The sequence below is a fragment of the Streptomyces alboflavus genome, assembly GCF_000716675.1.
GTDB lineage: Bacteria > Actinomycetota > Actinomycetes > Streptomycetales > Streptomycetaceae > Streptomyces > Streptomyces alboflavus.
The window spans coordinates 172,269-226,264 of the sequence record NZ_JNXT01000003.1 but is presented as its reverse complement, the minus strand read 5'-3'; the positions used below and the strand labels follow the sequence as shown (position 1 = coordinate 226,264).

Below are 53,996 nucleotides of genomic sequence, written 5' to 3'. Positions count from 1 at the left end.
GCAGATACAGCCGGTCGAGCAGGTCGGCGGCGAGCAGCGCCTTGATGACGCTCGCGCTGTTGTTGACGAGGATGTCACCCTCGCCGGTGGACCTCAGCTCGGCGACGACGTCGGCGGCCGGGGCGTTCACGACGCGGGCGCGGTCCCACGGGGCCTGGGTCAGCGTGGTCGAGAGGACCACCTTCTCCGTGTCGACCAGCCACTTCGCGTAGCCGCGATCACGCGGGTCGGCGTTCTCGTCCGCGGCGACCGTCGGCCAGTACCCCAGGAATCCCTCGGCGCTGACCCGGCCGAGCACGGCTGTCGTCGCGCCCTCCCAGATGCGGGTGAGGTGGTCGCGTGCGACTTCGGTGGTCGCGTAGCGGACGATCGCGCCGATGTCGGCGGGTCCGCCGGGTCCGCTGTAGCGCCCGTCGAGGGTGAGGGCGAGGTTCGCGGTGACCTTGCGTGCGGTGGAGTCGGTCATGGCGGTGATTCCTCTTTCCGTTCCTCGGCACGAGGTGCCTGGTTCGTGGGTGTGAGGTGCCTGGTGCGTTGTTCTTGGCGTGAGGTGCCTGGTTCGTCGTTCTTGGCGTGAGGTGTCTTGCTCGTCGTTCTTGTGTGAGGTGGCTGGTTCGTTCACCGGGGTGTGCGGACGGCGGCGGCGAGCTTGTCGAGGCTCTGGCCGAAGCCGATCTCGATGCCCGCGATGAAGTCCGCGGAGTCGACCGTGCTGCCGGTGATCCGGTACTGGACGTCGAGGTCCGTGCCGGTGCCGGTGGGCCGGAGGTCGAAGTCGACGTGGGCGGTGAAGGCGGGGCTGCCGTCGGGAAGGTGCGGGGAGAGGCGGTAGGCGAGGCGTTCGCCGGGGCGTACGTCGAGGACGACTCCCTCGCCGTGCCCCGCGACCTGGTCGGAGCCGTCGGCGTCGTCGGTGTCGCGGTACTGCAGGACGATCCGGCCTTCCGGGCGCGCCTCGAAGACGAGCTCGGAGACGCGCAGGTCGTCGGGCGTCCACCACCGGGTGAGCAGGGGCGGCTCGGTCAGGTGGCGCCAGACCAGGTCGGGGCTCCCGGCCAGGGTCCGGTGGAAGTCGAACGTGCGGCCGTCGGCCCACCCCGGCTGCTCCGCGGCGCCGCGCTCCGTGTCGAGGCTCCGTCCGTACCGGTCGTACGTCTCGCGCGGGCCGCCGGCCTGGTCCGCGGTGTCGGCGAGCCCGCCGAGCACGGCCGCGAGGTCCCGCAGAGGGGTGGACTTCAGGGCGTAGATGCGGCGCTGGCCCGTGCGCTGCGAGGTGACGACGCCCGCGCGCTCCAGGTGCTGCAGGTGCTTGGTCGTCTGCGGTTGACGCGCCCCGGCGAGCTGCGCGAGGACGCCGACCGGGCGGGGCCGCTCGGCCAGGAGGGCCACGAGCCGCCAGCGGGCCGGGTCGGCCAGTGCGGTGAGGAGTGCGTCTGCGTCCATGGACAGCAGTATTCACCTAGACGAATATTCGTGTCAAGGAATATCTTTGGGCGGGGAGGAGGTGGTCGGCGCGTCACTGCTCGCCCACGGGCGCCTGCCGGGCAAGGAACTCCTCGAACGCCGCCTTCTGCTTGGGGTCCATGAACCCTTGGCGGACGTTCCTGGCCTTCTCCTGAAGCCAGTGCGCCTCGTCGGGGTTCAGCAGCTCGGCGACCACCACGCCGTCGCGCGCGACCGCGGTGCGCCCTCCCGCGCGACGGCGGAAGAGCGTGAACGCGCCGTATGCGACCGGGTGAGCCAGCTCCGGCCCTTCCGCCGCAGGCCCGTGCTCCTCCCCCGCTTCACTCGCGGGGTAGGCGGTCGGCGCCCAGTGCTCCCAGAGCGCCAGCGTGGCCGCGGGCACCAGCACCGAGCGCTCCCCCTTGTCGCTCCCCTCCCACACGAACGTGACGGTGACAGGCTCGCCGACCGCCTCGGCCAACCCGAGCACCCTCTCCACCTCGTCGTTGATCGGGTAACTCGCCACTGCGTTGATCTCAATTCCCATGGCGCCCGAGGCTACTTGCCCCCTCTGACAGGCCGCCCCGCGGCTTCCGCTGCGCAGTTGAGGCCGGAGCCGCACCGGGACACAGGAGTCCGACCACTCAGTGTTCGGCCACCACGCGCGCCCGGTACCCGCGCTGGTCGTCCGACTCCCACGTCCCCGCGTATCCCTTCCACCTGGCCCGCTGCTCACCGGTCGCGGGCACACCGAGCTGCTCGGCCAGGCGCGGGTCCGCCCCCGCCTCGCGGAACACGCACTGCGCGGCGTTGAGCGCCTCGGACCTGGTCACCGCGTTGCTCATGGGCGCGGGCGTGACGACGCGGAGCGTGTCGCCGTCGGCCGAGAGGTCGAAGAACTGGTCCGCCTTCAGTTTGTCGGTGAAGGCCTTGAGGGAGTCGGCGGTCCTGGCCTCACAGGTGTCCAGGACCTTCGCCAGGCCCTCCGGCTCGTCCGAGGCGGAGTCGCAGCCCAGCAGCAAGGCGGCGAGGAGGAGGGCGGGCGCGGCGGTCCGGAGTCTCGGCATGGCGTCCATCCTGCCGGGCGAGGGGGCCGGGCGTCCGGGGTTCTGCGCGGTCTTCGGGCCGCGCTTCGGGCCGGGCTTCAGGCCGGGCTTCAGGCCGGGCTTCGGGCCAGGCTTCAGGCCGCGTACGAGCCGGGCTTCGGGCCGGGCTTCGGGCCGGGCTTCGGGCCGGGCTTCGGGCCGGGCTTCGGACCACGTTCGGGCCGGGCTTCGCGGCGGGCACCGGACCCCGGCTACCTTCCGAACACCTGCGTCCACGTCCAGTCCTTCTCGACCACGCCGACGCCCATGGTGGTCAGGTCGCAGTTGAGGATGTTCTCGCGGTGGCCCTGGGAGTTCATCCACGTCTGCATGACGGAGTCCGGGGAGCTCTGGCCGCGGGCGATGTTCTCGGCGCCGGGCGAGGGGTAGCCCTGGGCCGTGGCCCGGTCGGCGAAGGAGCGGCCGTCCTGGCTGGTGTGGTCGAAGTAGCCGTTCTCGGACATGTCCTCGCTGTGGAGCTGGGCGGCGCGGGAGAGCCGGTCGTCGAGCTTCACGGGACGGCAACCGGCCTTGGCCCGCTCGTCGTTGACGATGGCCAGGACCTTCCCTGCCGTGGTGTTCGCGGGGGCGGCCGTGGGTGCGGTCGGCGCGGTGGGCCGGGGCTTCGGCGTCTCGGTCCTGGTCGGCTTCGGGGCGGGCTTCTTCGTGCGCGAGGGCTTGGGCTCGGGCGCGGCCGACTTGCTGGGCTTCGCCTTCGGCTTGCGCGACGGCGAGGGCGAGGCGGTGGGCGAGGGCGAGTCGTCGGGGGCGGCGGACGTCTCGGGCGGCGCGTCGGCCGCGGAGGTCGACTTGTCGTCCTCCGCGTCGCCCGGCAGCAGGTTCAGGCCCGCCATCGTGCCTCCGGTGACGAGTACGGCGGCGGCGGCCGCGAGCACGGTGGCGCGCCGCCGCTCGGCTATGCGGCCCGGGCGGCGGTGGCTGCGGCGGCCGGGGGGCGGGGCGTCGCCCACGGTGGCGAGGACGGAGGCGTCACCGGCGGGGGTGCCGGGCGACGGGGGGACGTGGTCCAGGCGGGCGTCCGGGCCGAGGGGTCCGCCCGCGAAGCCGTCGTGTCCGGCCGGGGCGGAGTCGGAGCCGTGGGCCGATCCCGGCCCCTGGCCCACGTCCGTGCCGTGAGCGAAATCGGAGCCATGGGCCCGGTCGTACCCCTGGGCGAAATCCGGGCCATGGGCCCAGTCGGCCCCCTGGGCGAAATCCGAGCCATGGGCCCAGTCGGCCCCTTCGGCGAACTCCGAGCCAGGACCCAGATCCGCACCGTACGCGGCATCCGCGGCGTGACCGAGGCCCGCCCCCGACCCGCCACCCCGCCCCAGCGCGGCAAGCCCCGCGAGCCCGGCCAGCGCCACCGGCACCAGACCGAGGCCGACCAGCAGCCCCTCGGCCGGCACCAGCCCCGCCTCGTACCCGGAGCAGGCCGTGCAATCCCGTACATGCCGGGCGATCCGCTTGCGCCAGAGCCCGGACGGCTGCCCGTCCCACGCGCCGAGCACCGAGGCGAGCCCGGCGCACGACGGCTGCGCGGACAGCGCCCGTACGACCAGGCGAGCGGTCTCAAGCTGCGCCTTCATGCGCTGCACCCGCACCGCCGTGTGCTGCGGCGACAGACACATGGCGGTGGCCACGTCGCTGCGGCTCAGCTCCCCGGCCGCCTCCAGCCACCACAGCGAAAGGAGCGCGCGGTCGTCGGTGTCGAGCCAGCGGGTGGCTTCGGCCGCCTCCCGTCGCTGCCCCTCGAGACCCAGGCGCAGGATGGTCAGGTCCACGAAGTCGGCGCCGGGATCGGCCACGTCGTACGCGTCCTGGAGCCCGGAGCCGGTGGGTGCGGCCCGCTGCTTGTGCCAGTGCCCGCGGATCTGGTTCATCGCGATGGCCACCAGCCAGGACCGGAAGCTGCGCGGGTCCTGGAGCGAGCCGAGCGCGCCGAGCGCGCGGATCATCGTCTCCTGCACCACGTCGTCGACGTCCGCGTGCCCGTTCAGCGCCCGGCCCACGATGTTGTACACCAGCGGCAGATACTCGGTGACCAGCTCGTCCTGCGCCCACAGGGCACCTTGCCGCGCCGCCTCGACCACCGCGGCAAGGTGCTCCTCAGTCGCTGTCACAGCCGCCCACGTCCTTTCCCTGTCCCCCGCATTTTCCGTCCGACACCTGGGAGACCCGAGGGCGGGGGCGGGATAACAGAAAACAGGAGTGGCGTCACCGCGCACTGCTCACTGCTCAGCGCTCAGCGCTCACTAGTCATCGCTGTCGTGGAACAGCCCCACGTTCTCCTTGGTCACCAGAGGCGCGGACAGCTGGTCCTCGAGCATGCCGTTGGGCAGCCGGACGATGGTCGAGCCGTGGTCGGTGGGCCCGGGCTTGAACTTCTCCCCGTTCATCGCGGCCTTGATGTAGAACATGCCGTACTTCGCGTACGCGTCGGCGGGCTGCGAGACGGTCGCGTCGATCTGACCCTTGCGGATGGCCTCGAACTCCTGCGGGATCCCGTCGTTCGACACGATCGTGATGTGCCCCTTCGCCCCCGCCTGCTTCAGCATGCCCTTCGCCTTGAGGGTCTGGAGGGTGGGCGCGAGATAGACGCCGCCCGCCTGCATGTAGATGCCCTCGATGTCCGGGTTCGAGTTGAGCAGGGTGTCCAGCTTGGACGCGGCCGTGTCCGACTCCCACTTCGCGGGGATCTCCAGGACCTTGACCTTCGGGTACTTCTCCTTCATGCACTGGCGGAAGGCCTTGGACCGGTCCCGGCCGTTCACCGACGCGAGATCGCCCATGATCTGGACGACCTTCCCGCTCTTGATCTCGTCGCCGAGGTAGTCACAGGCCTTCTGTCCGTACGCGACGTTGTTCGCGCGCACGACCATCGCGACCTTGCCCTTCTCCGGCGCCACGTCGACCGCGACCACGGGCACGCCCTTGCGCTCCGCCTGGTCGAGCCCCGCGGATATCGCGGCACTGTCGATCGGCGCGACGACCAGACCCTTCACCCCCTGGTTGAGCTGGTTGTTGATGTCCGTGATCTGCTGCGCCGGGTCGCTGTTGGAGTTGACGGTCTTCAACGCGTCGACGTCCTCGGACTTCGCCATCTTCGGCACGTAGTCGTTGTACGACTGCCAGAACGGCGAGGTCAGCAGCGGCAGGATCACACCGACCTTGCCCTCCCCACCGCCCCCGCCACCGGATCCGGCATTGTCGTCCGTGCTGCCACAGGCCGAGAGCATCAGGGTGGCGCTGGCGCCGACTGCCGCCACACGCACGGCCCGTGCTCTGATCCCGAGGGTTGTTCTGGCCACGTATCGGCTCCATACAAGTGATGAGAGTGAGGGGTTCCGACATCCCGGCGTCGGTGGCTCTGAATGTTCATCGGATCACTCGGCGGAGTCAATGGCTCAGAGGTACTGATCTTCGTCATGGCCCTGGTAATTGGTCTGATCACCCTCGTGGTTAGACTCGGCCGCAAGGGACTTGGAGGAGCAGCTGTGGAAGATCTGGACGTGCGCACCGCCCCGCCGAAGGGCACGGTGACACAGCGCGCCATCGACCAGATCAAGGCGATGATCGCCGACGGGCTGCTCGGCCCGGGCCAACGACTGCCCACCGAGCGGGACTTGGCCGTGCAGCTCGGAGTGTCGCGCAGCTCGATGCGCGAGGCCGTACGCGCGCTGACCTTCATGGGCGTCCTGGAGGCGCGGCACGGGTCCGGGGTGTACGTCACCCAGCTCGCCGCCGGCGACCTCCTGGAGTCCTTCGGCGTCGTCGCCGACCTCTCCCGGGGGCCACAGATGGTCGAACTCCTCGAACTCCGCAAGGTGTTGGAGTCCACCGCGGCCGCACTGGCCGCCGCCCGCATCGACGCCGACCAACTAGCGGAGGTCGAGCGGCACTTGAGGGCCATGGACACCACCGACGACACCGAGGAGATCCTCGCCCACGACGTGGCGTTCCACCGGGCCATCAACGAAGCCGCGGGCAACGACACCATGGCGGCCGTCCTCGAAGGCCTCTCCTCGCGCACCTTCCACACCCGGGTCTGGCGCGGCTACCAGGAAGAGGGCGCCATCGAGCGCACCCGCCGCGAACACGCCCGCATCCACCGGGCGTTGGTCGCCCGGGACCCGGAGGCGGCACGGGTCGCGGCGGCGGTCCACGTCGGCGAGGTCGAGCAGTGGCTCCGCGAGCGGCTGGCCGAGGGCGCCTGAGGCCGCACCCCCGCACGTCGCCCACGACCCGCACCGGCTCGCCCCGCCCACTCCCTTCCCGCCGGGTCCTGCTCACCCTTCGGCCAGGAAGAGTTCGCCTGCGGGGGCCTCATCGTCCGGGTACGGCGACCTCTAGGTTCTCCTCGATGACCAGTCGGCTTGGTGCTCAACAGAGCGTTGTCCGCCCTTCATCGACGAAGGAGTAGTTGTGGAACGTCGTACCTTCCTGCGCGGAGCCGTCATCGGGAGCTCGGCCGCCGCGTTCGGCGGCACCCTGATGCACGGCGCCGCCTACGCGGCCCCGGCCCAGAACGGGCCCGGCCCGTACGGCGCGCTCGGCGCCGCCGACGCGAACGGCATCCGACTGCCCAGCGGCTTCACCAGCCGGGTCATCGCCCGCTCCACCCAGGTCGTCCCCGGTACGTCCTACACCTGGCACAACGCCCCCGACGGCGGCGCGTGTTTCGCCGACGGCACGGGCTGGATCTACGTCTCCAACTCGGAGATCAACCCGGGCGGCGGCGCGGGCGCCGTGAAGTTCAACTCCTCGGGCACCGTCACCGGCGCCCACCGCGTCCTCTCCGGCACCCGGCAGAACTGCGCGGGCGGCGCCACCCCGTGGAACACCTGGCTGTCCTGCGAGGAGGTGTCCCTCGGCTACGTCTACGAGACCGACCCGTGGGGTGTGAACGCGGCCACCCGGCGGGACGCCATGGGCCGCTTCAAACACGAGGCCGCGGCCGCGGACCCGGGCCGCCAGGCGGTCTACCTCACCGAGGACGAGGGCGACGGCTGCTTCTACCGCTTCCGGCCGACCACCTGGGGCAACCTGTCCGCAGGCACCCTGCAGGTCCTGGTGGCGGGCTCCGGCACCTCGGGCTCCTTCACCTGGGCGAACGTGCCCGACCCGGACGGCTCCCCCACCGCGACCCGCAACCAGGTCTCCGGCGCCAAGCGGTTCAACGGCGGCGAGGGCTGCCACTACGCGGGCGACACCGTCTGGTTCACCACCAAGGGCGACAACCGCGTCTGGCAGCTCAACCTCACGAACAGCACCTACGAACTGGCCTACGACGACCATCTGGTCAACCCGGGCCCCGCTCCCCTGACCGGCGTCGACAACGTCACCGGCTCCTCCTCCGGCGACCTGTTCGTCGCCGAGGACGGCGGCACCATGGAGATCTGCGTCATCACCCCGGACGACATCGTCGCGCCGTTCCTGCGGATCAACGGCCAGTCCGGCTCGGAGATCACCGGCCCGGCCTTCTCGCCCAACGGCTCCCGCCTGTACTTCTCCAGCCAGCGCGGCACGTCGGGCAGTTCGTCGGGCGGCATCACCTACGAGGTCACCGGGCCCTTCCGCACCTGACGGTCGTACAGCGGCACTTGCAGGGGTACGCGTACGGTCCCGCTCCGCGCGAACAGCCGGACATCCCCGCCCACCCCAGCGATAATCGTGGCCATGCCAAACAACGAGGGCGGGTGGCGGCCACCCGGATACGACGGGCCGGGTTGGGAGCCACCCAAGGAACCACCGGGGCCGCCCCGGAACGACGGCGGCGGCCCCGGAGGACAGTCCCGCTGGAGCTGGCCGGGCATCGCGGCGGTGATCGCGATCGGGATCTGGTCCCTCCTGGCCTACCAGTGGACCGAGCAGAACGACTGCGAGCTGGTCGAGTCCTACGGCCTCGTCCTGTCCCACGGGACGCCGGATCCGTGGGAGATGTGCGGGGACTGAGGGACCAGGGCGTGTCTTGTGGCGCGGGCCCGGCCTGATCCACAAGACACGCCTAAGCGTCAGACACGCCCCGGCCGCGCCGTCGGCCGGGGTTCAGCCGGATCTCGATGCCGTCCGACGTCGCCTCCTGGACCGGCTCGGCGGTCACACGGACGCCCATCGCCCGGCCCGTGCCGGTCTCGACGAACGACAGCGGCGGGCGGCCGTCCTGCAGATGCCTGTCGCCCCACTGCATCAGCGACAGGAACACCGGCAGCAGATCCTCACCGGCCTCGGTCAGCCGGTACTCGTCGCGGGCCCGCCTGCCCGGCTCCTGATAGGGAACGCGCGCGACGACCCGCGCGGCCTCCAACTGCTTGAGCGCTCGCGACACCGCGGGCGCGGAGGTCCCGACCCGCGCCACGAAGTCCTCGAACCTCCTGGTCCCGTAGAAGCACTCGCGGACCACCAGGAACACCGTCCTGGTGCTGAGCAGGCCGAGCACCCGCTCCGCCGAGCACCCGTCGCCGATCGACCAGGCGTCCCGGTCCCGCAGCCGCTCCTCGAACTCCATCGCCATGACGCCATGGTAACTAACGCTTGCATTACCCAGGGGGCGCGTGCTTGCATCTCACTAACGTCATCGTTAGTCAGATGGAGGATGCTGTGGTTGCAGTAGCGGGCAAGGTGGCCGTGGTGACCGGCGGCCGACGCGGCCTCGGGGCGGCGCTGGTGGACGAGTTGCTGGCGCGCGGGGCGCGGAAGGTGTACGCCACCGCGCGCTCGGCGTACGTCGACGACCGCCCCGGGGTGGTCACCGCCGAGCTCGAGGTCCGCTCGGCGGAGTCGGTCGCCGCCCTGGCGGAGGTGGCCGCCGACGCCGAGATCGTGTTCAACAACGCCGGCGTCCTGCTGCCGGCCGCACTCCTGACGGGTGACCTCGACAGCGCCACGGAGACCTTCGACGTGAACGTCTTCGGGCCCCTGCGGGTGGCGCGGGCGTTCGCGCCGGTCCTGGCCGCGGGCGGCGGGGGCGCGCTCGTCCACATGCACTCAGTGCTGTCCTGGCTGGCAGGCAGCGGCGCCTACGGAGCGTCCAAGGCCGCGGCGTGGTCGGTCACCAACTCCCTCCGCGTCGAACTGGCCGCCCAGCACACCCAGGTCGTGGGCGTGCACTCCGGATTCATCGACACCGACATGGTCTCCGCCCTCGACCGGCCGAAGGCCTCCCCCGCCCAGATCGCCGCCCGGATCGTCGACGGAGTCGAGGCCGGGCACACGGAGGTGCTCGCCGACGACGTCACCGTCGGCGTCAAAGCAGCGCTTTCCGGCCCCGTGGAGCACCTGACCATCCCGGCCGCCTGACGCCCCGCCACCCCGCCCCAGCACACGAGGAGCACCGAACCACCATGCCCCTGTGGACCATTCACCATACCCCCGAAGTCTTCACCGACGACGAGAAGCACCACCTCGCCGCGCGCGTCGCCGACCACTACGAAGCGGTCGGGCTGCCCCGCTTCTACGTCGTCACGCTCTTCCACGAAACCCGGCCCGACGACTTCTACGTCGGCGGGGAGCCCACCCCGGCCGGGGTCCGCGTCACCATCGACCACATCGCCCGACGCAACCCCGACCAGGAGGCCCGCCGCCGCACCGCCCAGTGGATCAAGGGCATGCTGCAGCCGGCCCTCGAACGGCACCCGGGGCTGCACTGGGAGTTCCACGCCGACGAGACCAGCGAGGACCTCTGGATGATCAACGGCATTGTGCCGCCGCCGGGAGGCTCCGACGCCGAGAGGAAATGGGCGGAGCTGAACTCGGCTTCCCCGTACTGATCGTCGGAGTCAGATCCACGGGGGGCGGGGCAGTCCGGACGCAGCGCGGGGGCAGTCCGGAGACAGCGCGGAGGCAGCCCGGAGGCGGCACGGCGACCGTCCGGAGGCGGCAACAAGCCTTTGTGGTAACGGCGTTGACAGCCGATCCGGGCTGTCCCATCGTCGACAGCGGTAGGCGGCCGGACCGCGCAGGACCCATCGGCCGCCCGTGAAAAGACGGCCATGAGCGAGCCATCCGGACGCGGGGCGCCGACCGGCCGCGCGCGACCGCCCGGCGCCCGAACGGGAGGTCAGCCCGGCAGCACCTCCCCCAGCAGCTCCAACTCTCCTGCGCTCAGCACGAGTTCCGTGGCCCGAGCCGAGTCGCTGATCGACGCCGGACGGCTCGCCCCCGGCACCGGGATCACCGCCGGGGACCGGCTCAGGAGCCAGGCCAGGGCGACCTGCTGCGGGCTGACGCCGTGCTCGGCCGCGACGCGATGGAAGGCGGTGCCGATGGAGGACGGGCCGGAGGGGCCGTCGAGGGAGCTGCGGGAGATGCCGCCGAGGGGGCTCCACGGCAGGAACGCCAGGCCCAGCTCCGCGCTCAGCTCCAGTTCGGCCTCGCTGTCCCGGACGGCGGGCGAGTACTGGTTCTGCACGGAGACCAGTCCGTCGCCGAGGATCTGCCGCGCCTCGCGGATCTGGCCGACGGTCACGTTCGAGATGCCGGCGGCGCGGACGGTGCCCGCGTCGAGCAACTCGCGCAAGGCGCCGACGGACTCCGCCCAGGGCACGGCGGGGTCCGGCTTGTGCAGCTGGTACAGGCCGATCGCGTCGACCCCGAGGCGCTTGGCGGAGGCCTCGGCGGCACGCTTGAGGTGCGCCGGGGTGCCGGTCACGGTCCAGCTGCCGTCTCCGGGCCGCCCGCGTCCGCCCTTGGTCCCGATGAGGACGTCGGAGGTGTCACCGCCGTAGCGGGCGAGGGCGCGGGCGATGAGGAGTTCGTTGTGGCCCGCCTCGTCGGCGTGCCAGTGGTAGCTGTCGGCGGTGTCGATGAACGTGACGCCGGCGTCGAGGGCGGCGTGGACGGTGGCGAGGGCGCGTGTCTCGTCCGGGCGGTGCTCGATGGACAGCGGCATGGCGCCCAGGCCGATGGCGCTGACGGCGGTGTCTCCGATGTAACGGTGTCGCATGACGGTTCGGGATCCTCAGGCAGTGGGGACGGCGGACGCGGTGAGGGCTTCGGCGACGGCGCCGGGCAGCCAGTCGGTCGTACGGGAGAAGGCGAAGCCCAGCTGTTTCGCGCGGGAGTTGCTCATGGCGTAGTGGCGGTCGAAGGAGAACGGTGAGGCGGCTTCGCCCGGTGCGACGGTCTCGTGGACGGGCTCGCGGCCGGTCCGCGCGGCGACGGTCGCGGTCAGGTCGTGCACGTCGAGCAGCCCGTCGGAGCAGGCGTTGACGGGACCGGTGAAGTCGGTGGCGGTGGCCGCCCACCGCAGCAGGTCGGCCAGTTCCTCGTGGTGGATGAACACCGTCGGCAGCGCGTCCGCGTACACGGCGACGGCGTCGCCTCGGGCGATGCGCTCGGTGTAGTACGCCAGTCGGCCGGTGAACTCCCGCTCGCCGCCCAGTACGTGCGCGCCGCGCACAGCGGTGAACGCGAAGCCGCCCGCCCGGGTGAGGACGGCCTCCGCCTGGCGCTTGCCCTCCGCGTAGTGGGCCTCCAGGTAGGCCTCGTCGTGCCAGGGCAGGTCCATGGCCACCTGCCAGGCGCGCGGGTCGACGGTCGCCTCGGGCACGGGGGTGCCCGCCGGCACCGTCGGCAGCGCGGCGGTCGCCGGGTCGTAGACCTCGATCGTGGAGGTCATGACGTAGCGCCGGGTGCGGTCGGCGAAGGCGCGGGCGGCGATCGCGGCCTGCACGGGGGTGTAGCAGACCTGGTCGACGACCGTGTCGAAGGTGCGGGAGCCGAGCGCGGCGACCAGGGCGGCCTCGTCGTCGCGGTCGACGACGAGGTGCTCGACCCCGGCGGGCGCCCTGGCGGAGCCGCGGTTGATCACGGTGACCTGGTGGCCGTCCGTCCGCAGGCGTTCGACCAGGAGCTTTCCGAAGTAGCGGCTTCCGCCGATGACGCAGATCCGTTGCATGACTCCACTCTGGACACCTACTGTCATCAGCAGAAGTGGTGGCTTGCTGAATTCGCTTTAAGGAAAACTGTTGATCGATGTGCAGCGGCTCCGCGTCCTGCGGGCGGTGGCGGACCACGGCAGCTTCAGCAAGGCCGCCGCGGCCCTCCGCCTCACCCCCTCCGCCGTCTCCCAGCACGTGGCGGTCCTCGAACGCAGCCTCGGCACCCAGGTCGTGGCGCGCAGCACGCGCGGCGTCACGCTCACTCAGGCAGGCCAGATCATGGTCGGGGCCGCCGAATCCGTCGCGGCCGAGCTGGAACAGGCCAGGCAGCAGGTCGAGCGGCTGAGCACGGGCCGCGTGCAGCTCACCGTCGCCACCTTCAGCAGCGGCGGCAGGCACCTGCTGCCCGGCGTGCTCCCCCGGCTGACGGCGGCCCACCCCCACACCCAGCTCCACATCAGGGAGGGCGAGCCCGAGGTCACCCTGCCGCTGGTCCGCCAGGGTGCCGTCGACCTCGCGCTCGCCTACCACTTCGACGGCCCGCTGCCCCTCGGGCCCGCCTCTGCAGGCCTGCGGTGGACCCCGCTCATGGAGGATCCCCTGCACGTCGTCCTGCCTGAAGGGCACCGCTTCGCAGACCGCGCGTCGCTCGGCATCAGCGAACTGGCGGCGGAGCCCTGGGTGCTCGGCTGCCTCAAGACCGAGACTCACCTGCGCCGTTACGCCGAGCAGGCGGGCTTCGAACCGGACGTGCGGGGCACCACCACCGACTACTTCTTCGCCCGTTCGCTCGTCGCGGCAGGCCTGGGTATCTCGCTGGTCCCCTCCATCGCGCTCGCCCCGCCGGTGCCGGGTCTGCGCGCCGTCCCGGTCCAACCGCCCGCTCCGGCACGGCACATCGGCGTCGCCACGCTCGACCGCCGTCACGAAAGCCCTCACCTCACGACGCTCGTCGACGCACTCCGCGAGCAGGCCGACGGGGGTTAGCCCCCGCACGGTTCCGGAGGGCCGCCTCATCGCGGCGGCTCCCCTTCCGGGGACATCGTGGGACCCGCGGGCACACGGAGCGCACGCACCGCGCGCCCTCCGTGTCCGTCCTCACGACGACTCAGGGAGCAGAAGTGAGCAAGCACAGGCGTGTGTGGCGAGGCGGAGTCACGCTGGTCGTCGCGGTCGGCGTCGCGATGGGCACGCTGACGGCCGCCGACCTGCCGCGGAAGGACACCACCGCCCCGGCCGAGTCCGCCGCTCGCACGAACGCCTCCACGACCACCGGCACCGCCGACCAGGCGCGGCTGCGTGCTCTCCTGCGGCGACTGACCACGGTCGACGGCGGGCCGGGCGCGCTCCTCGCGATGCGCGACCGGCGCGGCAGCACGGTGCTGACCAGCGGTGTCGCGGACGTGCGGAGTCACGCCCCGGTGCGCGGCGACAGCAGGTTCCGGATCGGCAGCATGACCAAGACGTTCGTGGCGACGGTCATGCTGCAGCTGGTCGGAGAGGGACGCGTGATCCTGGACGCGCCGGTGGAGCGCTACCTGCCCGGTGTCGTACGCGGACACGGCAACGACGGCCGCCGCATGACGGTGCGTCAGATCCTCCAGCACACCAGCGGCCTGCCCGACATCCTCGACCACCTGGACCCACAGGAGATCATCAAGAACCCGCTCGCCCATCACGACACCCGCGACCTCGTGAAGACCGCGCTCGCCCATCCCCCGACCTTCAAGCCGGGCACGGGCTGGAGCTACTCCAGCACGGGCTACCTCCTGGCAGGCATGATCATCGAGCGGGTCACGGGACGGCCCTACGGCGACGAGATCCAGCGGCGCGTCATCGATCCGGTCGGCCTGCACGCGACCTACGTCCCGGGGGACGCGTCGGAGATCCCCGGACCGCACCCGCGCGGGTACGTACGGCCGGGCGAGGACGCGCCGCTCATCGACCTCACCGCCCTCAACCCCTCCGTCGCCGGGGCGGGCGGCGAGATGATCTCCAGCGGTGCCGACGTCAACCGGTTCCTGAACGCACTCCTGCGCGGCAAGCTGCTCCGCCCGGCCCAGCTCCGCGAGATGATGCGGACCCGCCCGACGGGCAACCCGGACGGCCGGGCGTACGGCCTGGGCCTGGAGAGCAGGCCACTGCCGTGCGGCGGCCTCTACTGGGGGCACAGCGGCGACATGTTCGGCTACGAGACGGTGGCCGGGGCCACGGCCGGCGGCAGGCAGGCGACGGTCATGGTGAACGTCGACCCGGGTGGCACGGACGCGCAGAGCGCCGACATGAAGGCGGCTGTCCGGACGGCGCTCTGCAAGTGAGGCGGTCCACCCCGAAGCAGCGGGGGGCCGTCTCGGTCGCCGCACATGAGGGGCCTTCGGCCTGTCTTCCTTCGCGAACGCCCGGACGTGCGTCAGCCCGACCGGAGCTGGATGAGCACCGCGTCGAGCAGGCCGGGGAAGCGGTCGTTCAAGTCGTCGCGGCGCAGGCTGACATACCGTGACCGGCCCTCCACCGTGGTCCAGGTGAGTCCGGCCTCGCGGAGCACGCGGTAGTGGTGGGACATCGTCGTCTGGTGGACGTCGATGGTCTCGCTGATGCCCGAGCAGCTCTCCCGGCCGCTCTCGGCGAGGCGGGCCAGGATCGCGAGGCGGACCGGATCCGCCAGCGCGTGGAGGATCTCGACGAGCTTGATCTCGTCCTTCGCCGGCTGGGTCACCGCACGCATGACCGGTCCGCCTGCCCTGTCCGTCGTCCTGTCCGTGGCTGCACGGCCGTCAGACTAGCCCACACATTGATACATGGACAAGCATCCATGCATTGGTTACGTTGTGGCGCGTCGAACCGCCCCGACGCACCGTGCCGCGGAATGGATGGCCCATGTACAGACGCCTGTTGCCCCTCGCCCTCGCGACGTTCGCCGTCGGCACCGACGGCTTCGTCATCGCCGGACTCCTCCCCGCCATCGCCGACGACCTGGACGTCAGCGTGCCCACGGCCGGACAGCTCGTCACGGTCTTCGCGCTGACCCTCGCGGTCGCCGCCCCGGTCCTCGGCTGGGCCACCAGCGCCCTCGACCGCCGCACCGCCCTGCTCCTGGCGCTCGGGGTCTTCGTCGTCGGCAACGCCGCCACGGCGCTCGCCACCTCGTACGGCGCCGTCATGACCGCCCGCGTCGTGACCGCGGCCGGAGCCGGGATCATCTCCTCCACCGCCTCCAGCGCGGCGGCGGCCGTCGCGCCCCCGGAACGCCGGGGCCGGGCCCTCGCGTTCGTGCTCGGCGGGCTCACGCTCTCCAGCGCGATCGGCCTCCCGCTGGGCACCCTCATCGGGCGCGGCGACTGGCACCTGACGCTGTGGGCCGTCGCCGCGCTGGGAGCCGTGGCCGCGCTCGGCATCGCGTTCGGCATTCCGCGGATCACGCTGCCCGCCACCACGTTCCGGGCCCGGCTCGCTCCCCTCAAGGACCGGTGGGTCCTCGGGGTCCTGACCGTCACCATGCTCGCCCTCACCGGGACCTACCTGCTCTACACCTACATCGCGCCCGCCCTCGCCGAGGTGACGAACGGCTCCGAGCCCACGCTCACCGCCGTGCTCTTCGTCTTCGGGCTCGGGGTCCTCGGCGGCAACCTGCTCGCCGGGCGGCTCTCCGACCGGCACCGGCCCGAGCAGGTCCTGCTCGGGAGCCTCGCCGCCGCCGTCGTCGTGCTCGCCACCGGCCGCGCCGCCGTGGAGACGCTCGGGACCGCCTTCGTGTGGACGGCGGCACTGGGCCTGTGCGCGGGCATACCCGTGGTCCCGCAGCAGGCCCGGCTCATCGCCCACGCCCCGGCGGCCACACCGGTGCTCCTCGGCCTCAACGCCTCGGCGATCTACGTCGGCGTCGCCCTCGGCGGAGCGCTCGGCGGGCTCGCGCAGCAGGCGGTCTCGCCCGCGTGGCTCGGCGTACCGGCAGCGGGAGTCACCGCTCTGGGGCTCCTCGTCGCCCTGGCGGTCACCGGGGCGCCGCGTCGAGCCAAGGGCGGCGCCCCGGTCCGGTCGGGTGGATTCCGGTGACACCCATGACCACCGAGTAGAGGCTGGTCTCCGCCGTGATGAAGAGGCGGTTGCGCTTGGCGCCGCCCCAGGAGATGTTGGCGACCGCCTCGGGGACGTTCAGCCGCCCGATCAGCGTGCCGTCGGGGTCGTAGCAGTGCACGCCGTCGCCCATCGCGGCGGCCCACAGCCGGCCGCCGTCGTCGAAGCGGAGGTTGTCGAAGCGGGCGGCCTCGCGGGCGGCGGCCGCGGCGAAGACCTCGCCGTCGGACAGCGTGCCGTCGTCCCGTACGTCGAAGACCCGGATGAGGCCCGCCCGGGTGTCGGAGACGAACAGGCGCCGCTCGTCCGCCGAGAACACCAGGCCGTTCGGGGCGCCGAAGCAGTCCGCGACCAGCCGCACTTCGCCCGTGCCCGGATCGACGCGGTAGACGTTGTTGGCGCCGATCTCGCTCTGCGCGCGGTAGCCCTCGTAGTCACTGGTGATGCCGAAGTCCGGGTCGGAGAACCAGATCGACCCGTCGGACTTCACCGTGGCGTCGTTCGGGCTGTTCAGCCGCTTGCCCTGCCAGCGGTCGGCGAGCACCGTGATCGTGCCGTCGTGCTCGGTGCGGGTCACCCGCCGGTTGCCCTGCTCGCAGGTGATCAGGCGGCCCTCGCGATCGAGGGTGTTGCCGTTCGTGTGCCCGGCGGACCGGCGGAAGACGCCGACCGCGCCGGTCTCCTCGTCCCACCGCAGCATGCGGTCGTTGGGGATGTCGCTCCAGATCACCTGCCGCCAGGCGGGCACATAGAGGGGCCCCTCCGCCCAGCGGCAGCCGGTGTACAGGACCTCGAGCCCGTCGTCGCCGTTCATGCACCGCCCGGTACGGAACCGGTCGTCGAACATCTCGTACAACGCGGGGCGCTCGCTGCTCATGGCGCCTCCCCCTTCCACAGTGACACCCAGAGGAACCGAAGCATCTTCAGCCATGAGCATAGATCGCAGAATGACGTATGGTCACTGACAGTCTTCAATGAATGGAATGCAATGGATCACATCGACCGTGCTCTGCTGGAGCGGCTCCAGCAGGACGCCACCCAGTCCTATGCCGCCCTCGGCCAGGCCGTGGGCCTCTCCGCCGGTGCCGCCCACGAGCGGGTACGGAAGCTGCGCGAGCGCGGCGTGATCCTGCGCACCGCGGCCGAGGTGGACCCGGCGGCGGTCGGCGGCGGCGTACTGGCCTTCGTGACGGTCGACTCGACCTCCTGGATGGGCGACGCCGCGGAGAGCTTCGCCGCGCTCCCCGAGGTCCTGGAGGCGCACGTCATCGCGGGCAGCGCGTCCGTCCTGGTGAAGGTCAGGACCGCGACCACACAGCAACTGCAGGACGTGCTGCGGCGGTTGTACGCGATCGACGGGGTCAGCGGCACGCAGGCGACGGTGGTCCTGGAGACGTTCTTCGAGCGGCCCGTGTCGCCCCTGACCGCAGCCGCCGAGCAGGACTGACCACGCGCCGGGAGGCCGCCGCGGCCCGGCGCCCCTTCCCGTGCCGCGTCAGCCGTTCGGCCTCATCACATGGGGTGATCGTCGTCATCCCCACCACGCCGACATCCTGCCAATGGGCGAATATCCCCCAACTCAGGGCATCGGAGGATGTATTGATTCATGTCTCCCTGACCGAAGCTCTGCACTGGAGTGACATGCACATCCGTAACCTCCCCTACGCCCTCAGCGTCGCCGCCATCGCCCTCACCGGGGCCACCGGGAGCGCCGCCGCCATCGGTGACGACGAGGGCACCTCCAGCCTGAGTGGCAACGGCGCCGAGCAGGCGTTCGGCAACAACGTCACCAAGGGGAACCTGAGCGCGCAGGGGGCCGCGGTCCAGGGCTCGTTGAACAAGCTCTGCCTCGGCGTGCCCGTCAAGGCGAACGCGGGCGCCATCGTCGGCATCCTCGTCCCGGTCGCGGTCCAGGACATCCCGGTCCTCTCGGCCCCGCAGAACCAGCAGTGCGCCGAGAACTCCACGCAGGGCAAGGGCGACGAGCCGGGGTCGCACATCCTCGAGGACATCTCCGCGCTCTCCGGCAACGGCGCGAACAACCACTGAGCCGAGTGTCCCGCGGGCCGCGTCGCGCGGCCCGCGGGGCGTCGCCCGAGGATCAGCGGCGGGCTTCGACCTTCATGTCGCCGTGGAGCAGCGTGCGGACGAAGTCACCGGCGAGCAGGGCGTGCGGGAATCCGAGGTCGATCGCGCTCGCCGCCTCGAGGCGGTCCAGTTGGGCGGCGGTGAAGTCGACCTCCAGGGCGCCGAGGTTGCTCTCCAGTTGGGCGGGGGTGCGGGCGCCGATGACGGGTGCCGTCACGGCCGGGTTCCGCAGGGTCCAGGCGAGGCCGACCTGGGCGGGCGTGCGGCCCAGCTCCGCGGCGACCTCCTTCACCACGTCGACGATCGCGAAATTGCGCTCGTTGAGCGCGCCGCCCGCGACGGTGACGCTCTTGCGGGTGCCGTCGGCGGCGGCGTCCGTCGCGGTCAGGTCCTCGCGGCTGTACTTGCCGGTGAGCACCCCGCCGCCGAGCGGTGACCACGGGACGACGCCCAGGCCGAGCTCGCGCGCCATGGGGATCAGGTCGCGTTCCCCGGCCCGCTCGATCAGGCTGTATTCGATCTGCAGCGCGACCAGCGGCGACCAGCCGCGCAGGTCGGCGACCGTCTGCATGCGCGCCACCTGCCAGGCCGGGGCGTTGGAGATCGCCACGTACAGGACCTTGCCCTGGCAGACCAGGTCGTCCAGGCCGCGCAGGATCTCCTCGACCGGCGTCACGGCGTCCCACAGGTGCAGATAGAGCAGGTCGACGTAGTCCGTCCGCAGCCGGCGCAGGCTGGTCTCCACCGAGGCGAACAGGTTCTTGCGGTGGCCGCCCCCCGAGTTGGGGTCGCCGGGGTGACGCAGGGTCGAGTACTTCGTCGCGAGGACCAGGCTCTCGCGGCGGCCGTGGGCGAATTCGCCCAGCAGCCGCTCGGAGCTGCCCTCGGTGTAGGTGCTCGCGGTGTCGATGAAGTTGCCGCCGCGCTCGACGTAGAGGTCGAACAGCTTGCGGGCCTCGTCCTGCTCGGCGCCCCAGCCCCACTCGGTGCCGAAGGTCGCCGCACCGAGCGCCAGCGGTGAGACCCGCAGCCCGGAGCGGCCGAGGAGCCGGTAGGTGTCGAGAGTGAGCGGCATCGTGTCCTCCTGTGCTTGATCCGTTGCCGGGAACAAGCCTGTGACGGCCGCGCGTCGGGGGTAAGGGAGAGACCTTCCTGGGACTGCCGGTCCTACCCTGGCCGCCGGGGAACGCGACGGTGGGGAACGGGGCCGTGGAGAACGGCGTGGTGGTGTGCGCGACGGTGATGCGCGGGGACGTGGTGCGCGGTCAGAACCAGTGCAGGCAGTACGGGGCGCGGTCGGTGCGGAACAGGGCGTCGGCGCGGGTGGCCGCGCCCGGGTGGTGAGCCCGGATGTGCCCGGCTCGTACGAGCGTGCTCGGGGCGGTGCCGCCGAGGTAGAGCGAGGCCAGGTCGCTCACGTCCAGGGACAGGTCGGGCTCCCGGTCCGTCGGGACGCAGTCGGCCTTGCCGTCCCTGACGGTCAGGAGATGGCGGCTCCGCTCGCCGAGGAAGGGGTCGTCGACGTCGAGGACGAGCTCGCCGTCCTCGAACCAGCCGCGGGCGGTGAGCGCGCGGGGGATGTCCAGGAGCCGTACCCAGAGCCCGTCGGTGTCGTCGCTCACCTGACCGGCCCGGAAGTCCGCGAGCCGCCAGCGCAGGGGGTGCTCGGGCGGGACGTTCTTGAACACGACCTGGGTGATCAGGTCGTGGCCCAGGACGAACCCGTCCAGGGCCGTGGCGGCGGCGTCGTCGACGGCGATGGTCTCGTCGACCGTCAAGGTGGTGGCGGGGTCGCCGAGCGCGTAGCTGGCGTAGCCGTCCGGGACGCCGTCGGCGTCGCGGTGCACGGCGACGTACCGGGGCGCCGGGGAGACCGGGGGCTGTCCCGCGCCCAGGGCCCACCAGCGGTGCGGCCGGGACAGGGCGCCGGGCTGGGCGCGGCGGTAGCGGTCGTAGACCTCTTCGAGGATCTCGCCGCACTCGCTGCGCCGCAGCACCTCGACGGAGCCGGTGTCCGCGCCGGTCGCCGCGGACGCGGCCGTTCCGTGCGCACGGGGCCGGGCGAGAGCGGCCTTGTGGCGCGGCACCGTGAGGCGCTGCGTGCGGGTCGCGGGTCCGTAGCCGAACCTGCGGTAGATCACGGCCTCGGACGCGAGCAGCACCGAGAGGAAATCGCCTCCGGCCCGCAGCTCGGTGAGCTGGTGCCGCATCAGTGCGCTGAGCACGCCCTGGCGTCGGTGCGAGGGCAGGACGCCGACGCAGGTGACCCCGGCGGCCGGGACGAGGACCTCTCCGGGCAGGGTCAGGTCGAAGGAGTACGCGGCGGCGGTGCCGACAGGGCGTCCGTCCTTCGCCACGGCGAACAGGCCGCGGTCCATCTCGAGGGCCGCCCACCAGAGGCCGCCGCCGGGCATGGCATCCCGAAACCGCCCGAACGCGGCGAGCATGGTGTCGACGAAGACGTCGAAGTCCTGGTCGGTCGTGGGGCGGATGTCCATGGCTGTCGTTGCCTCCCGGGGATACGCGCACCACTGCCCGTGGTGTCGCGCCTCAGTGCAACGTCACGCCGTGGCCGGGTCAATCGAATTACGGCCGGGCGGGCGTGCACGTCGCCCGCCCGGCCGCAGCGATCCGGTCTCGTCCTGTCCCGTCCCCTCAGGACGGGCGTTCCCGGTGGTACACCGACCAGTCGCTCGGCGGATATGTGGCCTCCGGTGCGGAGAGGGCCACCTCCACGGCGAGACCGATGTCGTCGGAGAAGAAGTCGTCGAGATCGCGGATCATCTCGAGGCCCCGCACGGTGCCCTCACCGAGCGGACGCTTCATGCGGTCCACCCCGGAGGGCACGCCCACCGGCGTCCGGCGGGCCATCGACACCGCGTGGTCGGCCCGCTTGTCCAGGCCGAACGCGATGTATCCGGCGCCCAGAGCGAGGTACTTGAGCGCGTCCTGCACACCCCGGGAGAGTTCACCGATCCCGTGCATGGTCTGCATGGGGCTGCCCGCTGAGCTGTCCCCGTACGGTGCCGGGCCGTGCAGTTCCTCCAGTCGTCTCCGCTCGCCCTCGAACAGCTCCAGAGCCTCGTTCAGCGCCCGGCCCACGCGGCCGAGTTCGCCCAGGTCATGGATCATGCGATGTGCCCTTCCCGTCAACTGCTGCGACTGTAGGGCCGATTGCGGTGCCCTCACGGGCTGTCGCGCACAGCAGACCGGTTGTAGTGACGGACTGCGGGATTTCGCACACAAACGGAACCGTGATTGATGCTTTCAGCGTCTCGGACCCGGGACCTGAGCACAGGACTGGAATGAGGCAGGTGGAGATGGCGTCGCTCGCGGAGCTGCTTCGGGAGTTCAAGGAGCGGTCCGGGCTCAGCTACGGAGTGCTGGCCAAGCGGCTCCAGATGAGTACGTCCACGTTGCACCGGTACTGCAACGGGGACGCGGTGCCCACCGACTTCGGGCCGGTGGAGCGGTTCGCCCGGCTCTGCGGGGCGACGCCGGAGGAGCTGGTGGAGGTCCACCGGCGGTGGATCCTCGCGGACGCGGACCGGGGGCGCAAGACGGAACCTCCGGCGGCCGGCGCCCCGGCACCCGCGCCGACGAAGAAACCGGAGCCGGCGCCACAGTCGGAGCCGGAGCCGATGAAGGAGCCCGAGCCCAAGGCCGAGCCTCCTCAGGAGACGGAAGCCGCCCCCGAGGCCGAACCCCAGCCCGCGCCCGTGTCGAGCCCCAGCCCCCCGACCGCCCCCTCGCCCCCGCCCCCCGTACGCAGACGCCGCCGGACCCTCGTCCTCGCGGCAACCGTCGCCACGGTACTCGGCATCGGCTCCGCCGCCCTCCTCATGAACGGCGGCGGTGACGACGACAAGGGCGCCGCAGCCGGTCGCGTGCGGAGCGAGGACTCCGGCGCGCCGCTGACCGCCCGCACCGAGCCGTACGCGTACGAGGACGGCTGCGCGCCCGGCTTCCTGGTGAACCGGAAGCCGGACGAGGTGCCGCAGCCGCCCGTCGAGCAGGACGCGCCGGGCTGGGTGGGCGACCTCGGCGCCGTGCCCGCAGGCGACCAGTACGTCGAGGTCACCGTGCAGGGCCTGGGCAAGGAGACCGTCGTCCTGCAGGACATGAACGTCCGCGTGCAGGGCACGGGCGCGCCGCTGGACTGGAACGCCTACCGGATGGGGTCCGGCTGCGGGGGCGAGGCGTCCACCCGGTCCTTCGCCGTCGACCTCGACGAGGCGGCCCCGCGTGTCACGACCAGGGCGGGCCAGCGCGACTTCCCGTACAAGGTCAGCGCGAGCGACCGCGAGGTGTTCCGCGTCAGGGCGAGCACGAAACTGCACGACGTGCGCTGGTACCTGGAGCTGGAGTGGTCCAGCGGCGACCGGCACAGCGTTCTGCGCGTCGACGACCAGGGCAAGCCGTTCCGCACCAGCAGCAAGGAGGGACGCCCCTCGTACAGCTGGCAGGACGCATCGACGTGGGAGCGGGAGGGGGCGCAGGACCGCTGAGCCCGTCTCCGGGGTCCTGCGGTGAAGGGCTCAGGGCGCCGGCTCGATGACGAAGACGTGGTGGGGCTTGGCCTCGCACGGCCGCATCACCACGGCGGTGTTCGCCGTCTTCGCGGCCCCCTTGACGGCCATGCACCCTTGGCCCTCCACCCGCAGGGTGTACCGGCGGCTGCCGTCCGCACCGGTGGGTTCGATGTGGAAGCGGCTGGCCTGGTCGCAGGCCTCCCACGGCTCCAGCAGTCCGGCGACAGCCGTGCCGTCCAGGGCCTTCAGGCACGCGCGACCGTGATCGGGGTGGTACCAGCGGATCCGGTAGTTGCTCCCGCCCAGCGGTTCCAGCAGGGTCTCCTGCGGGGCCGTTTCGCCGCAGGGGCGCTGGACGGCCACCAGCGGTTCGTACCCGCGCACCCGGCCGTCCGTGACGCACATCCCGTCGGCGACGACGGGACGGATCTGCACCCGTCCTCCCGGCAGGCGCGGCCAGACGCTCGCGCTCGCCGCCGCCGGGCCGCCGTCTCCCCCGTTCCCCGCCTTGCCTCCGCCACCGGCGTCCCCGGTGGAAAGGACCGACCAGGCGGTGACGGCCGCCGTGAGGGCCGCCACCGCCATCGCGACCACCACGACGCGGGACGGGACACGCAGCCGCAGTATGTTCACCAACACGTTCACAGGGAACCTGGCCCGCTCGTCGACTGCCGTGGGCCCGGCCCCCTTTCGCGCGAGGGCCTCCCACGCCTCGATCCACTCGTCCGCGCGCCCGGCGTCCCCGCACGCCCGCACGAACGCGCCCAGCAACTCGGGGCGGGGCGCACGCCGTCCACCGAGCACCTCCGCGAGCGTGCTGCGCGCCAGCACCTCGCCCCGTTCGGCAGCCCGCTCCTCCAGCTGTCGGTACGTCAGGCCCGACCGCTCCTTGAGGTCCCGCAGGGCCGCGACGAACTCCTCGGCGGTGGTGGCCTGTTGAGGACCTGAGTCACCCTTCTCCCCCATGGCCGCCATAGTCGCCTCGCACGCCGCGTGCGGGCAACCCGCTGCGTCGACTCCGGGACAGCATCCGGGGTGCGGCCGCGCTGTCGTTGGCTGCGGGGGCGCGGGGGTGGGGTGCGGCCTCCGACCACCGTGCCGAGGACGCGTTCCACGGCGAAGTAGCCCGCGTGGCGCGAGTCGTAGCTGTGCTCCGGGTTGTCGCCGAGGAGCACGAGGCGGCCGGGCGGCACGAGGGGGCCTGCCGCCGGGTCCAGGCCCGGGACGCGGTCCAGCGGGGCCGGGTCGCCGGGGACGGCGGCCACGCGTTTGATGATCCACCGTCCGTCCGGCACCGCGTGATCCACCGCTGCCGGGCGCCCGCTCCCACGCGGTGAGTGGTCCGCGAGCACGACCACCCGCCCCACCGTGATGCTGCCGCCGCGGTGTACGAGGACCCGGGTTCCGTCCTCGTACACCGGCTCCATGCTGCTGCCGCGCACGGTCACCCGGACCACTGCGTGCCGCAGCAGCACCGCGACGCCCGCGAGGCCGAGGGCGGCGGCGGACGCGGCCCGGTAGCCGCGGGGGGTCATCGGTGGACCGCTTCCTCGACGGCGGGCCCGCTCTCCGCGGTCCGGTAGCCCGACGCCTGCAGGGTGAACAGCCGCGCGTACTCCCCGCACGCCGCCATGAGGTCGGTGTGGCTGCCCTGTTCGACGACCTGTCCCCCGGCCAGGACCACGATCACGTCGGCCTCCCTGACGGAGCCGAGGCGGTGGGAGATCAGCAGGCTGGTCCGGCCGCGGCGGTGCGCCCGCAGCGCCTCCTGGATCTCCGCCTCCGCCTGCGCGTCGAGGCCGGACGCCGGTTCGTCGAGGACCATCAGGTCCCGCTCGTCCCGCAGGAACGCGCGGGCCAGCGCGAGGCGCTGCCACTGGCCGCCCGAGAGCACGACGCCGGTGGCCGCCTCACCGTCCTCCGACAGCGTGGGGAAGCGCCGGGACAGCAGGGTGTCGTACTGCCGGGGCAGCGTGGACAACTTGCGGTGGATCCCGGCCCGCGCGGCCGCCCCCTGGATCCGTCCGGTGTCGTCGAAGGCGTCCAGGTCGCCGAGGCCGATGTTCTCGGCGGCCGTCATGTCGTACGCCATGTAGTCCTGGAACGCCGCGCCGATCCGCGTGCGCAGCTGCGCCGGGTCGGCGTCGCGCAGGTCGACGCCGTCCCAGAGGATCGTCCCGCACGTCGGGTCGTAGAACCGGCACAGGAGCTTGACCAGGGTGGACTTGCCGGAGCCGTTCAGTCCCACGAGCGCGAGGGACTCGCCGTGCCGGAGCCGGAAGCTGACCCCGCGCAGCACCCAGGGGTGTTCGTCGGAGTACCGGAACCACACGTCGCGGAACTCGACGCCCTGACGCAGCGCGGGCAGCGGGGCCGGGGCGGCGGCCACCGGCAGGTCCGGGGCGCAGCCGACGATGTCCAGATAGTGCTCGAACAGCATCAGGGCCTCGTGGCAGCCCGCGACGTGTCCCGCGACGGCGGTGAGCGCCGCCTGCACCCCGGCCACCGCCGCGATGAAGATCGCGATGTCGCCCACGGAGAGGTGCCCCGAGCGCGCCGCCAGGACGGCCCACACCACTCCCCCGCCGGAGACCAGCGCGGCGAGCAGCGCGAGCCCGGACTGGACGAGTGCTTCCCGCCGGTCGAGGTGCGCGTTGGCCGCGTTGACCGTGCGGCGGTCCGTGAGCATCCTGCCCTGGAGGAAGGCGCCGATGCCGAAGAGCCGGACCTCCTTGGCGGCTTCGACGGTCGAGAGGAGCTGGCTGTAGAAGACCTCCCGTCGTTCCGTGGGCCCCATGTCCCAGTGCAGGCGCACCCGTTGGCGGGACAGGAGCAGTTCGGCGACGAGCGCGGGCGCTCCCGCGAGGAGCACCAGCGCGGTCATGGTGGGGCTGAGGACGAAGAGCGAGCCGAGGAAGCCGGTGACCGTGAGCGCGGACTGGACCAGGCCGAGGATGCCGTTGACCGCCTGTCCTGGTCCGGTGCTGCTCGCGTACTGGGCGAGGCGCAGCCGGTCGAGGAAGGCGGGGCTCTCGAACCGTTCGAGCCCCACGAATCCGTTGACGGCCGTGGACAGGCGGGCCTGTGTCAGGAGGCCGATGGCGCGGTCGAGTTGGGCCCGCAGGTACTGGTTGACGTGCCCGGTCACCGCGGTCACCACGCCGACGCCCGCGAGTCCCGCCGCGAGGCCGACGAGCGCGGCCGTCGACGCGCCGCCGTCCGTGAGGCCGTCCAGGGCGAGCTTGGTCAGCCACGCGCCCGCCACGGGCAGCGCGCCCGCGGCGAGCGTCAGGAGGACGTGGCCGGTGAAGACCGCGGGTGCCGACCGTGCCGCAAGGGCGACGGCCGCCGCCGCGTACCGGGGAAGGCGCATGCGGCCCGCCCGCTCCGTGCCGGGGGCGGGGAGCGTGGATCCGGTCACGCGGGCAGGTCGGCCGGGCGGGCCAGCGTCACGTCGTCGTCCACGACGGCGTACCGGCCCTCGGCGTCACGGTCGGCGCGCAGGACGCTCGGCAGGGCCCGGATCCGGAACGCGGTGGCGAGGGCGCCGCCGGACTCCTCGACGACGACGTGTGCGACGCCGCTCAGCTCGGCCACGAACGCGGCGGCCCCGTCGGCGTCGCCGACGACGGTGGCGATCACCGAGGAGCGGCCGCCCGGCTCCTGCCGCGCGTACTCGACGAAGCGGGGCAGCTTGTCCCGGCAGGGCTCGCAGGTCGGGGAGAAGAAGCCGAACAGGACGGGACCGGAAAGCAGGTCGCGCACCAGGGGTTCCCCGAGGGTGCTCGTCGTGTCGAACTCTCCCACCTCTTCGCCCACTTCGAGCTGGGACGGCTCTCCCCGCGCGGCGGCGAGCAACTGGGTGTGCTCCCGCAGCCGTTTGACGACACCGAGGGTGAGGACCAGGTTCAGCGCGCAGAGGATTCCGACGAGGGTCACAGCGGCGGACAGGACGGGCATGACGGCTCCTTGGCTCCTTGGTGGGCGTGCGGGGGCGGCGGGCGTGCGGGTCGGCTCAGTGGGCGTGCGAGCCCGCGGTGCGCGGGGTCGCGGGCAGTGGCCGGAAGAGGGCGAGGAGGTGGTCGAGCTGGGTGACGAGGGCTCCGGCGACGAGCCCCGCGCCCCCGGCCACCAGCGCACCGCCCGGCGGAACGCTCTCTGCCGTCGGTGCGGCGAGTGCCCCGGCCAGCGCGAGGGCGCAGAGCACGGTGTTGCGTACGAGGTGGAGGGTGCCGAGCGGGGTCGAGGAAGCGCCGAAGCAGCGGCAGGGGGCGGTGACTCCCCGGCGCAGGGCCGCCGCGACGCCCACGGTGAAGGCCGCCAAGAGGGCGGCGGCGACGAGGAGTCCGGCCGTCGTGGCGCCCCGCGCCGGTGCGGCAAGGAGCACGCACACGGCCGCTTCCCCGGCGATGACGGTCACGGCGACCGGGCGGACGAGGGCGGGCGGCACGACGCGGAGGGACCGGACGGAGGCGAGGAAGGCGGCGAAGGCGGCGCCTCTGGCCCCACTCCGTGTCGCCCCGTCCTTGCCCCCACGCCGCGCCCGGCCCTTCGCCCCGCCCCGCGCCCCGTCCTTCGCCCCGTCCTTCGCCCCGTCCTTCGCCCCGTCCTTCGCCCCGTCCTTCGCCCCGCCGGCGACCTTGCCGACGACGGACACCAGGAACACCAGCCCCAGCAGTGCGCGGGCTCCCGCGATCAGGTACTCCATGGGTCGTCCTCCGAGGGCGCGGGGGTCGGGCGAGCCGGTGGCCACGGCGTCGTGGGCGCGGGGCTCGCGTGGCGGGAGGGAGCCGTGCGGTGGGCGGGCACCCACCGCACGGCGGTCACGACGGGACAGCCCGATGTCAGGCGCACGTCCCTGAGCCGGGGGTGCAGTTGGCGCAGCGGTCGAAGATCCAGGGGCCGCCGCCGCACGGCCGCTTCCTGTACCAGCGGTGCCCGGTCGACGCGCAGCCGGACGTGGGGCCGCCCTGCACACACTCGCGACACGTGCACGCGGCCTCCGCGGCGGACGCCTCCACCGTGGGCACCAGGCGGTCCAGCATCCTGCTGCCCAGCCCTTCGAGCTTTCGGAACATGTCTCGCTCCTTAGGGGTCGTGGGGCACCGTGCAGATGCCCCTGCCACGAGAGTGCGGGCACGGCTACGGGGCTGTCGTTGTTCCCGGGCGCAGGGTGGTTGTCGATGCGTGCGACGTCGCCCGGCGCCGGAAGTCGCGCGGCGCGGTGCCGTACGCGGACCGGAACGCCCGGCTGAAGTGCGCCTTGTCGGGGAAGCCCCAGCGTGCGGCGATGGAGTGGATCGGCTGCCCCGCGAGCCGCGGGTCGGCGAGGTCACGCCGGCACCGTTCGAGCCGTTCCTGCCGGATCCAGGCGGCCACGGTGAGGCCGTCCTCCTCGAAGAGGCTGTAGAGGGTGCGCCGGGACATCTGGTGGGCCGCCGCGATGTCGTCGGGGGTGAGGGGGTCGGCGAGGTGGCGTCGGACGAACTGCCGGATCTGCGTGCGGAGGGCTTGTCTGCGGTCCTCGGGGAGCAGGGCGTCGTCGGGGCTGGCGGCGCCGCGGAGCACGGAGGCGATCAGGCTCGTGGTGACGTCGGTGAGGAACGGGCCGTCGGCCTGGGCGAATTCGTGCGCGCGGGCCGTGATGTCGGACAGCCAGCGCGACAGCGCGACGCCCATGCCGGGACCGAGGGGGACGGGAGCGACGTGGAGCCGCTGCACGCTGCGCGGCGGCAACTGCAGGACGGCGCGCGAGAATTGGACGATCACGAAGGAATGGGCTCCGGTGGGGCCGTCGAACTGCCCGCTGTAGGGCCGGGAGCTGTCCATCAGCACCATCTGCCCGGCGCCGACGCGGGTGCGGCGCCGCCCGGTGTCGAGGGTGGCCTGGCCTCTGCGCATGTGGAGCACGTGGCAGACCTGGGGGTCGTAGCGGTGGATGAGCCGCACGGTGCGGGCGAAACTGGTCGGTGGGCACGCCAGGGCCGCGACCCACACGCCGCCGAGGTGCAGGGCCCGAAGGCCCGCCCGTAATCGCGGCGGCCCGGCGGACCGCAGCGCCGGAACGTGCCACAGTCCCGCGATCTCGTCCAGCACCGCGCGGTGCGGCCGGAGCGTTCGGGCCATGCGGATGCCTCCCTCTGGTGCGCCGTGATGGTGGGGTGCGCACCCCGGGGAGGGGGCGCTGCCATCAGGCTGGAGGGAAGGGCGCCTTGAGGCACGGGATGATCTGTCCGGGACGTGTCCGGGACAGCATGCGCCATCCTTATGCCCCGTTTCGCCCCGATACGGACGCGAGCTCGGCCAGGTGGGCCAGCGAGTTGGTGAGGTGTTCGGGGCCGAACGGCGGGAACTCGAGGTACTCGCGGACGGACTGCGGGACCGCCGACCAGTCGTAGGTGAGCGTGACCTCGGTCGCGGACGGGCGAAGCGGCGTCAGGTCGTAGCGCCAGAACCAGCCCCCGAACTCCAGGTGGCCGTCGCCCTTGGGGTCGTACCCCGTCAGCCAGCCGATGGCGTGCGGCGGGTCGAGGACGTGGACCTTGTTGGCCACCTGGTAGTCGCCGTCGGGGTGGCCGGGGTGGTACATGTCCATCCGGAAGATCTGCCCCACCTCGCTCAACCGCGCCCGGTCGACGGGTTCCTGGACCCAGCCGGTGCCGTCGATCGCGGCATGGGTCGTCGGGTCCGCGAGGACCGCGAACACCCCCGCGATCGGCACGGCGATCGTGAGGGTGGCGCTCACGTTCTCCTCGGCCATGGTGTGCACGCTCCTTGTCGTCTCGTCCTCCCCCCCTGCCGCAGGCGCGAGGGGACGTGCCCACCATGCAGACGGCTCGGTGCCGCGGAACTCATCGGTCGGGGCCCTCCCGACCACCACCCCCGGTGTGGGATGGTCCAGACCTGACCGGAATCACACGCCGACGGCGGCCTGCCGTGGCACCCGCGACCCCTGTCCGGCGCGAGACGCCCCGTACCCCTTCACGTGATGCGCACATAATCAGCCGCGATATCCGGATATCAGTCAATTCACCACGGAATACGCACTTCCCGTTGCCCGGCCCAACAGGTCTGGACCAGTCTCCCTTCAGCCGACGGTGCACGGGCCCCGTCGGCACCTGACCACAAAGGGAGGGCTCACCGTCATGCCCCTGCGCAAGCTGCTCGCCACCGCGGGCGCCGCCGCGGCCATCGCCGGCGCCGGAGTACTGGCCGCTCCGGCGGCCCAGGCCGACACGGTGTCGGCCGCGACCATCCGTCCGACGGCGTGGATCCCCTGGGGTACGTACGCGGATCCGGCCAGTTGCCACCACGCGGGCCAGTGGGCGGTCCAGAACGCCGGAGCGTCCAACTACACCTGCTCCCAGACCGCGCACAACCAGTACGCGTTGTACATCTACCGCGTCTGACGCCCGCACACGGACAGCGCGAGCGCCCGCAGCCGGTTCCCCGGCGGCGGGCGCACCCTCGCCCCCCTCCGGCTACTCCCGCCGCTCGGGTTCAGGAGCCGTCGGCGTGTCGGCGACGATCCGGGTGCAGCCGTGGGACTCGGCCATCCGGCCGTCCGGCGTGAAGGTGTAGAACGCCACGACCTCCGTCGCGATCCGCTTCTTGCGCGTCGCCGCGTGGATGGTGAGGCGTGCCGCGATCCGGTCGCCGTCCGCGATGGCCTCGTGCACCTCGAACCGGGCCTCGTCGTCCGGCGCCAGGTTCTTGCGCACGGGGCGGATATGGGCGAGGAGCTTGTCCCAGTCCAGGCGGATGCCGTCGCTCACCATCACGATGTCGGGCGCGTAGAAGCGGGCCATGGCCGGGGCCGGGTCGTGGTCGCCCCGCACGACCTGCTCGTGGAACGTGGTGAAGAAGTCGGTGATGAACTGCTCGGGCGTACTCTCGGCCAGCGGCTTCACGGTTGTCCTCCCCGGATGCGCGGCAGGGCGCCTCCTCCGGGCGCGGCACGGCAGGGCGGCCCGCGCACCACCACCCCGCCAACTCTTACAGCCTGTAAGATATGAAGCGCCCGGCAACTTTGACAAGGTGTAAGAGTTGAGTTCTCCTCCACGGCGCCGCGCCGACGCCGAACGCAGTCGTGCCGCCGTCCTCGACGCGGCCGTCCAGCTCCTCGGCGAGCGCCCCGACGCGGGCATGGCCGCCGTCGCGACCGCCGCCGGAGTCACCCGGCAGACCGTCTACGCCCACTTCTCCTCCCGGGACGACCTGCTCACGGCGGTCGTCGACCGCGTGACGGAGCGGGTGGCGGAGGCGATGGACGCCGTGCGCGCCGACGAGGGCCCGGCGCCGGACGCGCTCGTCCGGCTGCTCGACGCGGCCCGGCGCACCGCCGGGGCGTACCCGGCGCTGGTGCACCTCGGAGCCCGTCCGGCGCCGCCCGAGGAGGACCGGGCTCGCCACCGGCCGATCGCCGACCGGATCGCGCGCGTCCTTCGACGCGGGCGTGCCGGCGGCGAGTTCGACCCGGAGCCCGCGCTCTCCTGGCAGGTGGCGGCCGTGATCGCACTGAGCCATGCCACGGTGGAGGAGATCCGGGCCGGCCGCGTACCCGCCGACGACGCCACCGCGGCCCTCCACTCCGGGCTGCTGAGACTCCTCGCTCCGGACACCCCCGGGAGACCCTGACCCCGCGGGCCGCCCCGGGCCCGCCGCGCCCTCCGCGTTGCGCCCGCACGCCCGACGCGACAAGGTCGAAGCATCGGGTGAGACCTACCAGGAGGGCAGGCGTATGCCCATCGCAACGGTGAATCCGGCGACCGGTGAGACCGAGCGGACCTTCGCACCACTGGATACCGAGGACGTCGAAGTGTGCCTCGCCCGGGCGGCGGTGACCTTCGAGCACTACCGCACCACCTCCTTCGCCGACCGCGCCGCCCTCCTGCGCCGCGCCGCCGACCTCCTCGACGAGGACACGGACGCCGTCGCGCGCACCATGACCACGGAGATGGGCAAGCCAATCGCGGCCGCCCGCGCCGAGGCCGGGAAGTGCGCCAAGACCATGCGCTGGTACGCCGACCACGCCGAGGAGCTGCTGGCCGACGAGTACCCCGACGACGAGGACGTGCGCGACTCCGGCGCGGCCAAGGTGTTCGTGCGCTACCGGCCGGTCGGTGTGGTCCTCGCCGTGATGCCGTGGAACTTCCCGCTCTGGCAGGTCGTGCGGTTCGCCGCACCCGCCCTGATGGCGGGCAACGTCGGACTGCTCAAACACGCCTCGAACGTGCCGCAGACCGCCTTGTACCTGGCCGACCTCTTCCGCCGCGCGGGCTTCGACGAGGGCTGCTTCCAGACGCTGCTCATCGGTTCCGGCGCCGTCGAGGACGTCCTGCGCGATCCGCGTGTCGCCGCCGCCACGCTCACCGGCAGCGAGGGCGCGGGCCGGGCCGTCGCCTCGGTCGCCGGGGACGAGATCAAGAAGACCGTCCTGGAGCTTGGCGGCAGCGATCCGTTCGTCGTGATGCCGTCGGCCGACGTGGACGCCGCCGCGCGTACCGCCGTCACGGCGCGCGTGCAGAACGCGGGCCAGTCCTGCATCGCCGCCAAGCGGTTCATCGTGCATACCGACGTCCACGACGCGTTCCTCGACCGGTTCACCGCGGGCATGCGGGAGCTGACCGTCGGCGACCCGCTGGCCGAGGGCACCGACGTGGGCCCGCTGTCCAGCGCGCAGGGCCGGGCCGACCTGGAGGAACTTGTCGAGGACGCCGTGCGCCGTGGCGCCGTCACGCACTGCGGCGGACAGCGGCCCAAGGGGCTCGACCAGCGGATGAGCGAGGGATACTTCTACGAGCCGACCGTGCTGTCCGGCATCACCCCCGACATGCGGATCCACCGCGAGGAGACCTTCGGCCCCGTGGCCACCGTCTACCGGGTCGCGGACCTGGACGAGGCGGTGTCCGTCGCCAACGACACGTCCTTCGGCCTGAGTTCCAACGCCTGGACCGACGACCCGGCCGAACAGGAGCGTTTCGTACGCGATCTCCAGGCAGGAGGCGTCTTCTTCAACGGCATGACCGCCTCGCACCCGGCGTTCCCGTTCGGCGGCGTCAGGCGCTCCGGGTACGGCCGTGAGCTGGCGGGCCACGGCATCAAGGAGTTCTGCAACGCCACCACGGTGTGGTTCGGCGCCTGAGGCGCGGCGCGGCCGGGAGGTGCTGCGGATGGATCCCGTCGAGGCGCTGAGCAGGATCGCCTTCCTCCTCGAACGCGCCCAGTCCCCCACCTACCGGGTGCGGGCCTTCCGCACCGCCGCGGCCGCCGTCGCCGCCCTGCCGCCGGACGATCTCGCCGAACGGGTGCGGACGGGGACCCTTGAGGCGCTCAAGGGTGTCGGCCCGAAGACGGGGCAGGTGGTGCGGGAGGCGCTGCGCGGTGAAGTACCGGCGTATCTCGCCGACTTGGAGGAGGCGTCCCGCGAGCCGCTGGTGGCCGACGGCGGCACGCGGCTGCGTTCCCTGCTGCGCGGCGACTGCCATCTGCACTCCGACTGGTCCGACGGCGGCAGCGGCATCGAGGAGATGGGCAGGACCGCCGCCGCCCTCGGCCACGAGTGGGCCGTGCTCACCGATCACTCGCCGCGCCTGACCATCGCGCGCGGACTCTCGCCGGACCGGTTGCGCGAGCAGCTGGGCGTCGTGGCCGAACTCAACGCGAAGTGGGCGCCGTTCCGGCTGCTCACCGGCATCGAGTGCGACATCCTGCCGGACGGCACGCTCGACCAGGAGCCCGAACTCCTCGCCCGGCTCGACGTCGTGGTCGTCTCCGTCCACTCCAAGCTGCGCATGGACGCGCCCGCCATGACCCGCCGCATGCTGAAGGCCGTACGCAACCCGCACGCCGACATCCTCGGCCACTGCACCGGCCGCCTCCTCGGCGAGCGGGGCCGGCCCGAGTCGGCCTTCGACGCCGACGCGGTGTTCGCCGCCTGCGCCGAGTCCGGGACGGCCGTGGAGATCAACAGCAGGCCCGAACGCAAGGACCCGCCGAGACGGCTCCTGCGCCGGGCGGTCGCCGCGGGCACCCTGTTCGCCGTCGACACCGACGCCCACGCGCCCGGCCAGCTCGACTGGCAGATCGTCGGGTGCGCGCGGGCCGAGGAGTGCGAGGTGCCGGTGGAGCGCGTGGTCACGGCGTGGGGCGTCGACGAGCTGCTGGCGTGGACGGGTGGGGCCGGGGAGGTCGGGAACGGCCGCTAGCCGTTCCCGATGCCACGTCAGCGCGGCCGTCGCGCCTCCAGGGTGCGGCTGAGGAGCGGGAGCAGCCGGTCCCAGTGCTGCCGGCGCCCAGCAGGGCTGAAGGCCGCCGTGTCGGCCATCGTGAAGCCGTGGGACGGTGTCGGGGTAGATCTCGGTGGCGTAGCCGACACCCGCGGCGTCCAGGGCCTCGTTGAGCTCGCTGATGGCCTCGGGGGTCATGTCGCCCTCGGCGAGGCCGCCGGGCTCAGCCCCCGGCCGCGCCGTCCGACGCCCGGTGGGGACCGGCGCGGACATGCGCCCGTACGCCCTGCAGGCCGAACAGGATGAGCAGTTCGACCGCGCCCCCGTCGGCGCTGCCCAGCCAGTGCGGCATGGCCGTGTCGAACTCGGCCGCCTCACCGGCCGGCAGCGTCATGTCACGCTCGCCGAGCACCAGGCGCAGGCGGCCGCTGAGGACGTACAGCCATTCGTAGCCCTCGTGGGTCTGCGGGGTCGGTTCCAGCGGCTGCGGCCGCGCCGGAATGATCATTTTGAAGGCGTGCACGCCGCCCGGCCGCCGGGACAGCGGCAGAAAGACCATCCCGAACCGCTCGATCGGCTTCAGGTGGATCCGCGGGTCGCCCGTGCGCGGGGCGCCGACGAGGTCGTCCAGCGGCACGTCGTAGATCCGGGCAAGGGGCAACAGCAGTTCCAGGCTCGCCCGGCGCTGTCCGCTCTCCAACCGGGACAGGGTGCTCTCCGACACCCCGGTCACCGCCGCGAGATCAGCGAGCGTGATGCCGCGCTCGCGCCGCAGCGCCCGCAGCCGCGGCCCCACCGCGTCGAGTACGTCTTCCGTTCCACGGTCCACAGGGCCATCTTGCCGGAACCGCAAGATTGCGTGCCAGGTTCCACCGGGCCTGCCGACACTGAGCGCATCCCGACACAAGGAGCCTCGATGAGCACCAACGACGCGGTCACATTCTGGGAAGACGTCTACGGCGGTCGGCAGGCGGCCACCGACCCGCGGCCGAACCAGCGGCTCGCCCAGATCGCCGCGGGCTTTCCGCCCGGTGACGCGCTGGACCTGGGCTGCGGCGACGGCGGCGACGCACTGTGGCTCGCCCGCCAGGGGTGGCGGGTCAGCGCCGTCGACATCGCGGCCGTGGCGGTCGAGCGGCTGTCCGGCCTCGCCCGCGCACGCGGCCTCGGCGACCGGGTCGTCACCGCGCGGCACGACCTCCAGGAGTCCTTCCCCCGGGGAACGTACGACCTGATCTGCGCCCACTACCTCCAGACCCCCTTCGCCCTGGACCGGGCGACGGTCCTGCGGAGGGCCGCGCACGCGCTGCGTCCGGGCGGGCGGCTGCTGGTCGTCGACCACGGCTCGGCCGCGCCGTGGTCGTGGAACCAGGACCCCGACGTCCACTACCCCACCCCTGCGGAAGTCGCCGCGGGCATCGGCCTCGACCCGGTGACGTGGACGGTCGAGCGGGCCGACGCACCGCGCAGGACGGCGACCGGACCGGACGGGCGCACCGCCGAGGTCACCGACCACATCCTGCTCGTCCGCCGCACCGCCTGACCCGGCCGCTCCACGCAGCCCCACCCGGCGTCACCGCGCCACCGACCCGGCGCCTCCACGGAGCCGATCCCACCGCCTCCACCGACCCGGCCCGCCCCCTCCGCACAACCGGCCCAGGACCGTCGCGCCGACCGACCGGCGCCGTCGCCCCTCCCCTCCGCCTCAGCCCCCGCTCTCCCGAACCGGCCTCAGCCCCCGCTCTCCCGAAGGACCACCACCATGCCCACCACATCCCGCCGCCCCCGCCGCACCGACACCCCTCCGCCCCGCACCGGCAGCAGCGAGGCCGACGTCCTGCGCGGCTTCCTCGACTATCTGCGGACGTCGATGGCGGCGAAGGTCGACGGCGCGCCCGAGCCGCAGGTCCGTACCGCCGCGGTGCCTTCGGGCACGAACCTGCTCGGCCTGCTCCAGCACCTGACCTTCGTCGAACGCGCGATCTTCCTCGGGGACCAGGTCTCCGACTGGCAGGCGACGTTCCGTGCCGCGCCGACGGACAGCGTGGCCGACGTCGTCGCCCGCTACCGAGAGGCGGTCGCCCGCGCCGACGACGTGCTCGACGGATGCGCCGACCTCGGCGCGCCGGTCCCCCGGCCGCGCCCGGGAAAGCCCGCCCCCAGCGTCCGCTGGGCCCTCACCCACATGATCGAGGAGACCGGACGGCACGCCGGTCACGCGGACATCCTGCGCGAGCTGATCGACGGCGCGACCGGCCGCTGACTCCTCCGCGCACGGCGGGTGGCCGGATTGCGGCGCACGGCACGGCGACCAGGCCGGGACCGCCGGGCGGGCGCCCCGAGGAACGCGGCCGGGCCGTGCCCGTATCGGCGGGCCGTCTCGCACGTTGGCCGGGTGACCTTGTCGGTCCCGCGAGACGAGAGACGAGAACCCAGCCCGATGCGCGCTCATCCCCGCAGGCGTCCTGCCGGAAGGACCCTGCTCCTCCTCGCAGCCCTGACCATCCCCCTGACCCTCGGTCAGGCGCCCGCCCCTGCCGTGGCCCCCGTTCCTCCGCCCGCCGTGGCCCCCGTCCTCGACCAGGACTTCGCCGACCCGGACATCGTCAAGGCGGGCCGCACGTACCACGCGTACGCGACCCACGGCGCCACGCAGAACGTCCAGCACGCCACGTCCACCGACCTCAGGCACTGGAAGCCCGACAGCGGCGACGTGCTGCCGGTGCTCGGGGCGTGGGCGCTGCCCAGGCGCGACCTGGTGTGGGCGCCGGAGGTGTACGACAACGGCGACGGCTACACGATGCACTACACCGCCCACGACCGCGCGAGCGACAGGCAGTGCGTGGGCGTCGCCCTGTCCGGCTCGCCGGACGGGCCGTTCCGGCCGGTCGGCGACAGGCCGCTGATCTGTCCGGCGGCGCAGGGCGGCGCGATCGACGCCTCGAGCCACACCGAGGACGGCCGGCGGTATGTGCTGTGGAAGAACGACGGCAACTGCTGTGGCCTGGGGACCCGGCTGTACCTCCAGCCCACCTCGTGGGACGGCACCCGTGTCACGGGGGATCCGGTGCCGCTGGCCGAGCGGGACCAGGAGTGGGAGGGCCCGCTCGTGGAGGCCCCCACGCTCGTGCGGCGCGACGGCCGCCATGTGCTGTTCTACTCGGCGCACTTCTACCGCGGCGACCAGTACCTGACCGCGTACGCGGTGGCGGACAAGCTGACCGGCCCGTATGTGAAGGCGCCCGGCCCGCTCATGACGACGGGCGGCTTCTCGGGCGCCGTCCGCGGGCCCGGCGGCCAGGACGTGGTGAAAGGTCCGGACGGCCGGGACCGCATCGTCTTCCACGGCTGGAACGCCAACTACACACAGCGGGCCATGTACCTCGCGGGCCTGAGCTTCGTGGACGGCCGACCGGTCGTGGGCGACGTCGAGGTGCCGTGAGCACGCGCGGTCAGTGGTGGGTCCACAGGTTCCACAGTCGGCTGCCCAGAGCCACGTACATGCCGCGGGAGACGTCGAGGCCGTCGTCCGCCGCCATGTGCGCCCGGTCGGCGGCCGTCGTGCGCTGCGGAGTTCCGGCCAGGGGGCTGACGGCGGGCACGGACGCGGCGAGGCCGAGGCCGAAGACCGTCACGGTGGCCGCCGTGAGCGCGGGCAGGGCGAAGCGTGCGCGATGCATGAGGAGGTTCCCTTCGGGATGAGTGGGGCCGCCCGGCGGCGTGCCGCGCCGGTGCGGTCCTGCCGACGCGTCCGTCGACCGGCGCGGTCACCCGCGGCGGTGAGCGGTCACCCGCAGAGGTGAATCGCCGGGCCGGTGGCCTGAGTTTGCGGGGGTCGGCCTCCGCGCACCACCGCGTCCCGCTTGTTTCCCGCATCTCGGGACAAATACATTCCTGACCTGCTGGGACGTGCCCGTCCCGGGACAGGAAGCAGCGGGGGCGGGACGCCGTCGCCGGCCATCCAAGGGGGCTGTTCTCGATGACCGACCACGGAGGACGCGAGCACCCCCCGGCTCCCGGAGGACGCGACCACCCCGCCGCGCCACGGCAGTTGGGCGCGGCCCTACGGGCGCTCCAGCAGCGTTCGGGACGTACGTTGCGGAGCCTGGAGGAGCAGGTACGGATCAGTGACTCGTCGCTCTCGCGCTACTTCCGGGGCGACACCGTGCCGCCCTGGCCGGTGGTCCGTGACGTGTGCCGGGCGCTCGGCGGCGACCCCACGGAGTTCCGGGCGCTGTGGGAGGCGGCCGACCGCAGTCGGCCCGAGCCTCCGTCGGAGCCCGCGGCTTCGTCGTCGCCCGCTGCCGGCCGGTTCGCTGTCGTGCGGGCCCGCCTGACCGGCCGCTGGGCGTTCGCGACGGCGGGCGCCGTGGCCGGGCTGCTCGCCGGGGTCGTCGTCGCCGTGCTGACGCTCCAGTCCGCGCCGCCGGGTCCCGCGGCGGGTGCCGGGGCGGCCGCCGGTTCCACGGGACGGGTCCCGGTCGCGGAGGGCAGCGTGCGCGCCGACGAGGCCTCGGCCGGCGCCCCGAAGCCGCCGGAGGCGACGCGGATCCTCGTCAGCCGGGCCACGGGCAACTGCCTGGACGACAGCCTCGACAAGGGCCTGCGCTCCTACGCGTGCAACGGGATGCCGTACCAGTGGTGGACCGTCAACCGGTCGGCCGACGGCGGCCGTCAGCTCCGCAACCACGCCACGGGGAAGTGCCTCGCCGACGGCGGGAAGGGACTGCGTACGGTGCCGTGCGGTGCCGCGCCGTCCCAGAGGTGGCTGTTCGTCGCGGGAGCCGACGAGGCGGTGGGGGTGCGGAACACGGTCACGGGAAGGTGCCTCACCGACCACAGCCGCCCGGGTCTGCGGGCGTTGCGCTGTACGTCCACGCGGCACCAGAAGTGGGCGTGAGGGGCGGCCGCGGCGCCCGTCGTCACGCCGAAGTGCCGTCGCGCACGGAGGTGTTGACGGCGCCGGGTGCCGCGACGGACCCGCGCGGCCGCACGAACGCCGAGAGCATGACCGCGCCTGCCGCCACCGCGGCCGCGTACACCACGGCCGCGACGGCAAGGTCCTCCGGCAGCTGCGTACCGGCGGGCCGCGCCGACGCGACGTAGGACGTGAACAGCAGCCTCCAGGCGCTCCACGCGAAGAGCGGGCCCGATCCCAGCCAGCCGAGGACCAAGGGGGCCCAGCGGGGCCGTGCGGCTGGTCGTGGCGGGGCAGGGTCAGGGACGCGGGCGGGGTCTCATGGGGTGCGGGGGGCGCCGAGGTCGTCCAGGAAGTCGGTGTAGGCGCACAGTCGGGCGGTGTAGTCGCGGATCAGGGCCACGCACTCGTCCAGGTCCCGTGCCTCCATCTCGGGCAGTTCCCGCAGCACCTCCCAGAGTTCGTCGCCGTCCCCGGGGTCGGGGTCGGCGCCCGCCTCGCCCGTCACGACGAACACCCCGTCGCGCAGGTCCACCACCACGTCCACGCGGGCCTCGCGCCGGTCGCCGCGCCACTCCTCTCCCACCAGGTCGAACGAGACGCCGACGGAGAGGTGGGCCTCGACCGCGGGCGGCATGATCCCGCCGTAGCGCGGCCTCACGGCGTCCTGGTGGGCGAGGAACTGGGCGTATCCGTAGGACTGAAAGTCGCGCACCGCTTCGTTGAGCGCTGCCATGAGCACGGCCGCCCCCGCGGCTGCGGCATCCATGGCCACAGGATAGGCGGGCCTCCCCTTCCGGCCCACCGATGCTTCGGCGAGCGGCGCCTGTTACAGGGCTATCCACTCGCGGGAGGTCGTGACCTCGTCGAGGACGCCGGGCAGCGGTACGACGCCGAGGCCGGGGCCGGTGGGGACGTCGAGGTGGCCGTCGGCGAGGACGAAGGGCTCCGTGATGTCGGTGGCGAAGTAGCGGTGGGAGCCGGAGGTGTCGCCGGGCAGGGTGAAGCCGGGCAGGGCGGCCAGGGCGACGTTGGCGGCGCGGCCGATGCCGGTCTCCAGCATGCCGCCGCACCAGACGGGGATGCCGTGGGCGCTCGCGAGGTCGTGGATGCGGCGGGCCTCGAGATAGCCGCCGACCCGGGCGGGCTTGATGTTGATGACGGAGCAGGCGCCGAGCGAGATGGCCGCGGCCGCGTGTGCGGCGGACTCGATGGACTCGTCCAGGCACACCGGGGTGCGCAGCTGCTTGGCCAGGGCGGCGTGCTGCACCAGGTCGTCGTTGGCCAGGGGCTGTTCGATCAGCAGCAGGCCGAGGTCGTCGAGGCCGGTGAGGTGCTGGGCGTCCGCCAGGGTGTAGGCGGCGTTGGCGTCGACCTGGAGGAGCAGGTCGTCGCCGAAGCGCTCGCGCACCGCGCGTACGGGCTCGACGTCCCAGCCCGGTTCGATCTTCAGCTTGATCCGGACGTAGCCCTCGGCGATGTACGCCTCGACCGCGTCGAGGAGTTCGGGGACGGAGTCCATGATGCCGACGGAGACCCCGCACGGGACCCGGTCCCTGGCGGCACCCAGGTAGGAGCCGAACGACTCGTCGGCGGCGCGCAGTTGGGCGTCCAGGAGGGCCGTCTCCAGCGCGGACTTCGCCATCCGGTGGCCGGTGAAGGGGTCCAGGATCCGGCCCACGGCCTGCACGTCGAGGCCGTCCTTCGGCAGGGCGGGGATCAGGAACTCCCGCAGGACGTGCTGGGCTCCGTCGACGTACTCGGAGCAGTAGCGGGGCTCGGACATGGCCGCGCACTCGGCCCAGCCCTCGCCGTCGGCGGTGACGACGCGGACCAGGAGCACGTCGCGACTGGTCTCCACGCCGAAGGAGGTGCGGAACGGGGCGACGAGGGGCATCGCGATGCGGCGCAGTTCGACGCCGGAGATCTTGTTCTTCATGGCTGGTGGCTCTCTTTCAGGCGGTGGTCGGGAATCAGGCGGGCAGCGGGCGGGCGTCAGGAACGGGGCGGGGTGCGTCGCACCACGTAGCGGCGGCGTTCGTGGAAGCCGGTGACGCGGGCGCCGTCGGCGAGGAGGCCGCCCAGGGTGTGCCGTACGGCGAGCCGCCAGGCCCGGGCGGCGCCGGGGTCCGTGCGGCGCAGGGCCTCGATGTCGTCGGGCAGGTCGATGAGGACGGTGTCGGCGTCGGTCGCGACGGTCTCCGGGCGGCCGCCGCGATCGCGCAGGGCGTGGGCGGCGCCGACGGGCGGCTCGATCGGCTCCGGCGGGGCGGGTGCGGTGAGGTCCCAGGCGGCGAGGACGCGGTCGGACTCGTCGCCGCCGTTGATGGCGTCGTCCATCGCGCCGTAGAAGGAGGTCAGATACTCCTCGGGCCGGGCGCCGAGCTTGACGAGGTTGAAGTAGGCGTTGCGGCGGATGAGCGGGTCGTAGGTCCAGGTGATGCGCGTCAGGCCGCGGGCGAGCGCCCACTGCCGCTGGTGCGTCTTGAGGGCGAGGCCCACGCCGCGGCCCATGACGGCGCCGGTGATGTGCGAGTGCAGGCTGGCGCCTATGGGTTCGCCGAAGAAGGCGACGGAGGCCCCGACCAGACGGCCGTCCTCGTACGCCCCCGCCACGTAGTTGCCCGCGTGGGAGAGGGCCCGCATGGCCTCGGCCGAGAGGGGTGACTGGCCGGGTTCGCTGCCCCAGATGTCGGCGTAGAGGAGGCTGACCGCCTCGAAGTCGGCCATGTCGTGGAGTTCCCGGATGGCCGGTCCGTTCGCGACGGGCGATGCGGCGAGGAGGGTCGACGCGTGCGCCTGGGCCGTCTCGTTCAGGAGCGTCGAGGCGTCCGGGAGGGGCGACGTGTCCGGGAGGCGTGGGGTGTTCGGGACGGGCGATCCGGTCATCGCACCGCTCCGACGAGGCGGGCCAGGAGCCGGGCGCGGTGCGGCATGGTGGCGGTGAGCACGTGTTCGTGGTCGGCGTGCGCGCCGTCGCCGACCGCGCCGAGGCCGTCGAGGGTGGGGCAGCCGGCGCCTGCGGTGTAGTTGCCGTCGGAGGCTCCGCCGACCGCGGTCTGCGACAGCGGGCCCAGGCCGAGCCACACGGCTTCCTCGGCGGCCAGGGCGAACAGCTTCCGGGAGGCGTCGGCCGCCAGGGGCGGCCGGTTGGGGCCGCCGTCGATCTGCAGGCGGGCAGCGGGGTTCTGCGGCTCCAGGCCCTTGACGAGCCGGTCGACGGCTTCCTGCGCCGCCGCGGTGGGCACCCGGACGTCCACGCTCAGCTCGGCACGCGCGGGCACGGTGTTGCTCGTGGTTCCGGCGCGCAGCACCGTCGGCGTCACGGTCGTGCCGGGCCCGGTGGAGGCGGTGACGGCCTCGGCGACGCCCTGCAGGGCGAGGAGTTGGTGGGCGAGTTCGGTGGCCGCGTTGACGCCCTTCTCCGGTTCGAGGCCGGAGTGGGCGGCGCGGCCGTGGACGGTGATGTCGTAGAGGGACACGCCCTTGCGGCTGGTCTTCAGCGCGCCTCCCGGTGCCGAGGGCTCCAGGACGAAGGTGGCCGCGCACCGGCGCGCGAGATCCTCGATGAGCCCGCGGGAGGTGTCCGAGCCGGTCTCCTCGTCCCCGGTGACCAGGACGCAGAGGCCGTCGAGGGAGGGCAGCGAGGCGAGGCCGTGGAACATCTGGACCAGTCCGGCCTTCATGTCGAAGACCCCGGGGCCGCGGGCGACGCCCTGCTCCACCGACCAGGGGTGGGTGGCGAGGGAGCCGGTCGGCCAGACGGTGTCGTGATGGCCGAGGAGCAGGATCCGCGGCGTTCCGAAGGTCCAGAGCACGTGGGTGATGCCCTCGGTGACCAGGGTGCGGGGCGAGGCGCCGAGCAGTCGGCGGCCCTGCGCCGCGACCACCTGGGCGCTGCGGCCGACGGCGGCGTGGTCGGCCGAGTAGGACTCGCAGGTGACGAGTTCTTCCAGGTCGGCGAGCATGGCGTCCAGGCTCGGCACGGGGCCCGGCTGATGGTCCGGCTGTGGCTGTGGCTGCGGCTGTGGCTCCGGCTTCGCGGACGGGCTTTCGTCGTCGTGCGGCACGGGTGGGTCCTCCAGGGTGGATCGGCCACCACGCGGGACGGGCGGCGGGTGCCGCAGGCGTGGTGGGGTGACGGCCTGATTCGGCGTCAGGCCAGGGGCGCTTGTTCGGTCCGGGCGCTCGGGCCGGGGGCTCGGGCCGGGGGCTCGGGCCGGGCGCTCCGTCCGGGGCGGGCGCTCGGCTCACGTGTTCGTTGAGCCCACGCGTTCGTTCAGCTCATGTGCTCGCTCAGCCCATGCACTCGCTCATGAGCCGTCGCACGTTCCCGCCGAGGATCCGGAGGATGTCCTCCTCGGGCAGACCCCGGCGGACCATCGCCTCGGTGACCCGGGGCAGGTCGGCCGGACCTTCCAGGCCGGGGAAGCGGAACATCGGGTCCTCGTCGTCGGCGTTCTCGCAGCAGGGCGGGGTGAGGTCCGCGATGATCTCTTCGAGGAAGTCGGCCCCGAGGCCGACGTGGTCGATCCCGGCCACCGAGACGACGTGCTCGATGTGGTCGACGACCCGGTCGACGCTCACCTTCGACTCGTCGTCGGTGAGGAAGTCCGCCACGAAGTTCACGCACACCACGCCGCCGGTGCCGGCCACGCCACGGATCTGCTCGTCGGTGAGGTTGCGGTGGTGGTCCCGCAGGGCGCGGGCGCAGGAGTGGGTGGCGATCAGCGGACGGGTGGCCAGCTCCAGGACATGGGCGACGCCGCTGTCTCCCAGGTGGGAGATGTCGAAGAGCATGCCGAGGCGTTCCATCTCGCGCAGCGCCTCGACGCCGGGGGCGGTCAGGCGGCTGCCGGTGGCGTTCTCCCGGCTGCCGTCGGCGAGCGGCGTACGTCCCCAGTGGGCGATCGAGGCGATGCGTACGCCGAGCCGGTGCAGGGTGGCGAACAGTTCGACGGAAGCGTCGACGCCGGGCGCGCTCTCCAGGGCGAGGACGAGGGCGATCTTGTCGTCGGCGAGGGTCCGGTCGATGTCCGCGCCGTCGCGGCACAGGGCGACGTGCTCGGCGTTGGCCTCGGCGATGACGTGGCCGCACTCGATCATGCGGAGGGTCTGCCGGAGCGCTCCTTCGGGGCGGTACTGCTCGTCGATGAACACCGGCAGGACCTGGATGTCGACGCCGCCCTCGCGCAGCTGCGGCAGCCACCGCTCCCGGAAGAAGCTGCCCCACCGCTGCGGGGGCCGGGCGGAGACGGCCATGAGGAGGTCGTTGTGGGCATCGGCGACGACGGCGCGGTGGTGGAGGCCCAGAGACACGACGGAACCTTTCGCGTGGCGGGGAGCGGGGCGGCCCGGCGGCACCTCGCCGGAGGGCGGCGGCACGGAACGATGCGGGCGTACGGGACACAACGTACGCACGACGAAGCCCTGGGATCTTGGTTCAACAGGACAAACCAGCAGGTCGATGCTTGGGCGTGCGGACAAGTCCGGGGCGCGGAGCGGTCTTTAGAGTGGCGAACCACCACCCCCCTGCACCCACGTGGCCTCTTCGGTCACCACCGCACGTACGCAGAAGGAGACACCCATGCGACGCAGGACAAGCGCTGCCGTGGCCCTGGCATTCACGGCTTCCTTGATGACGGCTCCGGCCGCGTCGGCGGTCTCGCCCGTGTCCGACGGGCCCACCGGGTCACCGCGGTGCGACTCCAAGCCCCTCCAGAAGGCGCTCAAGGCACTGCGCGGTGCCGGCGCCTCGGGGATCAGCGTGACGGTGAAGAGTCCGCACTGCGGTGTGCGGAAGAGCGGTGTCGGCCTCGCCGACCTCAGGACGGGCCGCAAGGCGGTCGGCAACGAGCACAGCCGTATCGCCAGCAACACGAAGACGTGGGTGGCGACGGTCGTGCTGCAGCTGGTCGGCGAGGGCAGGATCAAGCTCGACGGCAAGGTCGACGACTACCTGCCCGGCCTGATCCGCACCGAGCACTACGACGGCCGCAAGATCACGATCCGGCAGCTGCTCCAGCACACCAGCGGACTGCCCGACTATCTGGAAGCGCCTTACTGGGAGGACGACGAGAAGCACCGCTGGGATCACACCGAGCCCCTGCTGACGGTCAAGCAGGCGCTGAAGCTGCCCCCGCCCGACGACAGGACTCCGGACGGCTTCTCGTACTCCAACACCAACTACAACCTGGCCGGTCTGATCGTCACGAAGGTCACGGGGCGGAGCATCGGCACCGAGATCAAGCAGCGGATCATCAAGCCCCTCGGCCTGCGCGAGACCTACTGGCCCGGTGACCGCGTCACGCTCCGCAAGCCGGACCTGCGCGGCTACGTGGAGCGCGACGGCACCCTCGTGGACAAGACCGAGTGGAACGTCTCCGCTGCCGACGCGTCGGGTGCGCTCGTCTCCTCCGGCGCGGACGTGACGGCCTTCTGGACGGCGCTGATGTCCGGGAAGCTGCTCGCTCCCGCGCAGCTGGCCGAGATGAAGCGGACGATTCCGGATGACTCCGCGGGTTCCCGCTACGGCCTCGGCGTCGAGCGCTACGAGCCCGGCCCGGGCCTCGTCGCCTGGGGGCACAGCGGCTACATGGAGAGCGGCCACAAGCTCAGGAACGCCGTCACCGACGACGGCAGGCGGGCCGTGACGCTGCTGATCGGGTCGGAGTCGTTCGACGAGAAGAAGGTGGACTCCGTGCTGAACGGGCTCATCCGCAATCTGCGCTGACCGGGTGGCGGCCTCGGGGTTCCGGCGGCGGCGCGCGGCACGGGAGCGCGCCGCCGCCGGAGCGTCACCCCGGCACGTCGGCGGACCCGGCCCCGGCGGCACCGCCGATCCCCGCGAGCGTCCTCAACTGCAGCCAGAGGACCAGTCGTTCGTCGGGGTTCTCCAGGTCGATGCCGAGCTGGCGTCCGGCCTGCTTGAGGCGGTAGCGGCAGGTGTTGGGGTGGACGGAGAGCTCCTTGGCCGCGCTCGCCACGTCGCAGCCCGCGTCGAACCAGGCCACCAGGGTGTGGGCGTAGTCGGTGCCGTGCTCGGCGTCCGCCGCGAGCACCCTCCGCCAGGCCCCCTCGGCCAACTCCCGGCGCTCGCGCATCACTTCGGAGAGCCGAAGCAGCGTCACCCGGGGACGCACCTCGTCGACCGTCGCCACCGGCAGCGCGTCGTCGAGCAGCCGCAGGACGAGATCCGCGTCCGCGCGTGAGTCCGCCACCCCGCCGAGGTCGGGCACCACCGCGCCGAGCGCGGCCCGCACCGGCACCCGCAGCGACCGTCCGGCCCGGCGCACGATGTCCTCCGCGAGCCGCCGGTGCCGCAGGTCGCCCACCGCCCGCTCCTGCGGTACGTGGGCGGCGTCCGGCTCCCCCGACGCGGGCAGCAGCGCGTACACCACCCCGTCCAGCAGCACGCACGCGTGCCGTCCGTAGCGTGCCTCGCACTGCAGGCGTACGACGTCGAGCAGGCGCAGCGACGTCCGCTCGGCGTCCGGCACGCTCGCCGCCGAGTCCAGCACGAACGCGGCCACACGCGCCGAGTCGAGGCCCAGGCGGTGGGCGGCCGTCGAGGCGTCCGCCGAACCGTCGAGCAAGCGGCGCAGCAGGTCGGTGTTCTGATGGCGCGCCAGCTCCTGGGCCGCGCGGGCGCGCAGCAGGAGCAGCGCGGCCGTGGACGCGCCCTGCGCCAGGGTCTGCTCGGCGTCCGGGGCGAGCGTGCCGTCGTCGACGACCCAGACCGAGCCGAGTGCCTCGCCGCCCGCCCGGACGACGGTGGCGAGTCTCGACAGGCCGCCCTCCTTGAGCGGGGGCAGCCGCACCGGCTTGTCGGCGGCGAACACCCGGCGGACCTGTTCCGCGTTGTCCAGGCTGCCCGGGACCTGCAGGCCGAGGATGCCCTGGCGGCGGTCCTCGTCGACGGGCTGTCCCGGCACCGTGGAGTAGGCCAGGATCCGCCCGCGCGGATCCTCCACCGACGTCGCACCGCCGGTCGCCGCCGCGATCGCGTCGGCCAGCGCGAACAGGTCCCCGAGGCCGCCGCCGTGGGTGTTCCGGCCGTCGACCGCCGAGGCCAGCATCAGGTGCACGTGGTGCCAGGCCGCCTCGTCGTCGACCGTCAGGAGCGCCACACCGCACGCCTCGGCCGCACCGACCGGCCCCTTCGCACCCCGCACCACGACACCGGCCATCCCGGCCTCCGCCACGTCCCGCACCAGCGCCTCGGCCGCGTCCGCCGACACGCCGACCGCGAGCAGCAGCGCTCCGGGCGCGTGCGGCAGCGGAACGTACGCGTCGTACAGCAGCACCTCGGTGACCGGAGTGGCCGACCCGGCGGGCGCGGTCCGCAGCCGCAACGACGAGCTGCCGACGACGTCCACCAGGTCCCCGAGCGTGCAGGCGTCCATGGGTGCTCCTCGTCGCGTCGGCCTCGGTCCGGGCAGGTCTGCCCGCCCTGGCAGCCCAGGGTGCTCCCCCGAGGCATCCGACCACTTGGCCGATCCCCACAGAAACGTAGGCATCCGTTGGCCGGATGCACAACCCTGGTCGCCCGCGGTCGACCGCCAGCCGTTCCTCACCGACACTCCCCGAGGCGCTGCCGAGGCTGGCCGCGCGCCCGTGCGAGGCGGTCTGGGCCACGACGAGGTCCGCCGCCGTTGGACGGTGACGGCCCGGCACGCCAAGGGGTGCCGGGCCGTCCGTCATGTCACGCTTCCGCTCGGCGGCTGTCGACGCCAGTGGATGTCCACGCCGGCCGACGCCGACCTCAGCGGATGTTGACGTCGATGCACGCGTAGAACGCGTTGGCCGTGTCGCCGATGTTCCAGACCGCGAGGACCTTGTGGCGGCCGGTGGCGCTGCCGAGGTTCACCTGGTGCGAGACGGTCGCGGGGGGCTGCTGGTTGCCGCCGTCGATGGTGGCCACCTTGGTGCCGTCGACGAAGTACTCGTAGTTCAGGGTGCGGTGCCGGGCGGTGAACGTCCAGGTGAACGTCTGCGTCCTGCTGACGTCGTGGACCCGCCAGCCCTTGTTGTCGTCGTCGAGCTCCGCGAACCTGGCGTTGCCGCCGCTGCAGCTGCGCAGGCCCTTGGGGCCCTCGACGCTCTGCGGTTCCCACTTGATCTCGCCGCACGAGACCGTGCCCTGGGCGCACTGCGCCTGGCGGCTCGCGGGTGCGTTGACGTAGCCGTGCGCGCTGGCCGAGCCGGTCGGCAGGGTGAGGGCGAGGACCGGTGCCAGACCGGCGCCGATCACGGCGGCTATCTTCCGCTTCTTGTCCATGCGTACTCCTTCACGGCATTGCTTCATGGGGGGGTGACGTGAAGTGCTCTTGGGGCTCGTGGGGGGTGGGGTCGCGGCAGGCCGGTGTGGACAGTGGGGCCTGATGTTCGCGGCTGCCGATTAGTCTGGACCATAGACTTTGGCAGGTCACGGTCAAGGGCGATTTCGGGCCACGTGCGGGGGCGCGCGTCGGGCGCCGCCCTGGCACCGACCCGGTTCCGGACTTGTGCCGGGCTTGTGCCGGATTTGCGCCGGGCTTGCGCCGGGCGTCCGGTCCGACGCCGGTCAGGCCGCCGTCAGGTACCGCGTGAGCATGGCGACGAGTTCGTCCTCCAGGCGGCGGGCGTCCACCGAGAGCGGCGCGGCGACGAGTCGATGCACGACCATCTCGACCGCGGACACGACGAGATGCGCGGCGACCTCGATGTCGGTGACGCGGACTTCGGGGTGGCTCGCGAGCAACTCCCGCGTGTACGCGACCCGTTCCCACTCGTGCCGGGCCATCCGCTCGGTCAGCTCGGGGGCGTGCGGCGTCTGCTCCATCATGACCTGCAACAACTTCGGGTCGTCCAGGTGGTTGTCGATCACGGCGCGCACGAATCCGCGCATGATCGCTTCGAGGGAGTCGGACGGGTCGCCGTCCTGACGTTCCCTGAGCGCGACCGCCCCGGCGTCGAGGTGCCGGTTCACCAGCTCAAGCAGGATCGCGTCCTTGTTCGGGTAGTACTGATACAGCGAACCGATCGAGATCCGCGCCCGCTCCGCGATCCGGTTCGTGGTCCCCGCCGCGTACCCGTACTCGGCGAAAACGTGAGCAGCCGCGGCGAGGATCCGCTGCCGGGTCAGCTCGGCCCGCGCCTGACGCGGTTGTTTACGTGCTCGGAGCGAGTGCGGATCCGTCGCCATGCCACCCTCCTTCGCGCGCCCCGAAAGCGAGTAGCGCAGGATGCGAGTAATTGCTCACAATGGTGCCACGACCTGCGGGTGAGCGGTGCACAGCCGCCACGGGCGGGTGCGTCGGGCCGAGCTCCCCCAGGCCCACCGGACCGACCGACCGCCGGCCCAGCCCAGCCCCACCCAGCCCCAAGGAGCCTTCGTGACGCAGACCGGTGTCCGCCCCCGGCGGCTTTCCCTGGCCGAAGTCCGTGAGCGGCTCGGACCGCCCGACGCCCTGGTCGAGGCGAAGATCCTCGACCGGATAGACGAGCACTTCCGCCGCTTCATCGCCCACTCCCCCTTCCTCTCCCTGGCGACGGCCGACGCGGCGGGCCGCGCCGACTGCTCACCCCGCGGCGACTACCCGGGGTTCGTGAAGGTGCTCGACGAGCACACCCTCGCGATGCCCGACCGCCCCGGCAACAAGATCGCCGACTCGTTCCGGAACCTCGCGGAGAACGACGGCGTCGGCCTGTGCTTCCTCGTCCCCGGAGTCCGCGAGACGCTGCGGGTCAACGGCAGCGCGTACGCCACCGACGAACCCGACGTCCTCGCCCGGATGCACACCGAGGGCCGCGAGGCCGAAATGGCCCTGATCATCGAGGTGGAGCAGGCCTACTTCCACTGCGGCCGCGCCCTCGTCCGCTCCCGTCTGTGGGACCCCGCGAGCCAGGCGCTGGCCGACGAGATGCCCACGGCCGGCGAACTCGTCACCTCACAGCTGGGCTGGGACGTCGACCCGAAGGTCGTCGACGAGGGCCTTGAAGACGCGTACCACACGCTCTACTGACGCCACGTCAGCCACATCGGCCACGTCAGCCAAATCAGCCACATCGGCCATGTCATGGGCATCAGCCCTATCAGCCCCACCGATCCGCCCCGAGGTGAATCAGCGATGCAGGCGCAGCACACCGTCATCGACCGCGTCGACCAGGTGGCCGAGGACGTCGTCTCGCTCGTCCTGCGCGCCGCCACCGGACCCCTTGCACCCTGGGAGCCCGGCGCGCACATCGACCTGACGCTGCCGAACTGGTTGACCCGCTCGTACTCGCTGTGCGGGGACCCCGACGACCAGGAACGCTATCGCGTCGCGGTGCGCCACGACCCGCTCAGCCGGGGCGGCTCGGAGTACATCCACCACTACTTCCGCCCGGGCCGCGCCCTGGAAGTGTCGCCGCCCCGCAACCACTTCCCGCTCCTGCCCGCGCCGCGCTACCTCTTCCTCGCCGGCGGCATCGGCATCACCCCGCTGCTGCCGATGCTGGCCGCGGCCGTCGCTGCGGACATCCCGGCCACCCTCGTCTACGTGGGACGGTCGACGTCGACCATGCCCTTCGCCGAGGGGCTGCGCGCGCGGTACGGCGACCGGGTGCGGCTCGTCGCCACCAGCGAGGACGGCCGGCCGGACCTCGGGACCCTGGCCGAGTCCCTCGCGCCAGACGCGCTGGTCTACTGCTGCGGCCCCGCGCCGATGATCGCCGCGGCGCAGGCCGTCTTCCCCGCCGAGCGGCTGCACACCGAACGGTTTCGCCCTGCCGCCCGGACCTTCGCCCCGAACACGCCCTTCGACGCGGTGTGCGCCCGCTCCGGCCGCACCGTCCCGGTCGCCGCCGACCAATCGCTCCTGGACGCCCTGAAGCGCGCCGGGTACCCGGTGGCCTCCGGCTGCCGCGAGGGCGTCTGCGGCAGCTGCGAACTCACCGTGCTCTCCGGCAACCCCGAACACCGCGACGACATCGGCGCCCCCGCCGGGCGCATGTACGCGTGCGTCTCGCGCGCCCTCACTCCCGAACTGCACCTGGATCTCTGAGCACTCCACCTGAGCTCACGTCCGGGCAAGGCGTTCACGCATCTGAACATGCGGAACGCGGTCGACTTCGACCTCTACGAACTCGACATCGCCACCGGCGAATTGACGGTCCTCACACAGAGCCCCGGCCGGGACGCGGGCCGACCGCGCGCGCCCGCTGACCGTCTCCTCGCCCGGTACCGCGACGCCTGGCCCGAATCGGCACACCGGACACTCCTGTCGAGAAACAGCCCGTTCGTGACGCGCGCGAACGGGTACTCCGTGCTGCGGACGCGCTGTCTCCGCAGTCGCCGACCTGCGCAAGTCTCCGCCAGTTCACCGATATGGACACCACCGGTACTCGCGGTACCGTACGGTTTCTCGTACACGGTACGACGAGAGGCTGCCGATGAACCGTGCGTCCGTGGCAGTCTCTAGCCAGTCGGCTGGCTTTTGTCGAACGGCCAGGAAGGAACGACTCAATCCGATCGCGGATTGTCCAACGGGGTGTCGAGGAACCACAGATTCCGGTCTCGGACTGCCAACGGGGTGTTGTCTCACGATTGATTAAGTGATGGTGCATGGCTCCGAGTCCCGGCCTGACCAGCCCGCGGGAGTCAGCCGCAGACGGCCTCATCGGCCCCACACGGCAGCAGAGCCCGCCTCTCCTTCACACGCCGCCCTCGGGACGGCGCCCGGAGCGTGGCCGCTGCCACTCGGAGCACCGCAGACCCGACCAGCATCCGCTGCACTCACTGTGTGAGGAGTTCTTCATGCAAGCGTTAGGTGTCCTCGTCGTGGACCGGCATCCCGTCATCAGGTACGCCCTCTCATCCCTGCTGGACACCAGAGTGGCGTGGACCGCGGAGGCGGCGACGAGCGACGAGGCCTGGCACGTCGTCAGGAACTCCTGCCCGGGTGTCGTCGTCCTCGAACTGGAGCTGGAGGGCGCGACCAGCGGCGCCGACCTGTGCCAGCAGGTGAAGGCGATGGACAACTCGCCCCGGGTCGTGGTCTTCACCGGGGACACCTCGCCCGGCGCCGTGGTCGCGGCGATATCGGCCGGGGCCGACAGCTTCCTGCACAAGAGCGTCGGCAGCGCGGAGCTGGTGGACGCGGTGGTACGCACCCACCTCGGCCAGCGCATGTGGATACTCGGCAAGAACGAACGCGACCACATAGACGTGCGGAGCGTCACGTCCGACGGGCTGCCCGCCATCACCCGCAGGGAGGAGGAAGTGCTGAGCCTCGTCCTGCGGCGGTACACCAACGAGGAGATAGCCGGTGAACTCTCCCTGGCCCCGCAGACCATAAAGAATCAGGTCAGCAGCGCGCTGCGGAAGCTGGGTGTGAGCGGTCGCCGCGAGCTGTTCCGCAAGTACTCCTTCCAGGCGGGCGTGCCCACCGGAGCCAGGGGCTGACCCGGAGCGCCCCCGCACATGTCGTCCCGCGCAGCTGTCATCCGCCTCCCCTCGAACGCCCCTGGACGAAGTCGCGGGCCCCGACGCGCGCACCGGGGGAATCGATGATGTCGGCCAGCAACTCACGATGCGAGCGGTACTCGTCGGCCAGCTCCCCGTCGCGCGCCCGGGCCAGCACGGCCTTGCTCGCGCGGACGGCGTGGTCCGCGTGCGCGGCGATCCTCTCGCCCAGCTCACAGGCCGCCGCCACGGCCGTGCCCGCGGGCACCACACGGTTGACCAGACCCAGCTCGAAGGCGCGCCGCGCGTCGATCGGTTCGCCGGTCAGAGCCATCTCCATCGCCACGACGGGCGCGATCGCGCGTGGCAGCCGCAACAGACCGCCGGCCGCGGCCACAAGCCCCCGGCGCACCTCGGGCAGCGCGAACCTCGCGTCCGCCGACGCCACCACCATGTCGCAGGCGAGCACCATCTCGAAGCCACCGCCGACGGCGGCCCCCTCCACGGCGGCGATCAGCGGCTTGGCAGGCGGCCGCTCCGTGAGACCTCCGAAGCCGCGATCCGGCAGGGAGGCGCGCTCACCGCGGGCGAAGGCGGCGAGGTCCATCCCGGCGCAGAACGCCGGCGGAGTGCCCGTGAGCACGCCCACCCGCAGCTCCTCACGAGCGTCCAACTCCGCGAAGGCGCGCGCCAGTTCCTCCGCCATCGCACGGGTCAGCGCGTTGCGCACCCGGGGCCGGTTCAGCCGCACCACCAGGACCGGGCCGCGCCGCTCGACCAGTACATCGGCAGCGCTCCCGGGGGCGCCGCCACCGTCGGCCCGGTCCGCTCCGCGGCCGCCGTCCGCCTCGGCCGCGCGGCCCTGCCCGTTCTCTCCGGTCACACCTCTGCCCACCCTGAATCGGCGTGTTACGGGGGTTTGACCAGTCAGCGTAGTGGGGGCCGCGGCGGCCACCTACGCCCTGGAAGTACTCGTCCTGACGCCCGTTTGAGTACCCCCGATGACTGTACGGGCACGCCCGCGCACACGTGCAATCCCTATGCGGGACGGGGGGTCGTCCCCCGATACCGCCCGACGAGGGAGAGGTTTGCCATGGACGCCCTGACGGAGGCCCTGCAGGCCGATACGCCGACCAGCGAGTGGGAGGGCCTTTCGCCGCCCTCCTCCTATCTGGCGGCACATCTGCGGGCCGAGGACATGGACCGGTTCGCTCCCGGCGAGGAACGCGACGTCCGCACCACTTTGCACGTCGACACGGTCCCCATGCCCGAACTCGCCCCGGACGAGGTCCTGGTGGCGGTCATGGCAAGCTCCATCAAC

At 72.5% G+C, this 53,996-nt stretch carries 59 protein-coding genes and 1 pseudogene (2 of these 60 cut by a window edge); 24 read left to right on the top strand and 36 right to left on the bottom strand.

Translation table 11 applies throughout. The annotated features are described in order from the left end of the window. From OO63_RS03835 to OO63_RS03810, 6 genes are all read right to left on the bottom strand, one after another. Positions 1–466: the 5' portion of a dihydrofolate reductase family protein gene (locus OO63_RS03835; protein WP_030356473.1), read on the bottom strand. It extends 134 nt beyond the left edge of the window; 466 of the gene's 600 nt are visible here — the first part of the coding sequence; it begins with the start codon at positions 464–466; its stop codon lies beyond the left edge, outside the window. A 152-nt stretch (positions 467–618) separates the two neighbouring features. Beyond that, complete coding sequence (locus OO63_RS03830) at positions 619–1,443, bottom strand: metalloregulator ArsR/SmtB family transcription factor (protein WP_030356472.1); 825 nt, start codon at positions 1,441–1,443, stop codon at positions 619–621. Positions 1,444–1,516: 73 nt separating this feature from the next. Beyond that, entirely contained in the window at positions 1,517–1,990 is a 474-nt protein-coding gene (locus OO63_RS03825; RefSeq protein WP_030356471.1) for a hypothetical protein, read from the bottom strand. 97 nt (positions 1,991–2,087) lie between these two features. Beyond that, the gene (locus OO63_RS03820; RefSeq protein WP_030356470.1) at positions 2,088–2,510 is read right to left on the bottom strand and encodes a hypothetical protein; all 423 of its coding nucleotides are present in this window, start codon (positions 2,508–2,510) and stop codon (positions 2,088–2,090) included. A 230-nt stretch (positions 2,511–2,740) separates the two neighbouring features. Next, positions 2,741–4,651, bottom strand: coding sequence for a sigma-70 family RNA polymerase sigma factor (locus tag OO63_RS03815; protein ID WP_030356469.1), 1,911 nt, complete (start codon positions 4,649–4,651; stop codon positions 2,741–2,743). 132 nt (positions 4,652–4,783) lie between these two features. Continuing rightward, positions 4,784–5,767 (bottom strand): sugar ABC transporter substrate-binding protein, encoded by a 984-nt coding sequence (locus tag OO63_RS03810; protein WP_078618931.1) that lies wholly within the window; start codon positions 5,765–5,767, stop codon positions 4,784–4,786. Between the two features lie 267 nt (positions 5,768–6,034). On the opposite strand from OO63_RS03810, the gene OO63_RS03805 reads away from it, so the two are divergent. The 3 genes from OO63_RS03805 to OO63_RS03795 all read left to right on the top strand — a co-directional run bounded on the left by OO63_RS03805 (position 6,035) and on the right by OO63_RS03795 (position 8,483). Then, the gene (locus OO63_RS03805) at positions 6,035–6,745 is read left to right on the top strand and encodes a FadR/GntR family transcriptional regulator (protein WP_030356467.1); all 711 of its coding nucleotides are present in this window, start codon (positions 6,035–6,037) and stop codon (positions 6,743–6,745) included. A 208-nt stretch (positions 6,746–6,953) separates the two neighbouring features. Continuing rightward, positions 6,954–8,114 (top strand): alkaline phosphatase PhoX, encoded by a 1,161-nt coding sequence (locus OO63_RS03800; RefSeq protein ID WP_030356466.1) that lies wholly within the window; start codon positions 6,954–6,956, stop codon positions 8,112–8,114. Positions 8,115–8,207: 93 nt separating this feature from the next. Beyond that, on the top strand, positions 8,208–8,483 hold the full coding sequence (locus tag OO63_RS03795; RefSeq protein WP_033263769.1) for a hypothetical protein: 276 nt from the start codon (positions 8,208–8,210) through the stop codon (positions 8,481–8,483). A 52-nt stretch (positions 8,484–8,535) separates the two neighbouring features. Here OO63_RS03795 and OO63_RS03790 read toward each other — a convergent pair whose 3' ends face one another. After that, positions 8,536–9,042, bottom strand: a complete 507-nt coding sequence (locus OO63_RS03790; RefSeq protein ID WP_030356465.1) for a winged helix-turn-helix transcriptional regulator — start codon at positions 9,040–9,042, stop codon at positions 8,536–8,538. 86 nt (positions 9,043–9,128) lie between these two features. On the opposite strand from OO63_RS03790, the gene OO63_RS03785 reads away from it, so the two are divergent. Beyond that, positions 9,129–9,827, top strand: coding sequence for an SDR family oxidoreductase (locus OO63_RS03785; protein WP_234310991.1), 699 nt, complete (start codon positions 9,129–9,131; stop codon positions 9,825–9,827). Positions 9,828–9,871: 44 nt separating this feature from the next. Beyond that, positions 9,872–10,297: a tautomerase family protein gene (locus OO63_RS03780; protein WP_030356463.1), complete on the top strand. Its 426-nt coding sequence runs from the start codon at positions 9,872–9,874 to the stop codon at positions 10,295–10,297. Between the two features lie 290 nt (positions 10,298–10,587). On the opposite strand, the gene OO63_RS03775 is transcribed toward OO63_RS03780, so the two are convergent. Then, positions 10,588–11,472, bottom strand: coding sequence for an aldo/keto reductase (locus OO63_RS03775; protein WP_030356462.1), 885 nt, complete (start codon positions 11,470–11,472; stop codon positions 10,588–10,590). Between the two features lie 15 nt (positions 11,473–11,487). Further along, positions 11,488–12,426, bottom strand: a complete 939-nt coding sequence (locus OO63_RS03770; protein ID WP_030356461.1) for an NAD-dependent epimerase/dehydratase family protein — start codon at positions 12,424–12,426, stop codon at positions 11,488–11,490. A gap of 70 nt (positions 12,427–12,496) precedes the next feature. Here OO63_RS03770 and OO63_RS03765 point away from each other — a divergent pair, with 70 nt between their 5' ends. Then, entirely contained in the window at positions 12,497–13,396 is a 900-nt protein-coding gene (locus OO63_RS03765; RefSeq protein WP_030356460.1) for a LysR family transcriptional regulator, read from the top strand. Between the two features lie 134 nt (positions 13,397–13,530). Then, positions 13,531–14,727 carry a serine hydrolase domain-containing protein gene (locus OO63_RS03760; protein ID WP_030356459.1) on the top strand — a complete coding sequence of 399 codons (1,197 nt, stop codon included), beginning with the start codon at positions 13,531–13,533 and terminating at the stop codon, positions 14,725–14,727. Between the two features lie 92 nt (positions 14,728–14,819). Here OO63_RS03760 and OO63_RS03755 read toward each other — a convergent pair whose 3' ends face one another. Next, positions 14,820–15,134 (bottom strand): ArsR/SmtB family transcription factor, encoded by a 315-nt coding sequence (locus OO63_RS03755; RefSeq protein ID WP_030356458.1) that lies wholly within the window; start codon positions 15,132–15,134, stop codon positions 14,820–14,822. A 152-nt stretch (positions 15,135–15,286) separates the two neighbouring features. Between OO63_RS03755 and OO63_RS03750 the strand changes: the two genes are divergently transcribed. After that, the gene (locus OO63_RS03750; RefSeq protein ID WP_030356457.1) at positions 15,287–16,462 is read left to right on the top strand and encodes an MFS transporter; all 1,176 of its coding nucleotides are present in this window, start codon (positions 15,287–15,289) and stop codon (positions 16,460–16,462) included. On the opposite strand, the gene OO63_RS03745 is transcribed toward OO63_RS03750, so the two are convergent. Continuing rightward, positions 16,401–17,360 (bottom strand): SMP-30/gluconolactonase/LRE family protein, encoded by a 960-nt coding sequence (locus tag OO63_RS03745; protein ID WP_030356456.1) that lies wholly within the window; start codon positions 17,358–17,360, stop codon positions 16,401–16,403. The genes OO63_RS03750 and OO63_RS03745 overlap by 62 nt on opposite strands. 111 nt (positions 17,361–17,471) lie before the next feature. Here OO63_RS03745 and OO63_RS03740 point away from each other — a divergent pair, with 111 nt between their 5' ends. Then, the gene (locus tag OO63_RS03740; protein ID WP_030356455.1) at positions 17,472–17,930 is read left to right on the top strand and encodes an Lrp/AsnC family transcriptional regulator; all 459 of its coding nucleotides are present in this window, start codon (positions 17,472–17,474) and stop codon (positions 17,928–17,930) included. Positions 17,931–18,124: 194 nt separating this feature from the next. Continuing rightward, positions 18,125–18,532 (top strand): rodlin, encoded by a 408-nt coding sequence (locus tag OO63_RS03735; RefSeq protein ID WP_030356454.1) that lies wholly within the window; start codon positions 18,125–18,127, stop codon positions 18,530–18,532. A gap of 52 nt (positions 18,533–18,584) precedes the next feature. Here OO63_RS03735 and OO63_RS03730 read toward each other — a convergent pair whose 3' ends face one another. The 3 genes from OO63_RS03730 to OO63_RS03720 all read right to left on the bottom strand — a co-directional run bounded on the left by OO63_RS03730 (position 18,585) and on the right by OO63_RS03720 (position 21,703). Continuing rightward, positions 18,585–19,646 (bottom strand): aldo/keto reductase, encoded by a 1,062-nt coding sequence (locus tag OO63_RS03730; RefSeq protein WP_030356453.1) that lies wholly within the window; start codon positions 19,644–19,646, stop codon positions 18,585–18,587. 190 nt (positions 19,647–19,836) lie between these two features. Next, positions 19,837–21,069 carry a GNAT family N-acetyltransferase gene (locus OO63_RS03725; protein WP_030356452.1) on the bottom strand — a complete coding sequence of 411 codons (1,233 nt, stop codon included), beginning with the start codon at positions 21,067–21,069 and terminating at the stop codon, positions 19,837–19,839. 157 nt (positions 21,070–21,226) lie between these two features. Next, entirely contained in the window at positions 21,227–21,703 is a 477-nt protein-coding gene (locus OO63_RS03720; protein WP_030356451.1) for a hypothetical protein, read from the bottom strand. Between the two features lie 173 nt (positions 21,704–21,876). On the opposite strand from OO63_RS03720, the gene OO63_RS03715 reads away from it, so the two are divergent. After that, the gene (locus OO63_RS03715; protein WP_033263768.1) at positions 21,877–23,079 is read left to right on the top strand and encodes a helix-turn-helix domain-containing protein; all 1,203 of its coding nucleotides are present in this window, start codon (positions 21,877–21,879) and stop codon (positions 23,077–23,079) included. A gap of 30 nt (positions 23,080–23,109) precedes the next feature. On the opposite strand, the gene OO63_RS44490 is transcribed toward OO63_RS03715, so the two are convergent. The 8 genes from OO63_RS44490 to OO63_RS03675 all read right to left on the bottom strand — a co-directional run bounded on the left by OO63_RS44490 (position 23,110) and on the right by OO63_RS03675 (position 29,863). Next, positions 23,110–24,069 carry a helix-turn-helix domain-containing protein gene (locus OO63_RS44490; protein WP_030356449.1) on the bottom strand — a complete coding sequence of 320 codons (960 nt, stop codon included), beginning with the start codon at positions 24,067–24,069 and terminating at the stop codon, positions 23,110–23,112. Then, positions 23,976–24,638 (bottom strand): S26 family signal peptidase, encoded by a 663-nt coding sequence (locus tag OO63_RS44485; RefSeq protein ID WP_078896035.1) that lies wholly within the window; start codon positions 24,636–24,638, stop codon positions 23,976–23,978. Before OO63_RS44485 ends, OO63_RS44490 begins: the two co-directional genes overlap by 94 nt. Continuing rightward, complete coding sequence (locus tag OO63_RS03700; RefSeq protein WP_346009314.1) at positions 24,635–26,524, bottom strand: ABC transporter ATP-binding protein; 1,890 nt, start codon at positions 26,522–26,524, stop codon at positions 24,635–24,637. The genes OO63_RS44485 and OO63_RS03700 overlap by 4 nt, the downstream gene beginning before the upstream one ends. Beyond that, positions 26,521–27,063: a TlpA family protein disulfide reductase gene (locus OO63_RS03695; RefSeq protein ID WP_030356446.1), complete on the bottom strand. Its 543-nt coding sequence runs from the start codon at positions 27,061–27,063 to the stop codon at positions 26,521–26,523. Before OO63_RS03695 ends, OO63_RS03700 begins: the two co-directional genes overlap by 4 nt. Before the next feature lie 55 nt (positions 27,064–27,118). Then, a complete protein-coding gene (locus OO63_RS42015) occupies positions 27,119–27,811 on the bottom strand; it encodes a MauE/DoxX family redox-associated membrane protein (protein ID WP_051810511.1) in 693 nt (230 codons plus the stop codon). A gap of 136 nt (positions 27,812–27,947) precedes the next feature. Beyond that, positions 27,948–28,181, bottom strand: coding sequence for a hypothetical protein (locus OO63_RS03685; RefSeq protein WP_030356444.1), 234 nt, complete (start codon positions 28,179–28,181; stop codon positions 27,948–27,950). 64 nt (positions 28,182–28,245) lie between these two features. Next, positions 28,246–29,229 (bottom strand): helix-turn-helix domain-containing protein, encoded by a 984-nt coding sequence (locus tag OO63_RS03680; RefSeq protein ID WP_051810510.1) that lies wholly within the window; start codon positions 29,227–29,229, stop codon positions 28,246–28,248. Positions 29,230–29,368: 139 nt separating this feature from the next. Next, positions 29,369–29,863: an SRPBCC family protein gene (locus OO63_RS03675; protein ID WP_030356442.1), complete on the bottom strand. Its 495-nt coding sequence runs from the start codon at positions 29,861–29,863 to the stop codon at positions 29,369–29,371. Positions 29,864–30,248: 385 nt separating this feature from the next. Here OO63_RS03675 and OO63_RS03670 point away from each other — a divergent pair, with 385 nt between their 5' ends. Continuing rightward, complete coding sequence (locus OO63_RS03670; protein ID WP_030356441.1) at positions 30,249–30,512, top strand: hypothetical protein; 264 nt, start codon at positions 30,249–30,251, stop codon at positions 30,510–30,512. 72 nt (positions 30,513–30,584) lie between these two features. Here OO63_RS03670 and OO63_RS03665 read toward each other — a convergent pair whose 3' ends face one another. Beyond that, positions 30,585–31,013, bottom strand: coding sequence for a nuclear transport factor 2 family protein (locus OO63_RS03665; protein WP_030356440.1), 429 nt, complete (start codon positions 31,011–31,013; stop codon positions 30,585–30,587). 136 nt (positions 31,014–31,149) lie between these two features. On the opposite strand from OO63_RS03665, the gene OO63_RS03660 reads away from it, so the two are divergent. The 3 genes from OO63_RS03660 to OO63_RS03650 all read left to right on the top strand — a co-directional run bounded on the left by OO63_RS03660 (position 31,150) and on the right by OO63_RS03650 (position 34,310). Further along, positions 31,150–31,740 carry a TetR/AcrR family transcriptional regulator gene (locus tag OO63_RS03660; protein WP_030356439.1) on the top strand — a complete coding sequence of 197 codons (591 nt, stop codon included), beginning with the start codon at positions 31,150–31,152 and terminating at the stop codon, positions 31,738–31,740. Positions 31,741–31,843: 103 nt separating this feature from the next. Next, complete coding sequence (locus OO63_RS03655; protein ID WP_030356438.1) at positions 31,844–33,247, top strand: NADP-dependent succinic semialdehyde dehydrogenase; 1,404 nt, start codon at positions 31,844–31,846, stop codon at positions 33,245–33,247. Between the two features lie 28 nt (positions 33,248–33,275). After that, the gene (locus OO63_RS03650; protein ID WP_030356437.1) at positions 33,276–34,310 is read left to right on the top strand and encodes a PHP domain-containing protein; all 1,035 of its coding nucleotides are present in this window, start codon (positions 33,276–33,278) and stop codon (positions 34,308–34,310) included. A gap of 17 nt (positions 34,311–34,327) precedes the next feature. On the opposite strand, the pseudogene OO63_RS43115 reads toward OO63_RS03650, so the two are convergent. Next, positions 34,328–34,547 (bottom strand): annotated as a pseudogene (locus OO63_RS43115) (dienelactone hydrolase family protein); the annotation flags it as partial. 7 nt (positions 34,548–34,554) lie between these two features. Next, the gene (locus OO63_RS03645; RefSeq protein ID WP_030356436.1) at positions 34,555–35,160 is read right to left on the bottom strand and encodes a helix-turn-helix domain-containing protein; all 606 of its coding nucleotides are present in this window, start codon (positions 35,158–35,160) and stop codon (positions 34,555–34,557) included. An 87-nt stretch (positions 35,161–35,247) separates the two neighbouring features. Between OO63_RS03645 and OO63_RS03640 the strand changes: the two genes are divergently transcribed. The 3 genes from OO63_RS03640 (at position 35,248) to OO63_RS03630 (ending at position 37,773) form a co-directional block, all read left to right on the top strand. Further along, positions 35,248–35,874 (top strand): class I SAM-dependent methyltransferase, encoded by a 627-nt coding sequence (locus tag OO63_RS03640; protein ID WP_030356435.1) that lies wholly within the window; start codon positions 35,248–35,250, stop codon positions 35,872–35,874. 219 nt (positions 35,875–36,093) lie between these two features. Then, complete coding sequence (locus tag OO63_RS03635) at positions 36,094–36,594, top strand: DinB family protein (protein WP_030356434.1); 501 nt, start codon at positions 36,094–36,096, stop codon at positions 36,592–36,594. A 177-nt stretch (positions 36,595–36,771) separates the two neighbouring features. Further along, a complete protein-coding gene (locus tag OO63_RS03630; RefSeq protein ID WP_031192482.1) occupies positions 36,772–37,773 on the top strand; it encodes a glycoside hydrolase family 43 protein in 1,002 nt (333 codons plus the stop codon). 10 nt (positions 37,774–37,783) lie between these two features. Here OO63_RS03630 and OO63_RS03625 read toward each other — a convergent pair whose 3' ends face one another. Then, positions 37,784–38,011 carry a hypothetical protein gene (locus OO63_RS03625; RefSeq protein ID WP_030356432.1) on the bottom strand — a complete coding sequence of 76 codons (228 nt, stop codon included), beginning with the start codon at positions 38,009–38,011 and terminating at the stop codon, positions 37,784–37,786. 299 nt (positions 38,012–38,310) lie between these two features. Between OO63_RS03625 and OO63_RS42010 the strand changes: the two genes are divergently transcribed. Beyond that, entirely contained in the window at positions 38,311–39,231 is a 921-nt protein-coding gene (locus OO63_RS42010; RefSeq protein ID WP_078618868.1) for a helix-turn-helix domain-containing protein, read from the top strand. Positions 39,232–39,253: 22 nt separating this feature from the next. Here the strand turns inward: OO63_RS42010 and OO63_RS03610 are convergent, their stop codons facing one another. The 6 genes from OO63_RS03610 to OO63_RS03585 form a co-directional block, all read right to left on the bottom strand. Beyond that, positions 39,254–39,505: a hypothetical protein gene (locus tag OO63_RS03610; protein WP_030356430.1), complete on the bottom strand. Its 252-nt coding sequence runs from the start codon at positions 39,503–39,505 to the stop codon at positions 39,254–39,256. Between the two features lie 63 nt (positions 39,506–39,568). After that, positions 39,569–40,018: a hypothetical protein gene (locus tag OO63_RS03605; protein WP_030356429.1), complete on the bottom strand. Its 450-nt coding sequence runs from the start codon at positions 40,016–40,018 to the stop codon at positions 39,569–39,571. Positions 40,019–40,078: 60 nt separating this feature from the next. Beyond that, on the bottom strand, positions 40,079–41,188 hold the full coding sequence (menC, locus tag OO63_RS03600) for an o-succinylbenzoate synthase (protein WP_030356428.1): 1,110 nt from the start codon (positions 41,186–41,188) through the stop codon (positions 40,079–40,081). 56 nt (positions 41,189–41,244) lie between these two features. Next, positions 41,245–41,979: a hypothetical protein gene (locus OO63_RS03595; protein WP_033263788.1), complete on the bottom strand. Its 735-nt coding sequence runs from the start codon at positions 41,977–41,979 to the stop codon at positions 41,245–41,247. 155 nt (positions 41,980–42,134) lie between these two features. Further along, a complete protein-coding gene (locus OO63_RS03590) occupies positions 42,135–43,217 on the bottom strand; it encodes a M20 family metallopeptidase (RefSeq protein ID WP_030356426.1) in 1,083 nt (360 codons plus the stop codon). A gap of 328 nt (positions 43,218–43,545) precedes the next feature. Beyond that, positions 43,546–44,568, bottom strand: a complete 1,023-nt coding sequence (locus OO63_RS03585; protein WP_030356425.1) for a dipeptidase — start codon at positions 44,566–44,568, stop codon at positions 43,546–43,548. 268 nt (positions 44,569–44,836) lie between these two features. Between OO63_RS03585 and OO63_RS03580 the strand changes: the two genes are divergently transcribed. After that, positions 44,837–45,982, top strand: a complete 1,146-nt coding sequence (locus OO63_RS03580) for a serine hydrolase domain-containing protein (RefSeq protein WP_234310989.1) — start codon at positions 44,837–44,839, stop codon at positions 45,980–45,982. 64 nt (positions 45,983–46,046) lie between these two features. On the opposite strand, the gene OO63_RS03575 is transcribed toward OO63_RS03580, so the two are convergent. The 3 genes from OO63_RS03575 to OO63_RS03565 all read right to left on the bottom strand — a co-directional run bounded on the left by OO63_RS03575 (position 46,047) and on the right by OO63_RS03565 (position 49,435). Next, positions 46,047–47,654 (bottom strand): PucR family transcriptional regulator, encoded by a 1,608-nt coding sequence (locus OO63_RS03575; protein ID WP_030356423.1) that lies wholly within the window; start codon positions 47,652–47,654, stop codon positions 46,047–46,049. Positions 47,655–48,013: 359 nt separating this feature from the next. Beyond that, a complete protein-coding gene (locus OO63_RS03570; RefSeq protein WP_030356422.1) occupies positions 48,014–48,529 on the bottom strand; it encodes a lytic polysaccharide monooxygenase auxiliary activity family 9 protein in 516 nt (171 codons plus the stop codon). 285 nt (positions 48,530–48,814) lie between these two features. Continuing rightward, a complete protein-coding gene (locus tag OO63_RS03565; RefSeq protein ID WP_030356421.1) occupies positions 48,815–49,435 on the bottom strand; it encodes a TetR/AcrR family transcriptional regulator in 621 nt (206 codons plus the stop codon). A gap of 190 nt (positions 49,436–49,625) precedes the next feature. Between OO63_RS03565 and OO63_RS03560 the strand changes: the two genes are divergently transcribed. From OO63_RS03560 to OO63_RS03550, 3 genes are all read left to right on the top strand, one after another. Further along, on the top strand, positions 49,626–50,255 hold the full coding sequence (locus OO63_RS03560; protein WP_030356420.1) for an MSMEG_1061 family FMN-dependent PPOX-type flavoprotein: 630 nt from the start codon (positions 49,626–49,628) through the stop codon (positions 50,253–50,255). 105 nt (positions 50,256–50,360) lie between these two features. Continuing rightward, positions 50,361–51,275, top strand: a complete 915-nt coding sequence (locus tag OO63_RS03555) for a PDR/VanB family oxidoreductase (RefSeq protein WP_030356419.1) — start codon at positions 50,361–50,363, stop codon at positions 51,273–51,275. 752 nt (positions 51,276–52,027) lie between these two features. Further along, positions 52,028–52,675, top strand: a complete 648-nt coding sequence (locus OO63_RS03550) for a response regulator transcription factor (RefSeq protein ID WP_158798878.1) — start codon at positions 52,028–52,030, stop codon at positions 52,673–52,675. Between the two features lie 37 nt (positions 52,676–52,712). Here OO63_RS03550 and OO63_RS03545 read toward each other — a convergent pair whose 3' ends face one another. Next, a complete protein-coding gene (locus OO63_RS03545; protein WP_078618864.1) occupies positions 52,713–53,558 on the bottom strand; it encodes a crotonase/enoyl-CoA hydratase family protein in 846 nt (281 codons plus the stop codon). A 210-nt stretch (positions 53,559–53,768) separates the two neighbouring features. Here OO63_RS03545 and ccrA point away from each other — a divergent pair, with 210 nt between their 5' ends. After that, positions 53,769–53,996: the beginning of a crotonyl-CoA carboxylase/reductase gene (gene ccrA / locus OO63_RS03540; RefSeq protein WP_030356416.1), read on the top strand. It continues 1,119 nt past the right edge of the window; 228 of the gene's 1,347 nt are visible here — the first part of the coding sequence; it begins with the start codon at positions 53,769–53,771; its stop codon lies beyond the right edge, outside the window.

Coding starts and splice junctions, on each gene's coding strand:
- OO63_RS03655 (WP_030356438.1), top strand. CDS start 31,844: ATGCCCATCGCAACGGTGAATCCGGCGACCGGTGAGACCGAGCGGACC.
- OO63_RS03755 (WP_030356458.1), bottom strand. CDS start 15,134: ATGCGTGCGGTGACCCAGCCGGCGAAGGACGAGATCAAGCTCGTCGAG.
- OO63_RS03575 (WP_030356423.1), bottom strand. CDS start 47,654: ATGGACGCCTGCACGCTCGGGGACCTGGTGGACGTCGTCGGCAGCTCG.
- OO63_RS03605 (WP_030356429.1), bottom strand. CDS start 40,018: ATGGATGCCGCAGCCGCGGGGGCGGCCGTGCTCATGGCAGCGCTCAAC.
- OO63_RS44485 (WP_078896035.1), bottom strand. CDS start 24,638: ATGACCCCCCGCGGCTACCGGGCCGCGTCCGCCGCCGCCCTCGGCCTC.
- OO63_RS03565 (WP_030356421.1), bottom strand. CDS start 49,435: ATGGCGACGGATCCGCACTCGCTCCGAGCACGTAAACAACCGCGTCAG.
- OO63_RS03780 (WP_030356463.1), top strand. CDS start 9,872: ATGCCCCTGTGGACCATTCACCATACCCCCGAAGTCTTCACCGACGAC.
- OO63_RS03675 (WP_030356442.1), bottom strand. CDS start 29,863: ATGGCCGAGGAGAACGTGAGCGCCACCCTCACGATCGCCGTGCCGATC.
- OO63_RS03630 (WP_031192482.1), top strand. CDS start 36,772: ATGCGCGCTCATCCCCGCAGGCGTCCTGCCGGAAGGACCCTGCTCCTC.
- OO63_RS03640 (WP_030356435.1), top strand. CDS start 35,248: ATGAGCACCAACGACGCGGTCACATTCTGGGAAGACGTCTACGGCGGT.
- OO63_RS03570 (WP_030356422.1), bottom strand. CDS start 48,529: ATGGACAAGAAGCGGAAGATAGCCGCCGTGATCGGCGCCGGTCTGGCA.
- OO63_RS03695 (WP_030356446.1), bottom strand. CDS start 27,063: ATGCCCGTCCTGTCCGCCGCTGTGACCCTCGTCGGAATCCTCTGCGCG.
- OO63_RS42015 (WP_051810511.1), bottom strand. CDS start 27,811: ATGGAGTACCTGATCGCGGGAGCCCGCGCACTGCTGGGGCTGGTGTTC.
- OO63_RS03595 (WP_033263788.1), bottom strand. CDS start 41,979: ATGGCCGACTTCGAGGCGGTCAGCCTCCTCTACGCCGACATCTGGGGC.
- OO63_RS03625 (WP_030356432.1), bottom strand. CDS start 38,011: ATGCATCGCGCACGCTTCGCCCTGCCCGCGCTCACGGCGGCCACCGTG.
- OO63_RS03770 (WP_030356461.1), bottom strand. CDS start 12,426: ATGCAACGGATCTGCGTCATCGGCGGAAGCCGCTACTTCGGAAAGCTC.
- OO63_RS42010 (WP_078618868.1), top strand. CDS start 38,311: ATGACCGACCACGGAGGACGCGAGCACCCCCCGGCTCCCGGAGGACGC.
- OO63_RS03730 (WP_030356453.1), bottom strand. CDS start 19,646: ATGCCGCTCACTCTCGACACCTACCGGCTCCTCGGCCGCTCCGGGCTG.
- OO63_RS03745 (WP_030356456.1), bottom strand. CDS start 17,360: ATGAGCAGCGAGCGCCCCGCGTTGTACGAGATGTTCGACGACCGGTTC.
- OO63_RS03580 (WP_234310989.1), top strand. CDS start 44,837: ATGCGACGCAGGACAAGCGCTGCCGTGGCCCTGGCATTCACGGCTTCC.
- OO63_RS03670 (WP_030356441.1), top strand. CDS start 30,249: ATGCCCCTGCGCAAGCTGCTCGCCACCGCGGGCGCCGCCGCGGCCATC.
- OO63_RS03590 (WP_030356426.1), bottom strand. CDS start 43,217: ATGCTCGCCGACCTGGAAGAACTCGTCACCTGCGAGTCCTACTCGGCC.
- OO63_RS03680 (WP_051810510.1), bottom strand. CDS start 29,229: ATGGCCCGAACGCTCCGGCCGCACCGCGCGGTGCTGGACGAGATCGCG.
- OO63_RS03635 (WP_030356434.1), top strand. CDS start 36,094: ATGCCCACCACATCCCGCCGCCCCCGCCGCACCGACACCCCTCCGCCC.
- OO63_RS03735 (WP_030356454.1), top strand. CDS start 18,125: ATGCACATCCGTAACCTCCCCTACGCCCTCAGCGTCGCCGCCATCGCC.
- OO63_RS44490 (WP_030356449.1), bottom strand. CDS start 24,069: ATGGGGGAGAAGGGTGACTCAGGTCCTCAACAGGCCACCACCGCCGAG.
- OO63_RS03555 (WP_030356419.1), top strand. CDS start 50,361: ATGCAGGCGCAGCACACCGTCATCGACCGCGTCGACCAGGTGGCCGAG.
- OO63_RS03825 (WP_030356471.1), bottom strand. CDS start 1,990: ATGGGAATTGAGATCAACGCAGTGGCGAGTTACCCGATCAACGACGAG.
- OO63_RS03725 (WP_030356452.1), bottom strand. CDS start 21,069: ATGGACATCCGCCCCACGACCGACCAGGACTTCGACGTCTTCGTCGAC.
- OO63_RS03650 (WP_030356437.1), top strand. CDS start 33,276: ATGGATCCCGTCGAGGCGCTGAGCAGGATCGCCTTCCTCCTCGAACGC.
- OO63_RS03810 (WP_078618931.1), bottom strand. CDS start 5,767: ATGCTCTCGGCCTGTGGCAGCACGGACGACAATGCCGGATCCGGTGGC.
- OO63_RS03795 (WP_033263769.1), top strand. CDS start 8,208: ATGCCAAACAACGAGGGCGGGTGGCGGCCACCCGGATACGACGGGCCG.
- OO63_RS03830 (WP_030356472.1), bottom strand. CDS start 1,443: ATGGACGCAGACGCACTCCTCACCGCACTGGCCGACCCGGCCCGCTGG.
- OO63_RS03740 (WP_030356455.1), top strand. CDS start 17,472: ATGGATCACATCGACCGTGCTCTGCTGGAGCGGCTCCAGCAGGACGCC.
- OO63_RS03750 (WP_030356457.1), top strand. CDS start 15,287: ATGTACAGACGCCTGTTGCCCCTCGCCCTCGCGACGTTCGCCGTCGGC.
- OO63_RS03685 (WP_030356444.1), bottom strand. CDS start 28,181: ATGTTCCGAAAGCTCGAAGGGCTGGGCAGCAGGATGCTGGACCGCCTG.
- OO63_RS03715 (WP_033263768.1), top strand. CDS start 21,877: ATGAGGCAGGTGGAGATGGCGTCGCTCGCGGAGCTGCTTCGGGAGTTC.
- OO63_RS03775 (WP_030356462.1), bottom strand. CDS start 11,472: ATGCGACACCGTTACATCGGAGACACCGCCGTCAGCGCCATCGGCCTG.
- OO63_RS03720 (WP_030356451.1), bottom strand. CDS start 21,703: ATGATCCATGACCTGGGCGAACTCGGCCGCGTGGGCCGGGCGCTGAAC.
- OO63_RS03790 (WP_030356465.1), bottom strand. CDS start 9,042: ATGGCGATGGAGTTCGAGGAGCGGCTGCGGGACCGGGACGCCTGGTCG.
- menC (WP_030356428.1), bottom strand. CDS start 41,188: ATGAAGAACAAGATCTCCGGCGTCGAACTGCGCCGCATCGCGATGCCC.
- OO63_RS03550 (WP_158798878.1), top strand. CDS start 52,028: ATGCAAGCGTTAGGTGTCCTCGTCGTGGACCGGCATCCCGTCATCAGG.
- OO63_RS03820 (WP_030356470.1), bottom strand. CDS start 2,510: ATGCCGAGACTCCGGACCGCCGCGCCCGCCCTCCTCCTCGCCGCCTTG.